Origin of the sequence: Streptomyces sp. NPDC052079, from assembly GCF_040680275.1 — a bacterium.
Classification (GTDB): domain Bacteria; phylum Actinomycetota; class Actinomycetes; order Streptomycetales; family Streptomycetaceae; genus Streptomyces.
Map to the genome: position 1 here is coordinate 710,302 of NZ_JBFAWL010000001.1, position 44,852 is coordinate 755,153.

At 71.0% G+C, this 44,852-nt stretch carries 43 protein-coding genes and 2 pseudogenes; 18 read left to right on the top strand and 27 right to left on the bottom strand.

Annotated features, from left to right (window positions below; translation table 11 throughout):
- Positions 1-67: 67 nt before the first annotated feature.
- The gene (locus AB0L56_RS03440) at positions 68-658 is read right to left on the bottom strand and encodes an N-acetylmuramoyl-L-alanine amidase (RefSeq protein WP_361029046.1); all 591 of its coding nucleotides are present in this window, start codon (positions 656-658) and stop codon (positions 68-70) included.
- A gap of 294 nt (positions 659-952) precedes the next feature.
- On the opposite strand from AB0L56_RS03440, the gene AB0L56_RS03445 reads away from it, so the two are divergent.
- The 5 genes from AB0L56_RS03445 to AB0L56_RS03465 all read left to right on the top strand — a co-directional run bounded on the left by AB0L56_RS03445 (position 953) and on the right by AB0L56_RS03465 (position 5,351).
- Positions 953-2,362 carry a family 2B encapsulin nanocompartment shell protein gene (locus AB0L56_RS03445; RefSeq protein ID WP_365418385.1) on the top strand — a complete coding sequence of 470 codons (1,410 nt, stop codon included), beginning with the start codon at positions 953-955 and terminating at the stop codon, positions 2,360-2,362.
- A gap of 133 nt (positions 2,363-2,495) precedes the next feature.
- Positions 2,496-3,605, top strand: coding sequence for a family 2 encapsulin nanocompartment cargo protein polyprenyl transferase (locus AB0L56_RS03450; RefSeq protein ID WP_365418388.1), 1,110 nt, complete (start codon positions 2,496-2,498; stop codon positions 3,603-3,605).
- A gap of 199 nt (positions 3,606-3,804) precedes the next feature.
- Complete coding sequence (locus AB0L56_RS03455; RefSeq protein WP_365418391.1) at positions 3,805-4,425, top strand: GNAT family N-acetyltransferase; 621 nt, start codon at positions 3,805-3,807, stop codon at positions 4,423-4,425.
- A 93-nt stretch (positions 4,426-4,518) separates the two neighbouring features.
- Positions 4,519-5,103, top strand: a complete 585-nt coding sequence (locus AB0L56_RS03460; RefSeq protein ID WP_365418394.1) for a dihydrofolate reductase family protein — start codon at positions 4,519-4,521, stop codon at positions 5,101-5,103.
- 26 nt (positions 5,104-5,129) lie between these two features.
- Positions 5,130-5,351, top strand: a complete 222-nt coding sequence (locus tag AB0L56_RS03465; protein ID WP_365418396.1) for a hypothetical protein — start codon at positions 5,130-5,132, stop codon at positions 5,349-5,351.
- A gap of 30 nt (positions 5,352-5,381) precedes the next feature.
- Here AB0L56_RS03465 and AB0L56_RS03470 read toward each other — a convergent pair.
- The 5 genes and pseudogenes from AB0L56_RS03470 to sodN all read right to left on the bottom strand — a co-directional run.
- Positions 5,382-5,531, bottom strand: a pseudogene (locus tag AB0L56_RS03470) (VOC family protein); the annotation flags it as partial.
- 78 nt (positions 5,532-5,609) lie between these two features.
- Positions 5,610-6,038, bottom strand: a complete 429-nt coding sequence (locus AB0L56_RS03475) for a VOC family protein (RefSeq protein WP_361029029.1) — start codon at positions 6,036-6,038, stop codon at positions 5,610-5,612.
- A gap of 19 nt (positions 6,039-6,057) precedes the next feature.
- On the bottom strand, positions 6,058-6,471 hold the full coding sequence (locus AB0L56_RS03480; protein ID WP_361029026.1) for a helix-turn-helix transcriptional regulator: 414 nt from the start codon (positions 6,469-6,471) through the stop codon (positions 6,058-6,060).
- Positions 6,472-6,498: 27 nt separating this feature from the next.
- Positions 6,499-7,557 (bottom strand): protein kinase family protein, encoded by a 1,059-nt coding sequence (locus tag AB0L56_RS03485; RefSeq protein ID WP_365418861.1) that lies wholly within the window; start codon positions 7,555-7,557, stop codon positions 6,499-6,501.
- A gap of 151 nt (positions 7,558-7,708) precedes the next feature.
- A complete protein-coding gene (gene sodN, locus AB0L56_RS03490; RefSeq protein WP_361029020.1) occupies positions 7,709-8,104 on the bottom strand; it encodes a superoxide dismutase, Ni in 396 nt (131 codons plus the stop codon).
- Positions 8,105-8,251: 147 nt separating this feature from the next.
- On the opposite strand from sodN, the gene sodX reads away from it, so the two are divergent.
- Positions 8,252-8,686 (top strand): nickel-type superoxide dismutase maturation protease, encoded by a 435-nt coding sequence (gene sodX, locus AB0L56_RS03495; protein WP_361029017.1) that lies wholly within the window; start codon positions 8,252-8,254, stop codon positions 8,684-8,686.
- Here sodX and AB0L56_RS03500 read toward each other — a convergent pair.
- Entirely contained in the window at positions 8,569-9,219 is a 651-nt protein-coding gene (locus tag AB0L56_RS03500; protein ID WP_361029014.1) for a CGNR zinc finger domain-containing protein, read from the bottom strand. The genes sodX and AB0L56_RS03500 overlap by 118 nt on opposite strands.
- Positions 9,220-9,319: 100 nt before the next feature.
- Between AB0L56_RS03500 and AB0L56_RS03505 the strand changes: the two genes are divergently transcribed.
- A complete protein-coding gene (locus AB0L56_RS03505) occupies positions 9,320-10,090 on the top strand; it encodes a class I SAM-dependent methyltransferase (RefSeq protein ID WP_365418402.1) in 771 nt (256 codons plus the stop codon).
- Positions 10,091-10,168: 78 nt separating this feature from the next.
- On the opposite strand, the gene AB0L56_RS03510 is transcribed toward AB0L56_RS03505, so the two are convergent.
- Genes AB0L56_RS03510 through AB0L56_RS03520 form a run of 3 tightly spaced genes read right to left on the bottom strand, consistent with a single transcriptional unit; the run spans position 10,169 to position 12,905 of the window.
- Positions 10,169-10,975 (bottom strand): amino acid ABC transporter ATP-binding protein, encoded by an 807-nt coding sequence (locus tag AB0L56_RS03510; RefSeq protein WP_361029008.1) that lies wholly within the window; start codon positions 10,973-10,975, stop codon positions 10,169-10,171.
- The gene (locus AB0L56_RS03515; RefSeq protein ID WP_361029005.1) at positions 10,972-11,910 is read right to left on the bottom strand and encodes an amino acid ABC transporter permease; all 939 of its coding nucleotides are present in this window, start codon (positions 11,908-11,910) and stop codon (positions 10,972-10,974) included. The genes AB0L56_RS03510 and AB0L56_RS03515 overlap by 4 nt, the downstream gene beginning before the upstream one ends.
- Before the next feature lie 32 nt (positions 11,911-11,942).
- Positions 11,943-12,905 (bottom strand): ABC transporter substrate-binding protein, encoded by a 963-nt coding sequence (locus AB0L56_RS03520; protein ID WP_365418406.1) that lies wholly within the window; start codon positions 12,903-12,905, stop codon positions 11,943-11,945.
- A 577-nt stretch (positions 12,906-13,482) separates the two neighbouring features.
- On the opposite strand from AB0L56_RS03520, the gene AB0L56_RS03525 reads away from it, so the two are divergent.
- The 4 genes from AB0L56_RS03525 to AB0L56_RS03540 all read left to right on the top strand — a co-directional run bounded on the left by AB0L56_RS03525 (position 13,483) and on the right by AB0L56_RS03540 (position 16,699).
- On the top strand, positions 13,483-14,721 hold the full coding sequence (locus tag AB0L56_RS03525) for an NADP-dependent malic enzyme (protein ID WP_361028999.1): 1,239 nt from the start codon (positions 13,483-13,485) through the stop codon (positions 14,719-14,721).
- Positions 14,722-14,857: 136 nt separating this feature from the next.
- A complete protein-coding gene (locus tag AB0L56_RS03530) occupies positions 14,858-15,823 on the top strand; it encodes a zinc-binding dehydrogenase (protein WP_365418409.1) in 966 nt (321 codons plus the stop codon).
- 100 nt (positions 15,824-15,923) lie between these two features.
- Positions 15,924-16,133 carry a helix-turn-helix domain-containing protein gene (locus tag AB0L56_RS03535; RefSeq protein WP_365418412.1) on the top strand — a complete coding sequence of 70 codons (210 nt, stop codon included), beginning with the start codon at positions 15,924-15,926 and terminating at the stop codon, positions 16,131-16,133.
- On the top strand, positions 16,133-16,699 hold the full coding sequence (locus AB0L56_RS03540; protein WP_365418415.1) for a Clp protease N-terminal domain-containing protein: 567 nt from the start codon (positions 16,133-16,135) through the stop codon (positions 16,697-16,699). The genes AB0L56_RS03535 and AB0L56_RS03540 overlap by 1 nt, the downstream gene beginning before the upstream one ends.
- Positions 16,700-16,706: 7 nt before the next feature.
- Here AB0L56_RS03540 and AB0L56_RS03545 read toward each other — a convergent pair whose 3' ends face one another.
- The 7 genes from AB0L56_RS03545 to AB0L56_RS03575 form a co-directional block, all read right to left on the bottom strand.
- Positions 16,707-17,741, bottom strand: a complete 1,035-nt coding sequence (locus tag AB0L56_RS03545; protein ID WP_365418418.1) for a helix-turn-helix transcriptional regulator — start codon at positions 17,739-17,741, stop codon at positions 16,707-16,709.
- Between the two features lies 1 nt (position 17,742).
- Positions 17,743-18,627 carry a DUF4097 family beta strand repeat-containing protein gene (locus AB0L56_RS03550; RefSeq protein ID WP_365418421.1) on the bottom strand — a complete coding sequence of 295 codons (885 nt, stop codon included), beginning with the start codon at positions 18,625-18,627 and terminating at the stop codon, positions 17,743-17,745.
- A 289-nt stretch (positions 18,628-18,916) separates the two neighbouring features.
- Positions 18,917-19,096, bottom strand: a complete 180-nt coding sequence (locus tag AB0L56_RS03555; protein ID WP_003992906.1) for a DUF6104 family protein — start codon at positions 19,094-19,096, stop codon at positions 18,917-18,919.
- 77 nt (positions 19,097-19,173) lie between these two features.
- Entirely contained in the window at positions 19,174-22,977 is a 3,804-nt protein-coding gene (locus tag AB0L56_RS03560; protein WP_365418423.1) for a multifunctional oxoglutarate decarboxylase/oxoglutarate dehydrogenase thiamine pyrophosphate-binding subunit/dihydrolipoyllysine-residue succinyltransferase subunit, read from the bottom strand.
- Positions 22,978-23,266: 289 nt separating this feature from the next.
- The gene (locus AB0L56_RS03565) at positions 23,267-24,379 is read right to left on the bottom strand and encodes a HAMP domain-containing sensor histidine kinase (protein ID WP_361028978.1); all 1,113 of its coding nucleotides are present in this window, start codon (positions 24,377-24,379) and stop codon (positions 23,267-23,269) included.
- The gene (locus AB0L56_RS03570) at positions 24,376-25,116 is read right to left on the bottom strand and encodes a response regulator transcription factor (RefSeq protein ID WP_361028975.1); all 741 of its coding nucleotides are present in this window, start codon (positions 25,114-25,116) and stop codon (positions 24,376-24,378) included. Before AB0L56_RS03570 ends, AB0L56_RS03565 begins: the two co-directional genes overlap by 4 nt.
- A 124-nt stretch (positions 25,117-25,240) precedes the next feature.
- Positions 25,241-25,930 (bottom strand): spermidine synthase, encoded by a 690-nt coding sequence (locus AB0L56_RS03575; RefSeq protein ID WP_361028972.1) that lies wholly within the window; start codon positions 25,928-25,930, stop codon positions 25,241-25,243.
- Between the two features lie 152 nt (positions 25,931-26,082).
- On the opposite strand from AB0L56_RS03575, the gene lon reads away from it, so the two are divergent.
- Positions 26,083-28,518, top strand: a complete 2,436-nt coding sequence (gene lon, locus AB0L56_RS03580; RefSeq protein ID WP_365418428.1) for an endopeptidase La — start codon at positions 26,083-26,085, stop codon at positions 28,516-28,518.
- Positions 28,519-28,600: 82 nt separating this feature from the next.
- On the opposite strand, the gene AB0L56_RS03585 is transcribed toward lon, so the two are convergent.
- On the bottom strand, positions 28,601-29,434 hold the full coding sequence (locus tag AB0L56_RS03585) for a lysozyme (RefSeq protein WP_365418431.1): 834 nt from the start codon (positions 29,432-29,434) through the stop codon (positions 28,601-28,603).
- A gap of 230 nt (positions 29,435-29,664) precedes the next feature.
- Between AB0L56_RS03585 and AB0L56_RS03590 the strand changes: the two genes are divergently transcribed.
- Positions 29,665-30,159 (top strand): MarR family transcriptional regulator, encoded by a 495-nt coding sequence (locus tag AB0L56_RS03590; protein WP_365418433.1) that lies wholly within the window; start codon positions 29,665-29,667, stop codon positions 30,157-30,159.
- 16 nt (positions 30,160-30,175) lie between these two features.
- On the opposite strand, the gene AB0L56_RS03595 is transcribed toward AB0L56_RS03590, so the two are convergent.
- Positions 30,176-30,970: a protein phosphatase 2C domain-containing protein gene (locus AB0L56_RS03595; RefSeq protein ID WP_361028960.1), complete on the bottom strand. Its 795-nt coding sequence runs from the start codon at positions 30,968-30,970 to the stop codon at positions 30,176-30,178.
- A 408-nt stretch (positions 30,971-31,378) separates the two neighbouring features.
- On the opposite strand from AB0L56_RS03595, the gene AB0L56_RS03600 reads away from it, so the two are divergent.
- From AB0L56_RS03600 to AB0L56_RS03620, 5 genes are read left to right on the top strand one after another with little or no spacing between them, the layout of a single operon-like run.
- Positions 31,379-34,600 (top strand): nitrate- and nitrite sensing domain-containing protein, encoded by a 3,222-nt coding sequence (locus AB0L56_RS03600; RefSeq protein WP_365418437.1) that lies wholly within the window; start codon positions 31,379-31,381, stop codon positions 34,598-34,600.
- Positions 34,597-35,100, top strand: a complete 504-nt coding sequence (locus tag AB0L56_RS03605) for a roadblock/LC7 domain-containing protein (protein WP_365418439.1) — start codon at positions 34,597-34,599, stop codon at positions 35,098-35,100. The genes AB0L56_RS03600 and AB0L56_RS03605 overlap by 4 nt, the downstream gene beginning before the upstream one ends.
- Positions 35,097-35,528 (top strand): DUF742 domain-containing protein, encoded by a 432-nt coding sequence (locus AB0L56_RS03610; RefSeq protein WP_361028951.1) that lies wholly within the window; start codon positions 35,097-35,099, stop codon positions 35,526-35,528. Before AB0L56_RS03605 ends, AB0L56_RS03610 begins: the two co-directional genes overlap by 4 nt.
- Complete coding sequence (locus tag AB0L56_RS03615; protein ID WP_365418442.1) at positions 35,509-36,147, top strand: ATP/GTP-binding protein; 639 nt, start codon at positions 35,509-35,511, stop codon at positions 36,145-36,147. Before AB0L56_RS03610 ends, AB0L56_RS03615 begins: the two co-directional genes overlap by 20 nt.
- Positions 36,148-36,190: 43 nt before the next feature.
- On the top strand, positions 36,191-37,456 hold the full coding sequence (locus tag AB0L56_RS03620; RefSeq protein ID WP_365418445.1) for a styrene monooxygenase/indole monooxygenase family protein: 1,266 nt from the start codon (positions 36,191-36,193) through the stop codon (positions 37,454-37,456).
- Here AB0L56_RS03620 and AB0L56_RS03625 read toward each other — a convergent pair.
- The 8 genes and pseudogenes from AB0L56_RS03625 to AB0L56_RS03660 form a co-directional block, all read right to left on the bottom strand.
- On the bottom strand, positions 37,417-38,577 hold the full coding sequence (locus AB0L56_RS03625) for an NlpC/P60 family protein (RefSeq protein ID WP_365418448.1): 1,161 nt from the start codon (positions 38,575-38,577) through the stop codon (positions 37,417-37,419). The two genes, AB0L56_RS03620 and AB0L56_RS03625, sit on opposite strands and share 40 nt — an antisense overlap.
- A 112-nt stretch (positions 38,578-38,689) precedes the next feature.
- A complete protein-coding gene (locus tag AB0L56_RS03630) occupies positions 38,690-39,004 on the bottom strand; it encodes a hypothetical protein (protein WP_365418451.1) in 315 nt (104 codons plus the stop codon).
- 68 nt (positions 39,005-39,072) lie between these two features.
- Positions 39,073-39,726, bottom strand: a complete 654-nt coding sequence (locus AB0L56_RS03635; RefSeq protein WP_365418454.1) for a helix-turn-helix domain-containing protein — start codon at positions 39,724-39,726, stop codon at positions 39,073-39,075.
- Positions 39,727-39,751: 25 nt separating this feature from the next.
- A complete protein-coding gene (locus AB0L56_RS03640) occupies positions 39,752-40,690 on the bottom strand; it encodes a diiron oxygenase (protein WP_361028935.1) in 939 nt (312 codons plus the stop codon).
- Positions 40,691-40,797: 107 nt separating this feature from the next.
- A pseudogene (locus AB0L56_RS03645) lies at positions 40,798-41,333 on the bottom strand (DUF3291 domain-containing protein).
- Between the two features lie 69 nt (positions 41,334-41,402).
- Positions 41,403-42,857 carry a penicillin-binding transpeptidase domain-containing protein gene (locus tag AB0L56_RS03650; RefSeq protein ID WP_365418456.1) on the bottom strand — a complete coding sequence of 485 codons (1,455 nt, stop codon included), beginning with the start codon at positions 42,855-42,857 and terminating at the stop codon, positions 41,403-41,405.
- Positions 42,854-44,215, bottom strand: a complete 1,362-nt coding sequence (locus AB0L56_RS03655) for an FtsW/RodA/SpoVE family cell cycle protein (protein ID WP_365418459.1) — start codon at positions 44,213-44,215, stop codon at positions 42,854-42,856. The genes AB0L56_RS03650 and AB0L56_RS03655 overlap by 4 nt, the downstream gene beginning before the upstream one ends.
- A gap of 40 nt (positions 44,216-44,255) precedes the next feature.
- The coding region (locus AB0L56_RS03660; protein ID WP_365418462.1) for an SH3 domain-containing protein at positions 44,256-44,852 on the bottom strand (597 nt) is incomplete at its 5' end.

Below are 44,852 nucleotides of genomic sequence, written 5' to 3' on the forward strand. Positions count from 1 at the left end.
TGTCCCCTGCCGCTCACGCGGCCCGCACCGGCGGCCGGCCCGGCGTTCGGCGCCGCACGCGGGGGTGTCACCTCAGCCGGTCACCGATCCGCGTCCTCATCGACGTCATCGAGAACCCGCGCGGGTCCACCTTCCCCGGCTGCCACTCCCGGTGCCCGATGACGGACCGCTCGTTCCAGCCGTGATGGCGGCAGACCGCGGCCGCGGCCTTCTCGATCGCCTCCAGCTGGGCCGCCGGCCAGGGATCCTCGCCGTCGCCCAGGTTCTCGCACTCGAAGCCATAGAAGTGCCGGTTGCCGTCAGTGTTCGCCTCGTTGTCCGGCGGCAGGCTCTGCTCCGCGATCACCGCGCGCAGTACGTCGTCGTCGCCGAGCCCCGCGTGGTTGGCCCGGCCGTAGCCGACGAGGTGGACCCGGCCGTCCTTGGTGATCACCCCGTGGCACAGCGGACCCGGCAGACCCTCGTAGCCCTTGCGGCAGATCTCCACCGTTCTGGCGCTGCCCTTGGTCACCGTGTGGTGGATCATCACGCCGTGCACCGGACCCCAGGGGCCCTTGTGGTTCCGGTTGTGGTTGCGCCAGTCGCCGACCTCGACGACCGTGAGGCCCTCCGCCTTCAGTGCGCGCAGGAACGCGCTTGCGGACATGGGTGGGGCCATGACCGCCCTCCTTCGTGCCGTACGACGGCCGCCGTCCGCGACCGCCTGGTACATGGCCTATACCTAAAAGGAACGAGTTCAACTACTCGTTCGGGCCCTGTGCGAGCCGATCCGGACAACTTCCTTCCGCTCTCGGGTCATGGCAACGGCGCCCCATGTGTGCCCACCCGTCCCAAGATCCAACCCCGCTCGATCGGGTAATGGCGCGGGCACGCTGAGTGAGGAACGCTTGATCACGCAGGGCGATGCCCGGCGCGGCCGGGCTTCGATCACCATTGGGGAGGGCAGTTCTCTATGTCGGTAGGCGAAGAGGTCCGCACGGAGCAGGCCAGGCAGCAGCAGAGTCTCGGCACGGCCGCCGCGCGGAACCTGGCCACTACGACCAAGTCCGTGCCGCAGATGCAGGAGATCAGCTCACGCTGGCTGCTGCGCATGCTGCCCTGGGTCGATGTGCAGGGCGGTACGTACCGGGTCAACCGCCGCCTGACGTACGCCGTGGGTGATGGCCGGATGACGTTCGTGAAGACCGGCGACCGCGTCGAGATCATCCCGGCGGAGCTGGGCGAGCTGCCGGCGCTGAGGTCCTACGAGGACGAGGAGGTGCTGGCCGAACTGGCCTCCCGCTGCCGGCAGCGGGAGATCGGGGCCGGCCAGGTGATCGCCTCCTTCGGCAGCCCGGCCGACGAGGTCTACCTCCTGGCGCACGGCAGGGTGGAGCGGGTCGGCACCGGCCCCTACGGCGAGGACGAATCCCTCGGCGTCCTCGCCGACGGCGCCTACTTCGGCGAGCAGGCCCTGATGGACGAGGACGCCATCTGGGAGTACACCGCCCGCACCCTCACCGCGTGCACCGTGCTGGTGCTGCCCCGTGAGGCCGTCGAACAGGTCGCCGAGCGGTCGGACACCCTGCGTGAGCACATGAGCAGCCGGAGGGTGTCCGTCCCCGGACAACGCACCAACAAGTACGGCGAGAAGGAGATCGACCTCGCGGCCGGGCACAGCGGTGAGCCGGACATCCCGCACACCTTCGTCGACTACGAGGCCAGGCCGCGCGAGTACGAACTCAGCGTCGCCCAGACCGTGCTGCGCATCCACACCCGCGTGGCCGACCTCTACAACCAGCCCATGAACCAGACGGAACAGCAGATCCGGCTGACCGTGGAGGCCATGAAGGAGCGCCAGGAGCACGAACTCGTCAACAACCGCGACTTCGGCCTGCTCCACAACTGCGAGTACGACCAGCGGATCCAGCCGCACGACGGTGTACCGGGCCCCGACGACATGGACGAACTGCTCAGCAGGCGCCGCGGGACACGGCTGCTGCTCGCCCATCCGCGCGCGATCGCCGCGTTCGGCCGCGAGCTCAACAAGCGGGGCCTCGTCCCGGAGACCATCGACATGGGCGGCAACCGCATCCCCACCTGGCGCGGGGTGCCCATCTTCCCGTGCAACAAGATCCCCGTGACCGACGCCCGTACGACCTCCATCATCGCCCTGCGCACCGGAGAGGAGGAGCAGGGCGTCATCGGCCTGCGGGCCGCCGGCATCCCCGACGAGATCGAGCCGAGTCTGTCCGTGCGGTTCATGGGCATCAACGAACAGGCCATCATCAAGTACCTGGTCACGGCCTACTATTCGGCCGCGGTGCTGGTACCGGACGCGCTCGGCGTCCTGGAGAACGTCGAGATCGGCCGCTGGCGGTGACCGTCGGCCAGCTCCCGCGCCGCATGCCGTGTCCCCGCCCGTCCGGGCGGGTACATCTCGGACGTACGTGCTCGACGGGTGCGCAAGCGCCATCCCTCCGCCCCTCCACCGAGCCGGACCCAGGGGGAAGCCGATGACGGAGTCCATCACGGAGCCGAAAACGGGGCGTACGACGGAGCGCAGGACCAGGACCACGAGGGAGCAGGAGCCGCGCCCCGGTGACGGGCACGAGGCGACGCTGCTGCTGGAGCGGGCGCGGGCCGCGGTGGACCCGGTGCTGAGGGTGGCCATCGGCTCGCTGCCCGACCCGATGCGCCGGATCGCGCTCTATCACTTCGGCTGGGAACACGCGGACGGCACTCCGGCCCAGGGAGGCTCGGGCAAGGCGATCCGCCCCGCGTTGGTGCTCGCCGCGGCCTCCGCGACCGGCGGTCCCACCGCCCGCGCGGCGGCCGTACGGGCGGCGGCGGCCGTGGAACTGGTCCACAACTTCACGCTGTTGCACGACGACGTGATGGACCGGGACACCACCCGCCGCCACCGGCCCACCGTGTGGACGGTGTTCGGGGACGCCGACGCGATCCTCGCCGGGGACGCCCTGCAGGCGCTCGCGCTGCGGTTGCTCGCCGAGGACCCCCATCCGGCGGGCCGGGCGGCGGTGGCCCGGCTCGCGGGCTGCGTCATTGAACTGTGCGCGGGCCAGCACGCGGACACGGCCATGGAGCGGAGCGCCCCCGAGGAGGTCACCCTCGCCGAGACGCTCGCCATGGCCGAGGCCAAGACCGGTGCGCTGCTCGGCTGCGCCTGCGCTATCGGGGCGCTGTACGCGGACGCCGGGGACGCGGAGGTGGCGGCCATGGACGCGTTCGGCCGGGCCGCCGGGCTGGCCTTCCAGCTCATCGACGACGTGATCGGCATATGGGGTGACCCCCGCCTCACCGGCAAGCCCGCCGGCGCGGATCTCGCCGCCCGCAAGAAGTCCCTGCCGGTGGTCGCCGCGCTCACCTCCGGCACGCCGGCGGGCGCGGAACTCGCCGCGCTGTACGCGGCTCCGCACCGGAAGGAGACCCTGGAACACATCGCCCGGACCGTGGAACGGGCGGGCGGCCGGGACTGGGCGCAGACCCAGGCGGCCGACCGGATGGCCCGGGCGATGCAGGAAGTGGCCCGCGCGGTGCCCGACCCGGAAGCGGCGGGCGGGCTGCTGGCGCTGGCCGAGTTCGTGACCCGGCGCAGCACCTGACGGCCGGCCGGCCGTCCCCGTCGCCCCCTTGTCCCCGGAACCGCGTAAGGCCGCGCTGACCCCGACCCGCGCGGCCCGCGTGGCTCCGGCCGGCGGGTCCCGCACTTCCCCACGGTGTGCGGGGCCCGTCTCCCCGGGGCCGCCCCCCGATAGGCTCAACCCCCGCACGGGCAGCGACGGTTGGGACGAAGGGGCGGACATGGGTGTGGCGATCCGGACGGCTGGGGACGACGACCGGGAGCTGATAGTCCGGCTTCTCGACCAGGCGTTCCAGGACGACCCGGTCAGTGGCTGGGTCTTCCCCGGCGAGGAGTACCGCCGCACCACCCATCACCGGCTCATGGCGGCGTTCACCGATATCGTCCTCGCCGACGGGCGGGTCGACATCACCGAGGACGGCGCGGCCTGCGCGCTGTGGATGTCCGTACCGGCGGACGACCCCGGTCACGACGACCAGCACACCGACGAACAGCACGACGACTTCGTGCGGATGCGCGAGGCCGTCGACCCGGACAACGAGCGCGTCGAGCTGATCGGGCGGCTCACGGCCGGTATCCACCCCTCCGGGCGGGCCCACGAGTACCTGTGGATGATCGGGGTCGTTCCCGGCCGGCAGGGCGAAGGCCTCGGCACCGCGCTGATCGGTTCCGTCCTCGAGCGCTGCGACCGGGAGGGGCGGGCGGCCTATCTCGAGGCGAGCAGCGAGCGCAGCCGCCTGCTGTACGAACGTCTCGGCTTCGAGACGGCCGGTGAGCCCCTCGCCCTTCCGGACGGCCCGCACATGTGGCCCATGTGGCGCGAGCCCCGTACGACGCCCTGATACCCCGGTCTCTTAATCCCTTGCGACCACTACGCTCGAAGTACTACAACTGAAGTTGTCTAACACGAGTGCCGCCTACGGGAAGAGATCGCGTTGCGAAAGCTCACGTACTTCATCGCCTGCTCGATCGACGGCTTCATCGGGGACCCGGAGGGCGACGCATCGGCCATGGTCTCCCTGGTCGACGAGGAGTTCTTCGAGTTCCTCAAGACGGAGTACCCGGAGACCCTGCCCACGGTCGGCCGCCGCCCGCTCGGCCTGGACCACCTGCCGAACAAGCGGTTCGACACGATCATCCAGGGCCGGGCCAGTTACGACCTGGCCCTGAAGGACGGAATCACCAGCCCCTACGCCCACCTGCGCGAATTCGTCGCCTCCCGCACGCTGGGGGAGTCGCCCGACCCGAACGTCGAGATCATCGCGGACGACCTGGTCGGCCGGGTGCGCGCGCTGAAGGCGGAGGACAGCGCGTACGACATCTATCTGTGCGGTGGCGCCAGGCTCGCCGGCGCGCTGGTCGACGAGATCGACGAAATGATCATCAAGACGTACCCCATCGTGCAGGGGTCCGGCATGCCGATGTTGGAGGCCGGCTTCTCGATCACCGACTTCGCACTGGAGTCGGTGCGCACGTTCGGCAACGGGGTCATGGTGCGGACGTACAGCAGGAAGCATTGACCGGCCACCGGGCCTACCCTGAGGGCATGGGCAGCGAACAACCGGTCTGTCCCGCCTGCGGACAGCCCGTGGAGAAGATCGTCGGGCGCCACAAGACGCTGGGCGTATGGGTCCCGGTATGGGTGCCCGGCCCATGCCGCAACCGGGAGTGCGAGAAGTCCCCGGACCATGAAGCCGACGCCGCGGCACCTCCGGAGCCCGGAGCGGTCCGGAGAAACACGGAAGGCGAGGCCCCCACGGCCCGCTAGCCGGCTAGCGCCGCACCCCCTCCGTCTCCGATCGGGGTGTGCGGAGAGAGGGCCTTCTTCCGTCATGCGCTGGAGCAGGATGCGTACCGGGAGCCCGGCCGGCGGCTTCACCACATGGAACTCGGGCACAGAGCCCGGCACGGAAACCCAGTCGCTCAGAAGACCGCTCCAGAAAACAACTGACCCGCGGGCGACCGCAGTACGCGGAGCCCCTCCTCGCGGCCGGCCGGTCGATGAAGGCGTATGTCCAGCGGACGGTCACCGGCTCGGGCGTTGCATGAAGCGCAGCATGTTGCCCGCGGGGTCGCGGAAGGCGCAGTCGCGTACCCCGTACGGCTGGTCCACCGGCTCCTGGAGCACGTCCCCGCCGGCGGCCCTGACCCGCTCGAAGAGGGCGTCGCAGTCGGTGGTGGTGAAGTTGACGCCGCGCAGCATGCCCTTGGCCAGCAGCTCCGCCATTGCCTGCTTGTCACCGGGGGAGGCGTCCGGGTTCGCGGCGGGCGGCTCCAGCACGATCTCCACGTCCGGCTGCTCCGGCGAGGCCACCGTCACCCACCGCATCCCCTCGAACCCCACGTCGTTGCGGACCTCGAGCCCCAGGACGTCACAGTAGAAGGCCAGCGCCTTGTCGTGATCGTCGACGGCGATGAAGCACTGGGCGAGTTTCACGTCCGTTCCTGTGTCCATACGCCCACGCTAGAAGGTTTCAGCTCGGATTGACCCGGGCCCGGCCCCGGACCGGACGGGTGTATATCCGCGCGACACACGGCGGGATCACCGCGCTCTCGTCGTGCGACCGGGCCCGGTACGCGCTCGGCGTCTCCCCGACCAGCTCGGTGAAGCGCGAGCTGAACGAACCGAGCGAGGTGCAGCCGACCGCCAGACACACCTCGGTCACCGAGAGGTCGCCCCGCCGCAGCAGCGCCTTGGCCCGCTCGATGCGCCGGGTCATGAGATAGGCGTACGGCGTCTGCCCGTACGCCGCGCGGAAGCTGCGCTGGAAGTGGCCGGGCGACATCAGCGCGGTCCGCGCGAGCTCCGTGATGTCGAGCGGTTCGGCGTACTCCCGGTCCATCCGGTCCCGCGCCCGCCGCAGCCGCACCAGATCCTCCAGCTCCATCCGCCCAGCATCCCACGCCCCGCCAGGTCACCCGGGACCGAGCCGGCGGATCTCCTCCAGGGGATACGGGGTCCTTCTGCTCCTGCTCCGGAACGCGTGGTTGAACTCGGACACCACCGCGGCGACCGGCGCATGCCGGGCGAGGAGGGCCGCGGCCGTCTCCGGTATCCCTCGGGGACGCTCGCCCTCGGCAAGGGCGCGCACCAGCGCGCGGCGGCCCTCGCGGTCCTCCCTCCGGAGCCCGCACACGGCGGTGACCAGCCAGTTCACCAGATAGGTGGCGGTGTAGCAGTGGTCGTACGTCCGATGCCGGTCGAAGAAGTGGGCCTCGTCGGGCGACAGGTCGAACGCCGAGGAGAAGGCGAGGCCGTAGTCGGCGAAGTAGAGGCGCCGGCCGTCGGTCAGGATGTTCTCGAAATGCGCGTCGAAGTGCAGCAGCCCGCGGCTGTTCATGAACGAGACGCCCGCCGCCAGGCCCTCCTCCACCATCGCGCAGGCCCGGTCGGCCATCTCGCCGCCCGCTGCCACCCGGCTGCCCAGCCACTGGTGCACGTTCTGCGGGATGTACTCCAGGAACAGCGCGAGACCGGCCGGGGACTCCTCCAGGGCCCGGATCCGGCGGCGCACCTGTGATGCGCCGCCCCAGTAGGCCACGGCCCGTTCGACGTCGGCCAGTTCCTCCGGCAGCGGCGCCGAGCCCGGCAGCACCCGCCAGTGGTACATCAGCGGGAAGCCGTCGTGTTCCGCCGTGAGCACCCAGTCCGTCGTCATGATGTGCGCGGCGAGTTCCCGCCAGGCCCCGAAGCCCGGTCCGCCGAGCGCGCCGACGCCGTAGTGGCAGAACACGGGGAGCTCGAACAGGTTCGCCGTGGAGTGGATGTGCTCCGGTCGCAGCTCCGTCCGGGTGAGCGGCACCCGCTTCACGAAGACCGGGCTCCCGGCGACCTCGATCAGCGCCGACGTCCCGCCGATGCCGGCTCCGACCGGGACGGCCCCGTCCACCAGCCTGCGCAGCGCGTGGTCGTCGCAGCGGGCCAGGGCCGTGGAGACGGCGGCGTGAGCGGACAGCCGCGCCTCGCGCGACAGACCGGGGCTCTCCACCGTCGCCTCCGCCGGGATGTGCGTAAAGGACCGCACCCGGCCCGCCATGGACGCCGTGGACGGCGGTCCCGGGGGCCGGGTGCGGTGCGGACAGACGCCGCAGTACGTAAGGAAGCGCAAGGCCACCCATCAAGGGTCAGGCCTGCTTGGTCTCCCGGAAGATCTTGTCGATCTGGGCGATGTAGTCCAGGGCCTTCTGGCCGGTGGCCGGGTCCGTGGAGGCCTTGGCGGCCGACAGGGCCTTCAGGGTGTCGTTGACCAGCTGGTGCAGCTCCGGGTACTTCTCGAAGTGCGGGGGCTTGAAGTAGTCGCTCCACAGCACGGAGACGTGGTGCTTCGCCAGCTCGGCGCGCTGCTCCTTGATGAACGTGGCCCGGGCCTGGAAGTGCGGGTCGTCGTTGCCGGCCATCTTCTCCTGGGTGGCCTTCACCGACTCCGCCTCGATGCGGGCCTGGGCCGGGTCGTATACGCCGCAGGGCAGGTCGCAGTGGGCGCTGACCTTGACCTTGGGGGCAAACAGGCGGGAAAGCATGGAGCGTTTCCTTCCTCGTGATCGTCTTCTCAGACTGGACATTACTCCGTGGCGGACGGCTTTTCGCGAGTGCCCCCGCGGGCTTAGGACAAAAGTCCGGGGTCAGACTGAGACTGGTGGAGGAAAGAACCGGGGAGGTGCCGGGAGATGCCGGAGTTGTCGCAGGACGCCGAGCGGGCGAGGGCGCCGCTGCCCTTCGGGCTGGCCGAGGTGACGGGGCCGTCCATGGTGCCCACGCTGCACCACGGGGACCGGCTCCTGGTGCACTACGGCGCCCGGGTGAAACGCGGTGACGTGATCGTGCTGCGGCATCCGTTCCAGCAGGACCTGCTGGTCGTCAAGCGGGCCGCCGAGCGGCGCGACGGCGGCTGGTGGGTGCTCGGGGACAACGCGTACGCGGGCGGGGACAGCACCGACTACGGGGTGGTGCCCGACGAACTGGTGCTCGGCCGGGTCCGCTTCCGTTACCGGCCGCGCAGCTCCGAGCGGCGCTCGCCGCTGGCGGTGGTGGCCTGGGTGTTGTCGTCGGCGCGGCCCGTGCTCTCCGGCCGGTCGGCCTCCAGGCGTTTGCGCGCGCGGTAGGCGGCCACGTTGGCGCGGGTGGCGCAGCGGTCGGAGCAGTAGCGGCGGGAGCGGTTGGTCGAGGTGTCCAGGTAGGCGTTGCGGCAGGGCGCCGCCTGGCACAGACCGAGGCGGTCCACGCCGTACTCCGTGAGATGGAAGGCGAGGCCCATCGCGGCGATGGCGGCATAACCGGCGGTCGCGTTGGAGGGGTGGTCGGCCAGGTGCATGTGCCACAGCGGGCGGCCGTCGTCGTCGCGGAAGTCGTGGCCGGAGATCTGCGGGCTGACGGGGAACTCCAGCAGCAGCGAGTTCAGCAGGTCGACGGCGAGTGTCTCGTCGCCGCCGTCCGCCGCCTCGAACACCGAGCGGAGCCTGGCCCGGACCGAGCGGAAGCGGGTCACATCGGCCTCGGTGGCGCGCCGGGCGGCCGACTGGTTCCCGCCGAACAGGTCGCGGACCGCCTCGACCGAGGTCAGCGTGTCCTTCCCCCGGGCCGGTTCCTCGGTGTTGACGAGGCGAACGGCGTAGTCCGAGTAATAGGCCAGTTCCACTTGTAGTCCTTACGCAGGGGCTCTATGGTCGTGCGTGCGGTCGGGTAACAGACGGTCGTACTGCAAGGGTATTACGTGACGTGGGCGAGGGAGGGGCTCGATGACGGACGCGCACACCACCACGGCCGCCGCCGACTGGCAGGCCTGGCAGGAGAGCTGGGACCGCCAGCAGGAGTGGTACATGCCCGACCGCGAGGAGCGGTTCCGGATCATGCTGGACATGGTGGAGGCCCTCGTCGGCACCGCCCCGCGCGTGCTGGACCTCGCCTGCGGCACGGGCAGCATCACCGCCCGGCTGCTTGCCCGCTTCCCGGACGCCACCAGCACCGGCGTCGATCTCGACCCGGCGCTGCTCACGATCGCCGAGGGCACCTTCGCGGACGACGAGCGGGTCACCTTCGTCACCGCCGACCTCAAGGACCCCGGGTGGACGCGGGCGCTGCCGCACGACTCCTACGACGCCGTCCTGACCGCGACGGCCCTGCACTGGCTGCACCAGGAACCCCTCGCGGACCTGTACGGGCACATCGCGGGCCTGGTCCGCGACGGCGGTGTCTTCATGAACGCGGACCACATGATCGACGACACCACGCCCCGGATCAACGCGGCGGAGCGGTCCCAGCGGCACGCGCGTATGAATCAGGCCACGTCGGAGGGCGCCCTCGACTGGGCACAGTGGTGGCAGCTCGCCGCGAAGGACCCGGTCCTTGCCGGACCCACGGCCCGCCGGTTCGAGATCTACGGCGACCACGCGGACGGCGACACGCCGTCGGCGGAGTGGCACGCGCGGGTGCTGCGCGAGAAAGGCTTCGGCGAGGCTCGGCCGGTGTGGTGCTCGCCGTCGGACACGCTGCTGCTGGCGCTGAGGTAGAACGTAGAACGTAGAACACGGACGAAGGGGCGGTACGGATCATCCGTACCGCCCCTTCGCCCGTGCGCGGGACCGCGGTCAGAGCACCTTGGACAGGAACGACTTGGTGCGGTCGTGCTGCGGGTTGGTCAGCACCTCGCGCGGGTGGCCGGACTCGACGACCACGCCGTCGTCCATGAACACCAGCGAGTCGCCCACCTCCCGGGCGAAGCCCATCTCGTGGGTGACGACGATCATCGTCATGCCGTCCTCGGCGAGGTCGCGCATGACGTCGAGGACCTCACCGACGAGCTCCGGGTCGAGCGCCGAGGTGGGCTCGTCGAAGAGCATCAGCTTGGGCTGCATCGCCAGCGCGCGGGCGATGGCGACGCGCTGCTGCTGACCGCCGGACAGCTGGGCGGGGTAGTGGCCCGTGCGGTCGCCGAGACCGACCCGGTCCAGCAGCCGCTCCGCACGCTCCCGGGCCACGGCCTTGGTCTCCCGCTTGACCTGGACCGGGGCCTCCATGACGTTCTCCAGCGCCGTCATGTGGGGGAAGAGGTTGAAGCGCTGGAACACCATGCCGATGTCCCGTCGCTGCGCCGCGACCTCCTTCTCCTTGAGCTCGTAGAGCTTGTCGCCCTTCTGCCGGTAGCCGACCAGTTGACCGTCGACGGACAGCCGGCCGGCGCTGATCTTCTCCAGGTGGTTGATGCACCTGAGGAAGGTCGACTTGCCGGAGCCGGAGGGACCGATGAGGCAGAACACCTCGCCGGACTTGACCTCCAGGTCGATGCCTTTGAGGACCTCGACCTGGCCGAAGGACTTGTGGACGCCCTCGGCCTTGACCATGGGGATGACGGTGTCCTTCACGGGCGCGTCCGTCTTGCCGAGCTTCTCGCTCATGCCGCGCCTCCCTTCGGGCGGCCAAGGGACAGGGTGCTGGCCTTCACCTTCTGCCACGGAGTCTGCGGCAGCTGGCGGAGAGTGCCCTTGGCGTAGTGGCGTTCCAAGTAGTACTGGCCGACGCTGAAGATTGATGTCACGAGCAGGTACCAGGCGGCGGCGAGAAACAGCATTTCGGCCGGTGCGCCGGAAGTCTGTCCGATGTCCTGGGCGGCGCGGAGCAACTCGGGATACTGCACGACCGACACCAGCGAGGTCGTCTTCAGCATGTTGATGACCTCGTTGCCCGTCGGCGGCACGATGACGCGCATGGCCTGTGGGATGACGATGCGGCGCAGTGTCTTCGAGTGACTCATGCCCAGGGCGTGCGCTGCCTCGGTCTGACCCTCGTCGACCGCGAGCAGACCGGCCCGGCAGATCTCCGCCATGTACGCGGCCTCGTTGAGGCCCAGGCCCAGCAGCGCCGTCAGGAACGGGGTCATGAAGTCCGACCACTCGTCCTTGTAGAACGGCCCGAGGTTGATGTACTCGAAGACCAGGCCCAGGTTGAACCAGACGATCAGCTGCACCAGGACCGGGGTGCCGCGGAAGAACCAGATATAGAACCACGCGATCGAGGAGGTCACGGGATTCTTCGACAGGCGCATCACGGCCAGCAGGATGCCGCCGACGATGCCGATCGCCATGGCCAGCAGGGTGAGCAGCAGCGTCTTGCCGACACCGCTGAGGATGCGGTCGTCGAAGAAGTAGTCGGGAATCGTGTCCCAGTTGATCCTGCCCTGGGAGAACGCGTAGACGACCCCGGTCAGCAGGGCGAGCGCCACGACGGCGGAGACGTACCTCCCGTAGTGCCGGACCGGGACGGCCTTGATGGCCTCCGGTCCGGCCGGGGGCGTGCCGTCCGGACCCGTCGTCTTGTCGATGTCAACAGTCACGGGTGTTGCCTTTCAGTGCCGCGTCGTCGCGGTCACTTGCCGCCGTTGATGGTGGCCTTGTCGACGGCGCCCTCAGCGACGCCCCACTTGTCCATGATCTTCTGGTACTCGCCGTTCTCGATGATGGCGTTCAGCGCGGCCTGGAGGGCGTCCCGCAGCTGGGTGTCGCCCTTGGCGACCGCGATGCCGTACGGGGCGGCCTCCACCTGCTCACCGACCATCTGGAAGTCGTTGCCGCCGCCTGAGGTCTTCACCGCGTACGCGGCCACCGGGAAGTCGGAGGAGCCGGCGTCGGCGCCGCCCGCGCGCAGGCGCGTCTGCGCCTGCTGGTCGTTGTCGAAGGCCTCGATGGTGAGCTTCTTACCCGCCGGGCACTTCTCGGCCTCGGCCTTGGCGAGGTCCTCGGAGACCGTGCCGCGCTGGAGCACGATCTTCTTGCCGCACAGATCGGACCAGGTCTTGATGCCCTGGTCGTCGCCCTTCTTGGTGTAGATCGAGACACCGGCGGTGAAGTAGTCGACGAAGTCGACGCCCTCGCCGACCTTCTTGCCGGTCTCGGAGTCGACGCCGTTCTGGCGGTCCTTGGTGTCGGTCATCGCGGACATGGCGATGTTGTAGCGGCCCGAACGCAGGCCGGTGATCAGCGTGTCGAACGTGCCGTTCTCGAACTCGAACTTCACGCCGAGCTGCTTGCCCATGGCGTCGGCGAGGTCGGGGTCGATACCGACGACCTTGCCGGAGTCGTCCTTGAACTCGACCGGGGCGTACGCGATGTCGGAGCCGACCTTGATGACGCCCGCGTCGCGTATCTCCGTGGGGAGCTTGCCTGCCAGCGGGGCGGACTTCGTCGCCTCGTCGCCGGTGCTGTCCGAGCCGCTGTTCTTGGTCTGGTCACCGCAACCGGTGAGAATCAGTGCGCCTGCGACCGCGATCGCGCCGACCGCTGCAATCCGGGAGCGTGCGGCGGTGGTACGACGGGTGGTGCTTGCGGTCATGGTGGGTTCCTCCGGCGGATGGGTGGAGTTGCCGATGGGGCCGGCGACTGCCTGGACGGCATCGCCACGGTCGGAGAGCACACGCCTTCGAGTGTCGCGACCTCGTGTTATTACCGCATCTTGCCATTTGGGCTGCGCCATTCAGGGAGGCGGCGATGTCAAAATCGGATAACGGGTAGCACTCGAACCGGCCCAATCCGCTCCAACATGGCCGGACAGTCTGCGGAAATCGTCCATTCCGGCCGGAAGATCTTCGGCGGGATCCGTGCTATGGCCGTGGCCTCCGTGAGCTTTGGTGCGCTTGTGGGCTTGCCGGGAGTTCCCGAAGGTCTTGTCCTGATATCGGGCGATGCTTCAGGGCGCCGGCATGTGACCTTCGCGTTATGGACTCGTCGCCGACGGCGTTCGTCCGGTAAGAAGGTTCTTTACACCCCTCATCCGGGGCTCAGGGCGCGTGTGCGGCGCGCCCGTCGTGTCTGGCCCGAACGCATCAACCCTCCGGGCCTTGCGCGGTCCCGCCCACCCCTCACCAGGAGTGGCAACCCTCAAACCGTGAACAATTAAGGGGTAAAATCAAGTGGCAGCGGAGATTGTCAATCCTCGCAGCGACAGCGAAAGCCGGAACGGTCATACGGAGCACGAGAGCGGGGCAGAGCCCCTCGACTCCTTCGACCCGGCGTTCGCGCTGCACCGCGGCGGCAAGATGGCTGTGCAGGCCACCGTGCCGGTCCGGGACAAGGACGATCTGTCCCTGGCTTACACGCCCGGGGTCGCGAAGGTGTGCAGCGCGATCGCCGAGCAGCCGGAACTCGTCCACGACTACACGTGGAAGTCGCAGGTCGTCGCCGTCGTGACGGACGGTACGGCCGTGCTCGGCCTCGGGGACATCGGTCCCGAGGCGTCCCTCCCGGTGATGGAGGGCAAGGCCATCCTCTTCAAGCAGTTCGGCGGTGTGGACGCGGTCCCGATCGCCCTCGACTGCACCGATGTCGACGAGATCGTCGAGACCGTGGTCCGGCTCGCCCCGTCCTTCGGCGGGGTGAACCTGGAGGACATCTCGGCACCCCGGTGCTTCGAGATCGAGCGGCGGCTGCAGGAGCGGCTGGACATCCCGATCTTCCATGACGACCAGCACGGCACGGCGGTCGTGTCGCTCGCGGCGCTGCGGAACGCGGCGCGGCTGAGCGGGCGCACACTGGGCGAGCTGCGGGCCGTGATCTCGGGCGCGGGCGCCGCGGGCGTCGCGATCGCCAAGATGCTGGTCGAGGCGGGCATCGGCGATGTCGCCCTGGCCGACCGCAAGGGCGTCGTGTCGCGCGACCGCGACGACCTCACGCCGATCAAGGCGGAGCTGGCGTCGTTCACCAACAAGGCCGGTCTCTCGGGGCCGCTGGAGTCGGCGCTGGCCGGGGCCGATGTGTTCATCGGTGTCTCCGGCGGCACGGTGCCGGAGTCGGCGGTGGCGTCGATGGCCGAGGGTGCGTTCGTCTTCGCCATGGCGAACCCCAATCCGGAGGTGCACCCGGAGGTCGCGCACAAGTACGCGGCGGTCGTGGCCACCGGGCGGTCGGACTTCCCGAACCAGATCAACAACGTGTTGGCCTTCCCCGGGATCTTCGCGGGCGCCCTCCAGGTGCGGGCCTCCCGGATCACCGAGGGGATGAAGCTGGCGGCGGCCGAGGCGCTGGCCTCGGTCGTCGGTGACGATCTCGCCGCCGACTACGTCATCCCGTCCCCGTTCGACGAGCGGGTGGCCCCCGCGGTGACGGCGGCCGTGGCCGCGGCCGCCCGGGCGGAGGGCGTCGCCCGCCGCTGAGGCGCACACGCTTCCCCGTCGGCCCCGTCCCCGCGTTCCCGCGGACGGGGCCGATGTCGTTGCCGCGCCGCAAGAGGGTGTGTGTCACAGCGGGGCCTGGTTCCCCCGGCGGGGCAGGGAACCTATCGTCAAGGTCATGTTCGCTGTCTACGCCGCCCGAATCGACCGCGACCAGCCGCTCAACGGCCTGGAACTCGGGGAGCGTCCCGCTCCCGAGACCCGGCCCGGCTGGAGCACCGTCACGGTCAAGGCCGCCTCCCTCAACCACCATGACCTCTGGTCCCTGCGGGGCGTCGGCCTCGCGGAGGACAAGCTGCCGATGATCCTCGGCTGCGACGCCGCCGGCGTCGACGAGGACGGCAACGAGGTCGTCCTGCACTCGGTGATCGGACAGAGCGGTCACGGGGTGGGGCCGAACGAGCCCCGTTCCATCCTGACCGAGCGCTACCAGGGCACCTTCGCCGAGCAGGTCGCCGTGCCCACCTGGAACATCCTGCCCAAGCCGAAGGAGCTCTCCTTCGAGGAGGCCGCCTGTCTGCCGACCGCCTGGCTGACGGCGTACCGGATGCTCTTCACCAACGCCGGGGTCCGGCCCGGTGACTCCGTACTGGTGCAGGGGGCCGGGGGCGGTGTCGCGACCGCCGCCATCGTGCTCGGCAAGGCCGCGGGACTGCGGGTCTTCGCCACCAGCCGGGACGAGACCAAGCGCAAGCGGGCGCTGGAGCTCGGCGCCGTGGAGGCGGTGGAGCCCGGGGCGCGGTTGCCGCAGCGGGTCGACGCCGTCATCGAGACGGTGGGCGCCGCCACCTGGTCGCACTCCGTGAAGTCGCTGCGCCCCGGCGGCACGCTGGTCATCTCCGGAGCCACCAGCGGTGACCGCCCCTCGCACGCCGAGCTGACCCGGATCTTCTTCCTGGAGCTCAGGATCGTCGGTTCGACGATGGGGACCAAGGACGAGCTGGAGGACCTGCTCTCCTTCTGCGCCACCACCGGTGTGCGTCCCGTCACCGATGAGGTGCTGCCCATGGACCGGGCCCGGGAGGGCTTCGAAAGGATGGAGTCCGGGGGGCAGTTCGGGAAGATCGTGCTCACCGGTTCCTGAGGAGCGGGAAGCGCGTCGATGGCCGGTCCGGGTCTCCGGGCCGGCCGTCGGCATGTCAACCGGCGTTGACGTACGGGGCGTGTCAATGTAGGTTGACAACATGACTGAGGCAACCGACCTCGCCGAGTGGGCGGGCGACGGCGACCCGCGGGCCGGCCTGCGGGCCGTCGCCTCGCTGCGCAGGCTGCTGGAGCGACTGGAGACCGTGCAGGTGCGCGACGCGCGCCGGCAGGGCTGGTCGTGGCAGGAGATCGCCACCGAACTCGGGGACAGCAGGCGGGCCGTGCACAAGAAGTACGGGAGGCGTTGATGTTCGAGCGGTTCAAGCAGGACGCCAGGGCTTTGGTGAAGGGGGCGGTCGCCCGGGCGGAGCGGGCGGGTGCGCACCGTGTGGGCCCCGAGCATCTGCTGCTGGCCCTGCTCGACAGCGAGGGAAGCCGGGCCTCCTTCGCGCTGGCCGCCCTCGGACTCGCCGAGCGGCGGGAGCCGGTCAGGGCGGCGCTGGAGCGGGCGCGGCGGCGGGGCGGCCTGACCCGGGCCGAGACCGACGCCCTCGCCGGACTGGGGATCGACCTGTCGGAGGTCATCGCCCGGGTGGAGGAGGCGCACGGCGCCCGCGCCCTGTCCACCGGCGGAAAGGCCGGCGGCCGGTGGCCGGGGCACCGTCCCTTCGAGCGGGAGGCCAAGGACGTCCTGACCGGGGCCCTGCGCGCCGCCATCGCCCGCAGAGACCGTCATATCGGCGACGAGCACATCCTGCTCGCCCTCACCCTCCGCCCCGGCGTCCCCGCCGAGGTGCTCGCCGACCACGGCGTGACGTACGAGTCCGTGACGCGGGTGCTCTACGGCAACGGCGGGCAGGCCAAGGCGGGCTGACGGCGGCTCAGGCCTTCGGGGCGCGCAGTATCGCCCCGATGTGCGCCGCCGCCGTCGACAGATGGCGGCGGGCGTCGCGGAGCTGGTCCCCGGTGACACCGTGGTCGCGGGCCGCGTCCCGGATGTCGTCGCGGAAGCGGTCCAGCAGCCGGTCCAGATCACGCGCCGGGTCGCCGGTGGAGTCCGAGGCGTCCTCGTGCGCCCACGGCGGGGCGTACTCGGCGGGGAAGTCCTCGGGCGTCTGGGAGTACGACGGCTCGGAGTCCGGGCCGGAGGATCCGGTGCCGGGGCGGCCGAAGGCGAAGTCCTTGCCGAACTCGCCCATCCCCTTGACCAGTTCGCCCAGACCCTCGCGCAGCCCGTTCGGCCAGTCGCCGCGGGCGAAGTGGTCCTGCACCTGTTCCTGGACCTGGCGCATCATCCGCTGCACCTCTTCCTGCGCCCTGTCCTGAGCCTCCTTGGCCTGGCGGCGGGCACGCTGGGCCTCCTCGCGGGAGCGCCGGCTCTCGTCCTTGGCGCGCCGCGCCTGTTCCTTCCACTCCTGCTTGGCGCGGCGCATCTCCTCCTTGGCGGCGCGCCAGGCGTCCTTGTCGCCGAAGACCGCGAAGTCGCCCAGGGGGCCCTCGTCGTCGGGCGTGCCGGTGGCCCGGGACTGGCGGGCCTGGCCGGCGGCGGCCCGCATTTCCCGGCGCAGATCGCCTGCCGCGCCGCTGACGTCGGCCCGGATCTCGGCGGCCAGTTCGGCGACCGACTCCCGGATCTCCAGCTCCAGATCGGCCAGTTCGCCGCTGCGGTCGGCCAGTTCGGCCCGGCCGGCGTCCGTGATGGAGTAGACCTTGCGGCCGCCCTCGGTGGTGTGGGTGACCAGGCCCTCCGCCTCCAGTTTGGCCAGGCGCGGGTAGACCGTGCCCGCGGAGGGCGCGTACAGCCCCTGGAAGCGCTCTTCCAGGAGGCGGATGACCTCGTAGCCGTGACGCGGGGCCTCGTCCAGCAGCTTCAGCAGATACAGGCGGAGGCGTCCGTGGGCGAAGACGGGGGGCATGTCAGAGCACCTTCTTGTCGGTCGTGCCGGCGTGGTCCCCCGTGTTGTCCCGCGTGTGGTCCCGCGGGTCCGGCTCCTCGTCCCCGGGCGGGCGGCGCAGCAGGGCGATGGAGCCGGAGACGGTGGTGGCACGCAGTGTGCCGCTGCCCGCGCCCAGGCGGCCGGTGAGCTTGTGGGCGCCCCAATGGCCCTGCACACGGAGGCTGTCGAAGGCGTTGGAGATCGCGCCGCTCGCGGTGTTGGCCTCAACCTGTGCGTCCGCCGGGTCGGGCAGCCGGATGGCGATCTCGCCCGAGACGCTGGTCAGCTTGACGTTGGTGGGGCCGTCGGTGTCCAGGTCGACGATCATGGAGCCGCTGACCGTGTCCGCCCGCACGGAGGAGCCCGAGCCCTCGACGACGGTGAGGTCGCCGGAGACGGAGGCGAAGCGGAGGTCGCCGGTGAGGGACTGGGCCTCCACGTTCCCCGACACGGTCTCCGCGCGGACCGGGCCCGAGAGGGCGACGAGCGTGGTGTCGCCCGCGACGCCCTTCACGGCGGCGGGGCCCTGGATGCCGGAGACGACGGCTGCGGCGCCGACCACGCCGACCTCGACGCGGGTCCTTGCGGGCACGGCCAGGGAGACGATCGCGCTGCGGCGCCAGCCCTTGCGGTCCAGCCACTTGAGGAAGCCCTTCCAGGGCAGGTCCTCGTAGGCCACCGTGAGGGTGCCGTCCTTGTGGGTCACCACCAGGGGTGGACCGTCTATCTCCGAGACCTCCAGGCGGGCGGAAGCCTCGTCGGTCCCCACCACGTTCACTGTTCCGTTGACGATGCGGACGTGGAGTTCGGTTACGGGGGCGTCGAAGGTGAGCTTTGTTGGCTCCGCCACGGATGACTCGGGCATGGTGACGACCTCCTGGGAACGGGCGTGCCCCTTGCGACGCGCCATATCGCGTCTTACGTGATTCACGATATATCGCGGCAGGGGAAAGTCAAGGTACTCGTTCGGGGGTCCGTCGGCTTCTGTAGCGCGCGGAGGGTGCTGGGTACCGGTGCCGGTGCTGGGCGGGGGTGGGTGCGCAGCCCGGCGTTTGCGGGGTGCCGCTGCGCCCACCCGTGCCGCCCCAGCGGCACGACTGCCCGCAGCTGCGGCGGCACGGCAGCTACGGCGGGGCGGCTGTCCGCAGCTGCGCTTACTCGTCGTCTTCGTCGTCCAGGCGGGCTAGCCAGGTGGCCAGGCGTTCTACTGGGACCTCGAAGTCGGGGTTGAGGTCGACGAAGGTCCTGAGTTGCTCGGCGAGCCACTCGAAGGTGACTTCCTCCTCGCCGCGCCGCTTCTCCAGTTCCTCGATGCCACGGTCCGTGAAGTACATGAGGACAAGGATATGTGCCGGAAAACGGGCGGGCCGCACCCCCGAAGGGGTGCGGCCCGCGCGCGTACTGCCGCCGGTTACGCCTCGAAGACCTCGCGCACCAGTTGCTCCTGCTCGGCCTGGTGGCGCTTCGCGGAGCCGACCGCCGGGGACGAGCCGTGCGGCCGCGAGATGCGGCGCAGACGCTCGGCGTGCGGCAGGTCGGCGCCGACCGCCAGGTCGAGGTGGTCGATCAGGTTGAGCGCGATGAACGGCCAGGCACCCTGGTTCGCCGGCTCCTCCTGGGCCCACAGGTACTTCTCGGCGTTCGGGTACTTCTTGATCTCCGCCTGGAGCTCCGTACCCGGCAGCGGGTACAGGCGCTCGATGCGGATGATCGCCGTATTGGCGGCCTCGGCGTCCGTCGCCGCGCGCTTGCGCCGCTCGGCCTCGAGGTCGTAGTAGACCTTGCCGGCCGTGAAGACGACCTTCTTGACCGCGGCCGGGTCGACCGAGCTGTCGCCGATCACCGGGCGGAACTGGCCCGAGGTGAACTCCTCCGCCTTCGACGCCGCGGCCTTCAGGCGCAGCATCGACTTCGGGGTGAAGACGACCAGCGGCTTGTGGTGCGGGTTGTGCACCTGCCACCGCAGGAGGTGGAAGTAGTTCGACGGCGAGGTCGGCATCGCCACCGTCATGTTGTTCTGGGCGCAGAGCTGCAGGAACCGCTCCGGACGGGCGGAGGAGTGGTCCGGGCCCTGGCCCTCGTAGCCGTGCGGGAGGAGCAGGACCACACCGGAGGTCTGGGCCCACTTCTGCTCCGCCGACGAGATGAACTCGTCCACGACCGTCTGCGCGCCGTTGACGAAGTCGCCGAACTGCGCCTCCCACAGCACGAGCGCGTCGGGGCGGGCCAGCGAGTAGCCGTACTCGAAGCCCATCGCCGCGTACTCGGAGAGCAGGGAGTTGTAGACGTTCAGCCGCGACTGGTCCTCGGAGAGGTACTGCAGCGGCGTGTACTCCTCGCCCGTGCTGCGGTCGATGATGACCGCGTGACGCTGGCCGAAGGTGCCGCGCTGGGAGTCCTGGCCGGCGAGCCGCACCGGGACGCCCTCCAGGAGCAGCGAGCCGAACGCGAGGGTCTCGCCCATGCCCCAGTCGATCGTGCCGTCCTCGACCATCGCCGCCCGGCGCTGCAGCTGCGGCAGCAGACGCGGGTGGACGGTGATGTGGTCGGGGATGTTCACCTGGGACTCGGCGATCCGCTTGACGACCTCCGTGGTGACCGCGGTGTTCACGGCGACCGGGAACTCCGCCTGCGGCTCTGGGGGCTCGACCGTCGTCGGCTGGGAGGTGGCCTCACGGACCTCCGTGAAGACCTTCTCCAGCTGGCCCTGGTAGTCCTGCAGCGCCTGCTCGGCCTCTTCCAGGGTGATGTCGCCGCGACCGATGAGGGACTCGGTGTAGAGCTTGCGCACCGAGCGCTTCTTGTCGATCAGGTCGTACATCAGCGGCTGGGTGAAGGCCGGGTTGTCCGACTCGTTGTGACCGCGGCGGCGGTAGCAGATGAGGTCGATCACGACGTCCTTGTTGAACGCCTGACGGAACTCGAAGGCCAGGCGCGCGACGCGCACGACCGCCTCCGGGTCGTCGCCGTTCACGTGGAAGATCGGCGCCTCGATCATGCGGGCCACGTCGGTGGCGTACATCGACGAGCGCGACGACTCCGGGGCGGCGGTGAAGCCGACCTGGTTGTTGATCACGACGTGGACCGTGCCACCGGTGCGGTAGCCGCGCAGCTGCGACATGTTCAGGGTCTCGGCCACCACGCCCTGGCCTGCGAAGGCCGCGTCGCCGTGGATGGCCACCGGCAGGACGGTGAAGTCCGTGCCGCCCTTGCCGATGATGTCCTGCTTGGCGCGGGCGACGCCCTCCAGGACCGGGTCCACCGCCTCCAGGTGCGAGGGGTTGGCGACCAGGGAGACCTTGATCTGCTCGCCGTCCAGGCCGGTGAAGGTGCCCTCGGCGCCCAGGTGGTACTTCACGTCGCCGGAGCCGTGCATCGACTTCGGGTCGAGGTTGCCCTCGAACTCGCGGAAGATCTGCGCGTACGACTTGCCGACGATGTTGGCCAGCACGTTCAGCCGGCCGCGGTGGGCCATGCCGATGACGACCTCGTCCAGGCGCGACTCGGCGGCCGAGTCCAGCACCGCGTCGAGCAGCGGGATGACCGACTCGCCGCCCTCCAGCGAGAAGCGCTTCTGGCCGACGTACTTCGTCTGCAGGAACGTCTCGAAGGCCTCGGCGGCGTTCAGGCGGCGCAGGATGCGCAGCTGCTCCTCGCGCTCCGGCTTGGAGTGCGGGCGCTCCACCCGGTCCTGGATCCACTTGCGCTGCTTGGGGTCCTGGATGTGCATGAACTCGATGCCGGTGGTGCGGCAGTACGAGTCGCGGAGCACGCCGAGGATGTCGCGCAGCTTCATCATCGACTTGCCGGCGAAGCCGCCGACGGCGAACTCGCGCTCCAGGTCCCACAGGGTGAGGCCGTGCTCGACGATGTCCAGGTCGGGGTGCTTGCGCTGCTTGTACTCCAGCGGGTCGGTGTCGGCCATGACGTGGCCGCGGACCCGGTAGGAGTGGATCAGGTCGAAGACCCGGGCGGCCTTGGTGACGTCGTCGTCGTGGGAGGCGTCGATGTCCTTGAGCCAGCGGACCGGCTCGTAGGGGATGCGCAGCGCCTCGAAGATCTCGTCGTAGAAGCCGTTCTCGCCGAGGAGGAGGTTCGCGACCGTGCGGAGGAACTCGCCGGAGGCGGCGCCCTGGATCACCCGGTGGTCGTAGGTCGACGTGAGCGTCATGACCTTGGAGATGCCGAGCTTGTTCAGCGTGTCCTGGCTGGTGCCCTGGAACTCCGCCGGGTAGTCCATCGAGCCGACGCCCAGGATCACCGACTGGCCCGGCATCAGGCGGGGCACGGAGTGGACGGTGCCGAGGCCGCCGGGGTTGGTCAGGGAGACCGTGACGCCGGTGAAGTCGTCCATCGTCAGCTTGTTGTCGCGGGCGCGACGGACGATGTCCTCGTAGGCCTGCCAGAACTCGAAGAAGTTCAGCGTCTCGGCCTTCTTGATCGCCGCGACGACCAGCTGGCGCTCGCCGTTGGGCTTCACCAGGTCGATGGCCAGACCGAGGTTGACATGCTCCGGCTTGACCAGGGTCGGCTTGCCGTCCACGCGGGCGAACGAGTAGTTCATCGACGGCATGGCCTTGATGGCCTGGACCATGGCGTAGCCGATGAGGTGCGTGAAGGAGATCTTCCCGCCGCGCGCCCGCTTGAGGTGGTTGTTGATGACGATGCGGTTGTCGAACAGCAGCTTCACCGGGACCGCGCGCACGGACGTGGCCGTGGGCAGCTCCAGGGAGGCGTCCATGTTCTTCGCCACGGCGGCGGACGGACCGCGCAGGGGCACCTGCTCGGCGCCGTTCTTCGCCTCGCCGGAGGGCTCCGCCTTCGGCTTGGCCGCAGCCGGCTTCGCGGGCGCGGCGGCCTGCGCCGGAGCGGCGGCCTGCGCCGGGGCCTTGGCGGCGGCCGGCTGAGCGGCGGGTGCCGGTGCCGCGGGCCGCGCGGCCGCGGGGGCGGGCGCGGCGGGCTGGGCCTGGGAGGTGGTGGTTCCCGCGGCCCCCGCGGCCGCGGTACCCGCCGGAGCCGAGGTCGCAGGCGCGCCCGGCTTGTAGTCGGCGAAGAAGTCCCACCAGGCTCGGTCCACCGAGTTCGGGTCCTGGAGGTACTGCTGGTAGATCTCGTCGACGAGCCATTCGTTGGCACCGAAGGCCGCAGCGGGGTTCTGGCCCGCTGGATCGGTCTCGGTCGAGATGCTCGAGTTACTGGGGGACTGTGGCGACACGGCGTCAACCGCCCTCTTCCGCTCCGCAAGATGATGGACAGCGGAAATAAAGGCTACGCCCCCCGGCGCGAGAAGGTCAGGCCGGGCCGTTCATCGTCGTGTAAGTCACATCCCCACGCGTGTTTCGGCGTGGGAAATGGCGGGAAACAAGCGTGGTTCCGGTTCTTTCGGCGGCATCGGGCATCGCTCGGCCACGGCCTGGCGCGCGGTTCGCGCGGGCCTGTGCCTGATCACACGTGTCCGCCAGCGCCGACAGTGTGGATCTTGCGGCTCCGCTTCGAACTTTACGTCAACTTGGTACGGATGGAGTCCCCGGAAGAGTGATCAGAATCCGGCAGCCCCGCTCGGATTCGGCCACTCCGATCCGGCCGCCGTGCAGATCGACGGCCCAGCGGGCGATCGCCAGGCCGAGACCGGTGCCGCCGTCGCTGCCCGGACCGTGCGGACGGTTGACGTTGCCGCGGTTGAACCGCTCGAAGACCCGCCGCCACTCCGTCCGCGGAATGCCCGGGCCCTCGTCCAGCACCTCGAGCTCCAGCGAGTCCGGCTGTGCGCCGCGCCGCGCCCGGACCGTCACGCGGCCGTGCGGCGGGCTGTGCTTGACCGCGTTGTCGATGAGATTGGCGACGACCTGGTGGATGCGCTCGGGGTCGGCGTGCGCGGTGAGCTCCGGCGGCGACACGTCGAGGTGCAGATGGACGTCCGTCCGGGTGTGGCTGCCGGAGCCGGAGGCCATGCCCGCGCGGGCGGAGGCGACCATGTTCGCCTCCTTGAGCACGCCCGACAGATACGGCCACACCTCGAACCGGCGCTTCTTCAGCGGGACCACCCCGTTGTCCAGGCGGGACAGGTCCAGCAGCGTCTCCACCAAACGCCCGAGCCGCTCCGTCTGCTTCAGGGCCGTGCGCATCGTCTCGGGGTCGGCCTCGGTGACGCCGTCGACGATGTTCTCCAGCACCGCGCGCAGGCCCGCGATGGGGGTGCGCAGCTCGTGGGAGACGTTGGCGACCAGCTCCTTGCGCTGATGGTCCTGGGCCTCCAGCTCGTCGGCCATGACGTTGATCGTCTGGGCCAGGTCGCCCAGCTCGTCCCGGCGGTTCTCCCGCACCCGGCGGGTGTAGTCGCCGTGCGAGATGGACCGCGCCACGGCGTTCATGTCGTCCAGCGGCGCGGTGAGCGAGTGCGCCACGAACTGCGTGATGAGCAGCGTGGCGATCATCGAGAAGACCGTGATGAAGCGCAGCTCCGTCTTGGTGTGCACCGCGATCACCGACAGCCCCGTGGTGATCAGTACGGAGACGACGACCAGCGCACCCAGCTTGGTCTTGATCGAGAACGGGCGTACACCGCCCCAGGGCTGTGCACCCCGGGGACCTCTGCGTCCGGCCGGACCCTCGCTCATGGCGTCGGCGTCTCCAGGGCGTAGCCCACGCCGTGCACGGTGCGGATGCGCTCGGCGCCGATCTTCCGGCGCAGCGCCTTGATGTGGCTGTCCACGGTCCGGGTGCCGGAGGCGTCCGCCCAGTCCCAGACCTCGGCCAGCAGCTGCTCGCGGGAGAGCACCGCGCGGGGCGTGTTCGCCAGGCACACCAGGAGGTCGAACTCGGTGGGCGTCAGATGCACGTCCTCGCTGCGCACGCGCACCCTGCGCTGCGCGTGGTCGATCTCCAGCTCGCCCAGCCGCAGGATGCCGCTGCGCGGGGTGGTGGCGGCCAGCGCCGCGCGCTCCATGCGGCGCAGCAGCACATGCACACGGGCCGCCAGCTCCCGCATGGAGAACGGCTTCGTCATGTAGTCGTCGGCGCCGACGCCCAGCCCGACCAGCATGTCGGTCTCGTCGTCCCGCGCGGTGAGCATCAGCACGGGCACCGGCCGCTGGGCCTGCACCCGACGGCAGACCTCCAGGCCGTCGAAGCCCGGCAGCATGATGTCGAGGATCAGCAGGTCGGGCTGCCAGGCCTCCGCCGTGTCGACCGCGGACGGGCCGTCGCTCGCCGTTTGCACCAGAAATCCCTCGGCGCGAAGGCGGGTCGCGATGGCCTCCACGATCGTCGCGTCGTCCTCGACCACCAGGACCCGGCGTTGCGCGCCGGGGGTGGTCGTCGCCGTGCCGTTGTGGGAGGTGTGTGTCTGCTCCATGGCCCGCCCCTGAGGTGTGCTTTTTCCGGAATCCGTGGGGTGATCCGTCGTCTGCGCATCACTGCGATTGACGCTTGAATGATCGGCGTCAGGCAGCAGCGTACGGTGCGTCACCGTGGCTTTGCTATCCAGGGCGGACGCCGATGTGCACGACGTCCGGAACGCCCCGGGCAACGGGGATCTCTTCGGTACGCACCTGTCGGAACCCGGCATTCCGCAAGGTTCCCTCGAATTCCGGTGAGGGCTGGGCGGACCAGACAGCGAGCACCCCGCGCGGTTTCAACACCCGTGCGCAGGCCGCCAGTCCGGCCGGTGAGTACAGCCCCTCGTTGCCCTCGGTGACGGTCCAGTCGGGCCCGTTGTCGATATCGAGGCACAGCGCGTCGAACGTGTCGGATGTCTCATGGACGTAACGGACGAGGTCCGCCTCGACGATCTCCGCGCGGGGGTCGGCCAGGGCCCGCGCGGAGAGTCCGGCCAGCGGCCCCGCGCGGTGCCACTCGATGATGGCCGGTTCGCGCTCCACCACGGTGATCCGTCCCCAGCGCGACTGGCCGGCGGCGTGTGCGAGCGAGAATCCGACCCCGAGACCGCCGATCAGGACCCGCGGGTCAGCCGTGCCACCGTCGAGGGCGGCCAGGGCCGCGTCGACGAGCCGCCGTTCCGAACGGCCGTCGGAGGTGTCCATCAGGAAGCAGCCGTTGGCGATGATCTGCAGCAGGTCGCCGTGCCTGCGCAGCACGACCTCGCCGTACGGGCCCTCGCGGCGGTCCAGGACTTCGGGGGCTTCGGGAATGTCGTACGGGGTGGGCATGCGTTCATCCTGACAGCCGTCTTTCCGTGCCGTTCGCGGCCCTTCAGGTGCCCGGGACGGTGATCGCTGACAGCGAACGCACCCCTGGGAACATTCGGCGGCTCCCCTGCATTGAGTCGGCATAGCTCAACTTGACTGCCGAAGGGGAGATCATGGCTACTGAGTCCACATCGCTCGCCCTGCCTGTGCTGCCGCTCGACGACGAGGTCGTGCTGCCCGGGATGGTGGTACCGCTGGACCTGAGCGATTCCGAGGTGCGCGCCGCGCTGGAGGCCGCCCAGGCCGCCGCCCGCACCGAGCCCGGGAAGCCCAGGGTGCTCCTGGTGCCACGCGTCGACGGGACGTACGCCGGAACCGGCGTGCTGGGCACGGTCGAGCAGGTCGGCAGGCTGGCCGACGGTGACCCGGGCGCCCTGATCCGCGGCCGCGGCCGCGTGCGCATCGGCGCCGGGACCACCGGGCCGGGCGCGGCGCTGTGGGTGGAGGGCACCCGTGTCGACGAGAGCGTGCCCGAGCCGCTGCCGGGGCATGTCACCGAGCTCGTCAAGGAGTACAAGGCGCTCGCCACGGCCTGGCTGCGCAAGCGCGGCGCCTGGCAGGTCGTCGACCGCGTCCAGGCCATCGACGACGTCTCCGCGCTCGCCGACAACTCCGGCTACTCGCCCTTCCTCACCACCGAGCAGAAGGTCGCCCTGCTGGAGACCACCGACCCGGTGGCCCGGCTCAAGCTCGCCACGCAGCAGCTGCGCGACCACCTCGCCGAGCAGGACGTCGCCGAGACCATCGCCAAGGACGTCCAGGAGGGCGTCGACAAGCAGCAGCGCGAGTTCCTGCTGCGCCGCCAGCTGGAGGCCGTCCGCAAGGAGCTGCGCGAGCTGAACGGCGAACAGGACGGCGAGGAGTCCGACGACTACCGCGCCCGCGTCGAGGCGGCCGACCTGCCCGAGAAGGTCCGCGAGGCCGCTCTCAAGGAGGTCGACAAGCTGGAGCGCTCCTCCGACCAGTCGCCGGAGGGGTCCTGGATCCGCACCTGGCTCGACACGGTTCTGGAGATGCCGTGGAGCGAGCGCACCGAGGACGCCTACGACATCCAGGGCGCCCAGGCCGTCCTGGACGCCGAGCACTCCGGCCTTGAGGACGTGAAGGAGCGGATCACCGAGTACCTGGCGGTGCGCAAGCGGCGCGGCGACCGGGGCCTGGGTGTCGTCGGGGGACGGCGCGGGGGTGCCGTACTGGCCCTCGTCGGCCCGCCCGGTGTCGGCAAGACCAGTCTCGGCGAGTCCGTCGCCCACGCGATGGGCCGCAAGTTCGTCCGCGTCGCCCTCGGCGGCGTCCGCGACGAGGCCGAGATCCGCGGTCACCGCCGCACGTACGTCGGCGCGCTGCCCGGCCGGATCGTCCGCGCGATCAAGGAGGCCGGTTCCATGAACCCGGTCGTCCTGCTGGACGAGATCGACAAGGTCGGCTCCGACTTCCGCGGCGACCCGGCCGCGGCCCTGCTGGAAGTCCTGGACCCGGCGCAGAACCACACCTTCCGCGATCACTACCTGGAGGTCGAGCTCGACCTCTCCGACGTGGTGTTCCTCGCGACGGCCAACGTCCTGGAGGCCATCCCGGAGGCCCTGCTGGACCGCATGGAGCTGGTCCGCCTCGACGGCTACACCGAGGACGAGAAGGTCGTCATCGCCCGCGACCACCTGCTCCCGCGCCAGCTGGAGCGGGCGGGACTGGACGCCGAGGAGGTGACGATCGACGAGGGCGCGCTGCGCAAGCTGGCCGGCGAGTACACGCGCGAGGCCGGCGTGCGCAACCTGGAGCGGTCCGTCGCACGGCTGCTGCGCAAGATCGCCGCCCAGCACGAACTGGGCGCGCGGGAACTGCCCTTCACCGTGACCGAGGGCGACCTGCGGGACCTGATCGGCCGGCCGCACCACGTGCCCGAGTCCGCCCAGGACCCGGCCGAGCGCCGTACCGCCGTCCCGGGTGTCGCCACCGGTCTCGCGGTGACCGGCGCGGGCGGGGACGTGCTCTACGTCGAGGCCTCCCTGGCCGACCCGGAGACGGGCGCGGCCGGGCTGACCCTGACCGGCCAGCTGGGTGACGTGATGAAGGAGTCGGCGCAGATCGCGCTGAGCTTCCTGCGCAGCCGCGGCGCCGAACTGGAGCTCCCGGTCGGCGACCTGAAGGACCGGGGCGTGCACATCCACTTCCCGGCGGGCGCGGTGCCCAAGGACGGCCCGAGCGCGGGCATCACCATGACCACCGCCCTGGCCTCGCTGCTCTCCGGCCGGCTGGTCCGCACGGACGTGGCGATGACCGGTGAGGTCTCGCTGACCGGGCGGGTGCTGCCGATCGGCGGGGTGAAGCAGAAGCTGCTCGCCGCGCACCGCGCGGGGATCACCACCGTGGTCATCCCCAAGCGCAACGAGCCCGACCTGGACGACGTCCCGGCGGAGGTGCTGGACAAGCTCGACGTCCACGCCGTCACCGATGTCCGCCAGGTCCTGGAGCTGGCGCTGTCGCCGGCCGTGAACGGCGCGGCGCCGGAGGTTCCGGTCGCGGCGATGGGGGCACCTCCCAGGCTTTAGGCACTGGGGGAGGAAGCGACCGGATCGGGGAGGCCCGGGTTTCGTGAGGGAGGCCCGGGCCTTCACCGCACCCGGGGCCGGGTCAGCCGAGGGCGAAGGTCCTCACCCGGTCGACGGTGCCGTTGAAGCGGTTGTGGTCCCCGACGGTCGGACCGGTCGAGGTGTACTGCCACATCGCGTACGTCCCCCATCCGGCGGGCAGTTCTCCCACGGTGGAGGCGTACCGGGCGACCCACAGGGGAGTCGTGGCGGCGAAGCCGGCGTAGTTGCCGGTGCACTGCTTCCACCAGCTCGTGGCGGTGTAGATGACGGCGTTCCGGCCGGTGCGGTACCGGTACTGGTCCAGGAAGTCACGGATCCAGCTCACCATCGCGCTCGGCGACTTGCCGTAGCAGGCGTCGCCGTACGGGTTCCACTCGATGTCGAGCACGCCCGGGAGAGTGCGTCCGTCGGCGGACCAGGCGCCGCCGCGGTCGACGAAGTAGTCGGCCTGGGCGGAGCCGCTCCCCGTGTCGGGCGTCCCGAAGTGGTACGCACCGCGGATCATGCCGACGTCGTAGGAGCCGTTGTACTGCTGGGAGTGGTACGGGTTCGTGTAGTACGTCCCCTCCGTGGCCTTGGCATAGGCCCAGCGGACCCCGCTCCTCCACAGCGTCGACCAGGCGACGTTGCCCTGGTGACTGGAGACGTCCACACCCTCCGTCTGGGTGGAGCGGGTGGTGGGGAGGCCGCCGCGGCCGTCGTGGGCGGCGACGCCCATGCCCATGTGGGCGGTGCCGCGCGGGGGCACGCTGGGGGCGGACTCGGCGGATTCGGTCGCCCCGGCCGCGCCGGGGAGGGAGAGCACCGCGAGCAGGACCGCCCCGGCGGTCACGAGCGCGGGTATGCGGGTGAGGCCGGATCTGTGCACAGGCATGACGCATCTCCGAAAGGTCGGTGGGGGCGAACCCGGATGTGACCCACATCGCATGTAGTGGGCATGCCACGTAATCGCCTGGTAGGGAAAGTGTGGTGCGCGGACCACGACGGCCACGGGCCGGGCCGCGCGCTGCCGTTGGTCTACGCCTGCGAAATACTGGTGGAGCTGCGGCGACGTCGCCACTTGGCGGGAAACTTTCGGAACGGGAAACCGAGGCAGGGGCACACGTGCACGATGACGCAAACGGCGGCGGGGAACGCGCCGCCTCCCCGGGGCCCGCGTCCGAGGTGGAGCAGCCCGGTCTCCTCGCGCTGGAACGCGAGTTGACGGTGCTGCTGCGCCGCGCCCGCGCCAGCCAGGGGGAGATGGCCCGCGCGGTCCATCCCGACCTGGAGCCGTCCGCCTACGGGCTGCTGGTCCGTCTGGATGAGTGCGGCCGCCAGCGGGCCACCGAGCTCGCCGCCTACATCGGCGTTGGCAAGGCCACGATGTCCCGCCAACTGCGGGCGCTCGAAGAGCTGGGACTCGTCGGCCGCGAGCCGGATCCCGCCGACGGCCGCGCCTGGCTGGTCGCCCTCACCGAAGAGGGGCAACAGCGGGTGAGCAGGGTCCGCGAGGCCCGCCGCGCCCGTTACGCCGGACGGCTGGCCGACTGGGACCCCGCCGAGATCACGGAACTCGCCCGGCTGCTCCACCAGCTGAACCGGGGGATGGAGAAGTGACCCCGACTGGCAGGCTCTAACGGGGTGACAGCTCCACGTAGACGACGGTGGCGTCGTCGTGCGTCTTGCCCCGGCGCGGCGGCACCGGGTCCGTGTCCGCCCGCTCCAGGGTCCGCACCCGGTCCACCAGGGCCTGCGGGCCCTCCTTGCGGATCAGGGTGAGGCAGTCCGTCCAGTCGCCCTCGTGGAACCGCTCCACCCAGCGCGCCGCACCGTCGGTCAGGGCGGCGAGCGTGCGGACCTCACCGCGCGGCAGCGAGCCGGTCACCGCGCGGGAGGCCACCGAGGGGTCCGCCGCCGCCGTGAAGAAGCCGCCCTCCTTGTTGCGCAGCGTGGTGTCCACCAGGGCCTGGTCGGCCAGCGCCGAGCGGGGCAGCCGGTCCAGCCGGTCGTCCAACAGCGCGGCGACCGTGCCGTCGGGGGCCTCGACGAGCAGGGCCGAGTCGGACAGCACCAGGTACTCCACCGAGACGGGTGACCAGCGGGCCAGCACCACCGTCGCCTGCGGTGTACGCGGGTGAGAAAGGTCACAGCTTGCCGCATGGCTCTCGGCGGTACGCGCGAGGGCGCGGGACAGCACCTCGGTGAGGGGAACATCCGGGAGGGAAACGGTCAGTTCGGTCAGCGCGCCGCCCAGCCGGGCGGTGAACCAGGGCACGGAGTGCAGACAGCCGCCTCCATCACCCGGTGGGGTGACCCCGTCCAGCACCACGAGCGAACCGCCCTGTCCGGAGGCCGGGAGACCGACGCTCGCGAAGTCCTCGTTGGGGCGGCCCGGATCACCCGGCTCCGAAACAAGCTCCGTACGCACCCCACCAGTCTGCACGAGCCCTCCACAACGGCCGTCAAAGGCGGGCAACGGTCGCCGGATCACCGCCACCATGCAGGTCAGACGCCTGATTTGGGAGGGATTGCAGGGCTCCGGGAAGGCGTGGCGGCGAATACTGCCACCGCCCGCCGCAGACGTCCAACCGGCGTGCCGCACACGGCGGCTACGAGCCGCGGCGGGACTTGCTCCCCAACTCACCTCCGATGTTCACTCCTTCGAGTGGCGGGTGAGGTGATGCGCGTCCGCCGTCCACGGGCACTGGGAGGGTCGGGGAGCGATGGGGGGCACCTCGCTGTCCGAGCGCGGTGACGGGCTCGGGGTGAACACCCGCACCCGTTGACGGAGCGTCACCCGGGCCCACGGGTACACGAGTCAGGAATGCGAGCACCGGTGCAGAAGACGCGGCCTCGTCGCAAAGGCAAGCAGACGGCTCCCAACGGGGACGCGGAGCAGCAGCCCACTGTCGGCAGGGGCCGTCCCACCCACGTACGCAACCGGCTGATCGTCGCCGTGGCCGTGGTGGCCGCCGCGATCGCCGGGGCCGGGGCCCCGTCCGTCGTCGCCGCCTCCGGGCAGCTCGGCGACTCGCAGGAGCTGGTGACCCTCGCCGAGCAGACCCAGGACGCCCTCACCCTCGCCCACTCCCTCGCCGACGAGCGCGACGAGGTCGTCCCCTACATCGCGGCCGGCCGCCCCCAGTCCAAGGCGCCCTCCGAGCAGCACAGCGCCCGAGTCGACCGGCAGGTCGAGGAACTGCGCGCCGACCCCGACACCTCCGAGACGCTGCGCGAGCAGCTCGACGCCGTCGCGGCCGTACGGAGAGCGGCGCTCACCGGGAAGAGCAGTGCTCTCGAAGCGCATCGGGCATACTCGACCGCCATCACCCAGCTGCACCAGGTAGCCGAACAGCTCGCCGAGCGCACCCCGCCCCGGGCCGGCTCCGGGGACCACGCGCTCGCCGAGCTCGACGCCGCCGTCCAGCAGGCCGCCGCCACCCGGGGACTGCTGCTCGCCGCGCTGAACGTGCCGCGCACCACGCAGACCGTGATCGACCCGATCACCGGCCTGCCGACCACGTCCAGCACCTCCTCGGAGGCCGACACCAAGCAGCGCGACGCGCTGACCGCCGCCGCGCTCCAGGCCCGGCTGCGCTCCGACGCCGGCCTCGCCGACTTCCGCGAGGGCGCGCCCGACACCGCCCGCGCCTCCTACGACTCCACGGTCAACGGACCCGAGGTCGACGCCGCCGAGAAGTACCTCGCGAGCCTCACCGACGAGCCCACCCTCTCCGACGACGAACTCGGCACCAGCACCAAGAAGCTCGCCGCCGCGCTCACCGCGCGGATCGACGCGATGCGCGGGGTGGAGTCCGCCCTCTTCGACCAGCGCACCAAGGACCTCGCCCAGCTGCGCGACGACGACGTCACCGAGCTGGAGATCCGGATCGCCGTCCTCGGCGCCCTGATGCTGCTCACCGTCGGCATCGCCACGGCGATGGCGCGCACGCTCACCCGGCCGCTGTCGGTACTGCGCCGGGGCTCCGCCCGCCTCGCCGAGGCCGAGGACCCCGCAGCGGAGGAGCCGGTCGCGTTCACCGGCCGCAACGACGAGTTCGCACAGGTCGTCCGCTCCGTCAACGCCCTGCACGCGCACGCCGCCAGACTCGCCGAGCGGATCGCCACGCTGGAGGCCGACCGCAAGCATCTCGTCGGCCAACGGCAGAAGATGGCCGACGCCCGCGAGGAACTGCGTACCGAACTCGCCGAGTCCGCGGCCCATCTGGAGCGCTTGCGGGCCGGCATCGGCGGCACGTTCGTCAACCTCGCCCTGCGCACCCTCGGGCTGGTCGAGCGTCAGCTCGGCGTCATCGAGGGGCTGGAGGAGCGGGAGGACGACCCGGACCGGCTGGCCACCCTGTTCAAGCTGGACCACTTCGCCACCGTCATGCGCCGGCACAGCGAGAACCTCCTCGTCCTCGCCGGCACCGAGCACGGCCGGCACACGGCGGGTCCGGTGCCGCTGGTGGACGTCGTACGGGCCGCGGTCAGCGAGATCGAGCGGTACGAGCGGGTGCGGATCGCGGCGCTGCCGCCGCACGCGCACATCGCCGGGTTCGCGGCGGACGACCTCTCCCATCTGCTGGCCGAGCTGATGGAGAACGCCACGGCGTTCTCCCCGCCCGACATGCCCGTCGAGATCTCCGGCTGGCTGCTGGAGAACGGCGAGGTCATGCTCTCCGTCCAGGACGAGGGCATCGGCATGGCCGCCGACCGGCTGGAGCGGCTCAACTCCCGCCTGTCCGAGGTCGACCCGGACGCGACGTACGACGCGGAGGCCGAGGACGGGCTCGGCCTCGGCCTGTACGTCGTGGCCCGGCTCGCCCACCGGCACGGTGTGCGGGTCCAGCTGCGCGAGCAGAAGCAGGGCGGGATCGCGGCGGTCGTCGTCCTCCCCGACCCCCTGCTGGCCGCCGCCACCCCCACCGCGGTCCCCGCCTCGGTCTCCGGCACCTACACGGTCTCCCTCCCGGGCGCCGACGCCGAGGCCAACTCCAACGTCCTGCACGGCCGTACGGAGTCGGGCGACCCGCTGGTCACCCTGGCCGAGAAGGCGGTGAGCGACCGCGCCCTGGCCCACACGGACGAGCCCGCCCCGGCCCCCACCGGCGGGCCCGCCGCCGACCACGCGGACGAGCTCACCGCGGCCCACCGCCCCGAGCCCTCCCCCGGCGCCACACCGCCCTCCGCCCACGCGGACGCACCCGCACGGGGCGACGGGGAGGAGCCCCAGCCCCATGGGCACCCGGGCGGGGAGCCCGTGGGTGCCGGTGCCGGTGCCGACGCGCAGCGCGCGGATGACGCCGTCGCCGGTCACGCCGAACCGTCCGCGGACGGCCCCGTACGGAACGTGGGCGCGGACATGCCGCCCGAGCGGCCCGCCGAGGCCACCATGGAACTGCTGATCCCGGCCCAGCCCGACGGCGCCGACGAGCCGCCCGCACGTCCGGGCCCCGAGCGGCCGGAGTCCGGCCAGTCGCCCGGAAGCGGTCAGCACCCGTCCGGGACCCCCGGCCTGCCGGACCCCGATGCGGCACGGCCGGGCGCAGGCCATGCCTTCAGCGCCGAGCCGGCACCCACCGACCGGCCGCAGGCCCCGGCCGTACACCCGGCTGCCGGAGCCGCGCCGCAGGCGCCCGTCACCGGCGCATCCGACGCCGTACCCCCGTCCCACGCCGTACCCCCGCCCGGCGCCCTGCCGCGCCGCCCGGTCGCCGGGGACGGCCCCGGCGCCGAGCACGAGCGTGTCGCGGACGGTGGCGGGGACGAGGAGCGGGTCACCGACAAGGGACTGCCCAAGCGCACGCCGAGGATCAGCGCGCCCGCCGCGGTCCCGCGCCCGCGGACCGGGACCGTGGACGCCGAGGCACTGCGACGGCGGCTCGGCGGATTCCGCCAGGGTGCCGACGCCGGCCGCCGGGACGTCGAGGCCGAGATCGCCGAACAGACCGGCCACCACCGGACACCGTCCGCCACGAGCGCACGCAACGAAGACGCCACAAGCGCACAGAACGAAGAAGCCACGGGGGGCACCGTCGAGGAGGCAAGCAGTTGACCGCGCCCAGTACCTTCGGACTGAGCAGTGAGGCCCGCAACCTGCACTGGCTGCTGACCAACCTTGTCGAGGAGGTGCCCGGCATCCTCTCCGTCGCGGTGGTCTCCTCCGACGGCCTGCTGCTCCTCTCCTCCGACGACGATCGCAACACGGAGGCCCGCGGCGCCCGGAGCACCAGGCGTTCCGGCCCACGCGGCTCCGCCGCCGACCTCGCCACCGTCGTCTCCGGCATCGGCAGCCTCACGATCGGCGCCACCAAGCTGATGGGCTACGGTCCGGTCAAGCACACCATGGTCGCGATGGACCAGGGCAGCCTCTTCGTGATGTCGATCAGCGACGGCTCGCTGCTCGGCGTACACGGCTCCGAGGACTGCGACATGAGCGTGGTGGCGTACCACATGGCTCTCTTCGTCGGCCGCGCCGGCCATGTGCTGACCCCCGAACTCCGCAGCGAACTGCGCCAGAACCTGGAGAACGATCCCACCGGGAGCCGCCCATGAGCAGCACGTCCAGGAAACATCTCCCGGTCCGTGGCGGCGACCGCAGAGTCGCCCGGGTCCGCCCCTACTCGCTCACCGGCGGCCGCACCCGCTTCGGTCACGTCCTCCTCGTCGAGACGTTCGTCGGCGCCACCGCCGGCACCGCCGCGCTCGACGCCGCCGAGGAGCGCAGGGAACTCACCAACGGCGGCCTCACCTCCCGGGTCATGCCGGAGATGCGGGCCATCGTCGAACTGTGCCGCCGTATGCGTACGGTGGCCGAGATCGCCGCGCTGCTGAGCATGCCGCTCGGCGTGGTCCGCGTCCTGCTGAGCGACCTCGCGGACCAGGGAAAGATCCGTGTCTACGGAACGGGAACCGGCCACGGCACGGGCCGTCCCGACCGCGCGCTGCTGGAAAGGGTGCTGAGTGGACTCCGTCGTCTCTGACGCCGCGCCCGGCGTCTCCCCGCTCGTCCACGACGACGGGCCCCTGCAACCCTGGCAGACCGACCCCACCCGGGCGCCGGTCGCCACCAAGATAGTGGTGGCGGGCGGCTTCGGCGTCGGCAAGACCACGCTGGTCACCACCGTTTCGGAGATCACGCCCCTGGAGACCGAGGCGCTGATGACCGAGGCGAGCGAGGAGCACGACGACCTCACCGCCACGCCGGGCAAGCTGACCACCACCGTGGCCATGGACTTCGGCCGCATCACGCTCGACGACGACCTGGTGCTCTACGTCTTCGGCACGCCCGGGCAGCAGCGGTTCTGGTTCATGTGGGACGACCTGGTGCGCGGCGCGATCGGTGCCGTCGTGCTCGCCGACACCCGCCGTCTGAAGGACTGCTGGCCGGCGCTGGACTACTTCGAGAGCTGCGGACTGCCGTACGTCGTCGCGGTCAACCAGTTCGACGGCAGCGAGCGATACGACCCCGAGGACGTGCGGGAGGCGTTGACCATCCCCGCGCACATACCTGTCATGATCATGGATGCGCGCCGCCGGATCTCGGTCATCGAGACCCTCCTGTCCCTCGTGGGCCACGCGCTCGACGAAACCCCCGAGTAGTCCCCGGCAGTCCCCGAGCAGTCCTCTTAGGAGCGTCCCCCGAATGCGGAAGATACTCGTCGTCGGAGCCGGCCAGTCCGGTCTCCAGCTCGCCCTCGGCCTCCAGTCGCACGGGTACGAGGTCACCCTGATGTCCAACCGGACCGCGGACGAGATCCGCACCGGGAGGGTCATGTCGACGCAGTGCATGTTCCACACGGCCCTGCAGCACGAGCGCGACCTGAAGCTGAACTTCTGGGAGTCCCAGGCCCCGAAGATCCAGGGACTCGGCGTCTCGGTCGCGGCCCCCGGCTCCTTCGACCCGGGCCCCTCGCAGCGCGCCATCGACTGGCTGGGCCGTCTCGACGGGTACGCGCAGTCGGTGGACCAGCGGGTGAAGATGGCCGGCTGGATGGAGACCTTCGCGCAGCGCGGCGGCCAGCTCGTCATCCACGGCGCGGCGGTCGGCGACCTGGACTACTTCTCGCGGACGTACGACCTCGTCCTCATCTCGGCGGGCAAGGGCGAGCTCGTGCAGATGTTCGCCCGTGATCCGGAGCGCTCCCCGTACAGCGAGCCGCAGCGGGCCCTGGCGGTGGCCTACGTCCACGGGCTCGGCCCGCGTCCGGAGCACCCGGACACCGAGGCGGTCCGCTGCAACCTGGTCCCGGGCGTCGGCGAGATGTTCATCATGCCCACGCTCACCAACTCGGGCCGCGCCGACATCCTGTTCTGGGAGGGCATACCCGGCGGCCCGCTGGACGCCTTCAAGGACGTCAAGGACCCGGCGGAGCACCTCTCCCTGACCCTGGAACTCATGGAGAAGTTCCTTCCCTGGGAGTACGCGCGGGCCACCAAGGTCGAACTGACCGACGCCGGCGGCACCCTGGCCGGCCGCTACGCCCCCACCGTCCGCAACCCGGTCGGCCGGCTGCCCTCCGGCGGTCTCGTCCTCGGCGTCGCCGACGTGGTCGTCGCCAACGACCCGATCACCGGCCAGGGGTCCAACTCCGCGTCCAAGTGCGCCGCCGCCTACCTCGCCTCGATCCTCGAGCACGGCGAGAAGGAGTTCGACGAGGAATGGATGCGGGCGACCTTCGACCGTTACTGGGATACGGCCCAGCACGTCACCAAGTGGACGAACGCCATGCTCGCCCCGCCGCCGGAGCACGTCCTCAACCTGATCGGCGCCGCCGGACAGCTCCAGCCGGTCGCGGACCGTTTCGTCAACGGCTTCAACGACCCGGCGGACTTCGAGAACTTCTTCTTCGACCCGGAGAAGGCCGGCGCCTACCTGGCGGAGGTCTCGGGCGCACCGGCGGCGGAGTAGCCCGCGTCGGACCCCTGCGCGGCCCACTCGGGGAGTTCCGGCGGCACATACCGCCGCAGGGACTTACCGCCGGGGTCGGGACGTACGGCGCCCAGCACCGGGTTGGCCGCGATGGGGGAGACCTTGATCCGGGCGCCCGGGTGGGGCGCCTGCACCACCTTGCCGTCGCCGAGGTAGAGGGCGACGTGCGTGGCCTCCGGGAAGTACACGACGAGGTCCCCCGGCCGCAGCTCCACCAGCGGCACCCGCTTCAGCCGCGCCCACTGCTCCTGGCTGGTCCGGGGGATCGGCGTCCCGGCGGCACCCCAGGCCTTGGAGGTCAGCCCCGAGCAGTCGTACGTCGCCGGCCCCTCGGCTCCCCACTCGTACGGCTTGCCGAGCTGTTGCACGGCGTACCGCACGGCCCGTGCGCCGGCCGCCGACGGGTGTGTGCTGCCGTGGCCCAGCGCGCCGGAGGTGACCAGCTCCTTCTGTGCCTTGGCGATCCGGCCGCGCTCCAGTTCGGCCAGCGCGGCGAGCTGCTCGGCGGTGAGCGAGGCGAGCAGCTTCTCCACCTCGCGGAGCCGTCTTCGCACCTCGTCCCGCTGCTTCCGGCTCCGCTCGGTGAGGGCCGTCCGGACGGCGAGTGCCTTGCGCGCCCGGCCCGCCAGTTCGCGGGCCTCCCTCTCGCCGGCGGTCAGCCGGCCCACCGTCTCCGCCCGCTGCCGCGCCAACTGTCCGATGACATGCCCCTCGTCGAGCGCGCGCTGCGGATCGCGCGCCAGCAGCAGACGCAGGTACGGGGAGAGGCCGGTGAGGCTCTGGTACTGCTGCCGGGCCAGCCGCCCGGCCGCGCCCCGGCTGTCGTGCAGGGAGAGCCGGGTGCGGGCGAGGGCGCGTTGGAGCCGTTGGGTCTCGGCGCGCTGCTTCTTCAGCCGTTCCTGGGTGGCGTTGTGGGCCTCGGTGGCCTTTTCGGCCTTCCGGTACAGGCCCTGAAGCTCCGTCAGCAGCTCGGCGACGGACCGCCCGCCGGGGCCGGCGGTGCTTTTTCCGCCTCCCGGTTCCGGAACGGCCGCCGCGGACACGGGCGCGAGCACGGTACCGGCCGCCAGCGCCGCCGTACACACCAGACGCAGAAGCATCGCTGACACACCCTCACCTCCGACACGGGGCGGCTCGTCCGCTCCGCATCGCGAGCATCCGGCGGGTGCGCGCGGTCCGCTCGGCGAGTGTGCGCGGTTCGGCGCAACGGGGTCACCCCTCGGCGTCGTCCGGCTTGCCCTCCGGCGTGGCGTCTGGAGCGGGCGCGGGCTTGGACCACGGCCACCTGGGCCGGCGGCCGGCCTGCCCCGTCGGGTCGTGGAGGTACTTCCACCCCCGGTGCAGACCGGTCCGCGAGCTCCGGCCCCGGGGCACCCGCCGGTAGACCAGCACGGTGGGGGGGCCGCCGTCCGGTGCCGGGACGGGGATGCGGTACGTCTTGGGCGGGTGCCCGGTGATGCCCAGCAGCACGGGCAGGACGCGCCCGTCCATGGGCCCGCCCTCGAAGGGGGTGTTTTCGCTCTTCACCCCACCAGTCTCGGCCACCGGGCACCGGCGCGCGGAACCGGCCGCGGTACGCCCCCGGCGCCGGGCGGTCAGAGGTCCTCGGCCAGCACCCGCACCAGCGCGTCGGTCTGCGCGTCGCGCCGCGCGGTCACCGCCAGCACCGCCACGAACTGCTCCACGAGCCAGTCCCGCAGCTCCTCCAGCGGCGGCTGTTTGTGCTCGTCGAGCCAGATCAGCGAGGCCGCCTCCACGGCGGTGATCCACATCCGGATCGTCATCCGCAGCCGGGGGCCGGGCTCGGTGACCGCGAGATGGCTGAGGATGTGCTCGGCGGCGGCCCGGCGCACACCGTCCACGATGGCGGTCGTCCGGGAGGTCTCCACCACGCTCCCGCCCTGGAGCAGCGCGCTGAACCCGGCGTCGTGCTGGTCGACGAACGCGAGATAGCGGTCGACCGCCCGGGACAGCCGGGGGAGCAGCGGACCCTCGTGCGGCTCGTCGAAGCAGGTCCGCAGCTCGTCGGCGGCGGACATCAGGGCAGCCTCGTACAACTGCTGCTTGCCGCCGGGGAAGTACCGGTAGACCAGCGGCCGTGACACGCCGGCCGCCTCCGCCACGTCGTCCAGGGACACGTCCTCCGGGGCGCTGTGGGCGAAGAGGGACAGCGCGGCCTCGAGCAGCTGGCTGCGGCGTTCCTCGACACTGAGCCGCCGGTAGGCGGGGGTGGGGGCCTGCGGGGTCATGCCCGCAGGGTAACCGCCCGCCCCGCTACGCGAGCAGCCCCGACGACTTCCACAGCCGCCGTCCGACGCCCCGCAGCACACCGATGTCGTCGAGGAAGTCCGTGAGCCGCTTCGACCCCTGCTGCATCACGTCCCGCCGGTGCCCGCTCGCCCGGACCTGGGCGACGGCCTCCCGCCGGTCCAGACCGACGTTCGTGTACACCTCGGGGTTCACGAACGCCACCGAGAACACCCGGGCGAACTCCCCCGAGGTGAGCCGGGTGAACTCCTGCGACCACTTCGGGGCGGTCACCATCTGGCGCCGCAGCTCCTCACGGGCGTAGCGCACATGCCGCGCCTCCTCGACGACATGGATGCGCGTGACGCCCCGGATCAGCGGCTGGACGCGCTCGTCCGGGAAGGTCAGCCGCTGCATCCAGTCCAGGACCTCCTCGCCGAGCAGGGTGGCCGTGAAGGAGCCGGGGGTGGTGGAGATCGTCTTGAACAGCCGGCCCAGGTTCTGGTGGACCCGGCTCACCGGGTACCAGGGTGTGCCACCGCGGCTGATCACCCGCGCGAACATCTTCGAGTGCCGGCACTCGTCCTCGATCTCGGTGAGGGCGTACCGCACATGCGCGCTCGTCGCCGCCTTGTCGTAGATGTGCCGCACCAGCAGCTGCATCAGGATCAGCTCGAACCAGATGCCCAGCGAGGCCAGCGCCGCCGCCTCGTGCTGCGAGAGCAGGATGCGCTGCTCCTCGCTCATCCGCTTCCACAACGGGGTGTCGTACAGCGACACCAGCTCCGGCGGCCAGAACCACTTGCCCTCCTCGAAGGGCGCCTCCCAGTCCAGCTCCTTGTCCGGGTCGAAGGAGTGCTTGGCCGAGGAGTCGAGCAGTCGCTGGGCCACCTGCTCCCGGTCCTTGAGCAGCCCGAGCGCGTCCCGCAGACCGTCAAGGGCTTCGGTTTCCGACAGGGTCGTCATGGCGGCTCCAGCTTATGGGGCGTCCGGGTTACCGGCGGGTCACCCCTTATGAGACTGCGTGTCAGCAAGCTCGTCAATCCCTGCGACCCGACTTTCTTGAAGTCCCCCTAGACCGAACACCCCAGCCCCTCCGGCACCTCCCCGGCCAGCGGCTCCGCACCGCCCGGCGGGAACGAGGTGCGCAGGGTGAACGCGTACGGCGTCGGACCGTTGGCCCGCAGATGGAGGAGGCGGGACTCGGCCTCCGCCACCGTGGGGCGGTGCCCGGCGGGGACCCACCACAGGGCCACCATCGCCTCCTCCACACGCTCGAACCTCCCCCACTGCCTCAAAGGCGTGGGGGGACCCCCACCCTGCGCCGCGCCAGCATCTCCCGGTGCCGTCCCTGGTACATGAAGGCCGTCAGGGCGTCGGTGTCACGCCACACCGACATGTTGATGATCAGCCAGGAGTCGCCGAACACGGAGATGTCCGTCGCGTCGCCCTCCTCGCTCTGCAACCGCCAGACAAAACCACCGGCGGCCTCGGCGTCCGCGTTCACCGGGTCGAGGTTGTCGACGAAGTCCTTCAACTGCGGAGAATCCAGAGGGGCCTTGAGACGGGCGATGTTCACCTGGGCGAGTTCGTACGCGGTCTCGGTCATGGACCGGACGTTAGGTAGGGAACGGAGCACTCCGGCACCCCCGTCTCACCAAATGGGCCTCCGGGGCCCCTACTTCAGCACCGCCTCCATCACCGCCCGCGCGATCGGCGCCGCCGTACCGCCCCCGCTGATCTCCCGCCGGTTCGCCGCCGCGTCCTCCACCACCACCGCCACGGCCACCTTCGCCTCGATGTCCTCCCTGCCCTGCGCCCAGGAGATGAACCAGGCATACGGCGTACCGGAGTTGCCGAGCCCGTGCTGGGCCGTACCCGTCTTGCCGCCGACCACGGCCCCGCGGATCGCGGCCTTCTTGCCGGTGCCCTTCTCCACCACGCCCCGCATCAGCTCCCGCAACCGCATCGCCGTCGCCGGATCCATGGCCCGCCGCACCGGACGGGAACCGGCCGTGGACACCGTGCCACCGCCCGCCCGGGTGGTCCGCTCCACCAGATACGGCTCCCGCACCTGCCCCCCAGCCCCCACGGCCGCCGCGACCATCGCCATCTGCAGCGGTGTCGCCCGGGTGTTGTACTGCCCGATCGACGACAGCGCGAGCTGCGCCCGGTCCACCGAGGTGTCGAAGGTGCTGGGCGCCACCCGGAACGGAATCCGTACGTCCATGTCGTTGAAACCGAACCGTTCGGCCGTCGCCCGCATCTTCGCCACGCCCGTGGACACCCCCAGCTTGGCGAACACCGTGTTGCACGACCGCACGAACGCCTCCCGCACCGTCGCGTCCTTACAGCCCTTGGACCCGTCGATCAGCCGGGTCGTCGTACCCGGCAGCGTGTACGGGTCGGGCGAGTCGGTCGGTTTGTCCAGGCCTTTCACCACGCCCGCGTCCAGCGCCGCCGCCGCCGTGACCACCTTGAACGTCGACCCCGGCGGGTACGTCCGCTGCACCGCCCGGTTCAGCATCGGCCGGTCCGGGTCGGCGTTCAGCCGCGCCCAGGCCTCCCGCGCCGTCCTGCCGTTCCCGGACAGCAGCGCTGGCTCGTACGACGGGACGGACACCAGCGCCAGGACCTTGCCGGTCGACGGCTCGATGGCCGCCACCGCCCCCTTCCGCGAGCGCAGTCCCTCGTACGCCGCGCGCTGCGCCGCCGGGTCGATCGTGGTCACCACGTGTCCACCCGCATTGCGGGAGCGGGTGAACTCGTTCCACAGCGGCAGAGGCGCGAGCAGCGGCGTGGCGCCGGACAGCAGCCCGTCCTCCGTGCGCTCCAGCAGCGTCGTGCCGTACTCCTGCGAGGCGAAGCCGGTCACCGGCGCGTACAACGGCCCGTCGCGGTACGTCCGTTCGTAGCGCAGATGCTCGCCCGTGTCCCGCGAGCCGGTGACCGGCCGCCCGCCGACCAGGATGTCCCCGCGCGGCTGCTGATAGCGGGAGATGACGTCGCGGCGGTTGGCCGGGTTCGCCTGGTACGCCTCGGCGTGCAGGACCTGCACACGGGCGGCGTTGACGAGCAGCGCGACCAGCAGCAGGGCGCAGAACAGCGCGGCGTGCCGGATATGACGGGTCACCGGGCGGCACCCCCGGCCCGCTGCCGTCGCGCCCTGTCGCTCAGCCGGACCAGCAGCGCCACGATCGTCCAGTTGGTCACCACCGACGAACCGCCCTGCGCCAGGAACGGCATCGCCATCCCGGTCAGCGGGATCAGCCCGGTCACCCCGCCCGCGATCACGAACACCTGGAGCGCCACGAGCGACGCGAGACCGACGGCGAGCAGCCGCCCGAACGGGTCGCGCAGGGCGAGGCCCGCCCGGTAACCGCGCTCCACCAGCAGCCCGTAAAGCAGGAAGATGGCGGACAGCCCGGCCAGGCCCAGCTCCTCACCGGCCGTCGCCAGGATGAAGTCGGACTTGACCGCGAACCCGATGAGCACGGAGTGCCCGAGCCCCAGCCCGGTGCCGAGGATGCCGCCCTCCGCGAAGGCGAACAGGGACTGGGCCAGCTGGTTCGGTCCCTCACCCGCCTCGATGGAGGCGAAGGGGTGCAGCCAGGTCTCGATCCGGTGGTGCACATGCGGCTCCAGCCGGCCCACCGCCACCGCCCCCAGCGAGGCCAGCAGCAGCCCGACCGCGATCCAGCCGGTGCGCCCGGTGGCGACGTACAGCAGCACCACGAACAGCCCGAAGAACAGCAGCGACGTACCGAGATCCCGCTCCAGGACCAGTACGCCCACACTGACCAGCCAGACGGCGAGGATCGGTCCGAGCACCCGCCCGGTGGGCAGCTGCAGCCCCCACACCCGGCGGCCGGCGTAGGTGAGCGCGCTGCGGTTCGCGGCGAGGTACGCGGCGAAGAACACCGCCAGCAGCACCTTGGCGAACTCGCCCGGCTGGATGGAAAATCCGGCGATCTGAATCCAGAGGCGGGCCCCGTTCACCGCCGGGAAGAGGATCGGCGCCGTCAGCAGCACGAGCGCGACGGCGACACAGACATACGTGTAGCGCTGAAGCACCCGGTGGTCGCGCAGCACCAGGACCACCGCGGTGAACAGGGCCACGCCCAGCGTCGACCACACCAGCTGCGTCGGGGCGGCCGGTTCGCCCGGTGCCTCCAGATCGAGCCGGTAGATCAGCACCAGGCCGAGGCCGTTGAGCAGCACCCCGATGGGCAGCGGCAGCGGGTCGGCGTACGGGGCGCGCCAGCGCACGGCCAGATGCGCGACCAGGGCGAGCACACCAAGCCCGGCGCCGTAACCGGCGGCGCCGGGCGGGACGGTGCCGTTCCTGGCGAGGCCGACGGCGCAGTATCCGTACACCGACAGCAGGACGGCCAGGACGATCAGGGCAAGCTCGACGCCACGGCGCCGGGGGAGGCGGACGGCGGGCGTGAGCGGGTCCGCCGTCGCCAGGGTGGTACCGGCCTTACTCATGTCCGGAACTTACCCATATAGGGTCTGTGCGTTTCGCTTATCAGCACCAGCGTGGCGCGGGCCCGATGTTGTCGATGTGCGCGGCCGGACCCCAGGCCCAGGTGCCGTCCGTGAGCAGGTACCAGAGGGGGTTGCCGTTCACCCTGTCGCCGGGGACCTTGCAGAAGATCGAGACGACCTCCCCCCTGTGGGCGAACCGGATGATGCGCGCACCGCGGTTGGGCGCGGTGCGCAGGGCGAGCCTGTTCGCGGTGACGACACCCTTGAAGTCGCCCTGGTTGCGGCCGGCCTGCTGCTGGCGGCCGTCATTACCGCCCTGCTGACCGAAGCCACCGCCGTTGTTGTTGTTGCCGTTGCCGCCGAAGTTGTTTCCGCCGTTGTTGTTGCCGTTGCCGCCGCTGTTGTTGCCGTTCCCGCCGAAGTTGTTGTTTCCGCCGTTGTTGTTGCCGTTGCCGCCGAAGTTGTTGCCGTTACCACCGCTGTTGTGGCCGTTGTTGCCGCCGAAGTTGTTGGCGTTCCCGGCGTTGTTGTTGCCGTTGCCGCCGAAGTTGTTGTTTCCGCCGTTGTTGTTGCCGTTGCCGCCGAAGTTGTTGCCGTTACCACCGCTGTTGTGGCCGTTGTTGCCGCCGAAGTTGTT

What these genes read in the sequence shown, in the direction of transcription:
- AB0L56_RS03440 (WP_361029046.1), bottom strand. Translation starts at nt 658, where the DNA reads ATGGCCCCACCCATGTCCGCAAGCGCGTTCCTGCGCGCACTGAAGGCG.
- AB0L56_RS03445 (WP_365418385.1), top strand. Translation starts at nt 953, where the DNA reads ATGTCGGTAGGCGAAGAGGTCCGCACGGAGCAGGCCAGGCAGCAGCAG.
- AB0L56_RS03450 (WP_365418388.1), top strand. Translation starts at nt 2,496, where the DNA reads ATGACGGAGTCCATCACGGAGCCGAAAACGGGGCGTACGACGGAGCGC.
- AB0L56_RS03455 (WP_365418391.1), top strand. Translation starts at nt 3,805, where the DNA reads ATGGGTGTGGCGATCCGGACGGCTGGGGACGACGACCGGGAGCTGATA.
- AB0L56_RS03465 (WP_365418396.1), top strand. Translation starts at nt 5,130, where the DNA reads ATGGGCAGCGAACAACCGGTCTGTCCCGCCTGCGGACAGCCCGTGGAG.
- AB0L56_RS03475 (WP_361029029.1), bottom strand. Translation starts at nt 6,038, where the DNA reads ATGGACACAGGAACGGACGTGAAACTCGCCCAGTGCTTCATCGCCGTC.
- AB0L56_RS03480 (WP_361029026.1), bottom strand. Translation starts at nt 6,471, where the DNA reads ATGGAGCTGGAGGATCTGGTGCGGCTGCGGCGGGCGCGGGACCGGATG.
- sodN (WP_361029020.1), bottom strand. Translation starts at nt 8,104, where the DNA reads ATGCTTTCCCGCCTGTTTGCCCCCAAGGTCAAGGTCAGCGCCCACTGC.
- sodX (WP_361029017.1), top strand. Translation starts at nt 8,252, where the DNA reads ATGCCGGAGTTGTCGCAGGACGCCGAGCGGGCGAGGGCGCCGCTGCCC.
- AB0L56_RS03505 (WP_365418402.1), top strand. Translation starts at nt 9,320, where the DNA reads ATGACGGACGCGCACACCACCACGGCCGCCGCCGACTGGCAGGCCTGG.
- AB0L56_RS03510 (WP_361029008.1), bottom strand. Translation starts at nt 10,975, where the DNA reads ATGAGCGAGAAGCTCGGCAAGACGGACGCGCCCGTGAAGGACACCGTC.
- AB0L56_RS03520 (WP_365418406.1), bottom strand. Translation starts at nt 12,905, where the DNA reads ATGACCGCAAGCACCACCCGTCGTACCACCGCCGCACGCTCCCGGATT.
- AB0L56_RS03530 (WP_365418409.1), top strand. Translation starts at nt 14,858, where the DNA reads ATGTTCGCTGTCTACGCCGCCCGAATCGACCGCGACCAGCCGCTCAAC.
- AB0L56_RS03535 (WP_365418412.1), top strand. Translation starts at nt 15,924, where the DNA reads ATGACTGAGGCAACCGACCTCGCCGAGTGGGCGGGCGACGGCGACCCG.
- AB0L56_RS03540 (WP_365418415.1), top strand. Translation starts at nt 16,133, where the DNA reads ATGTTCGAGCGGTTCAAGCAGGACGCCAGGGCTTTGGTGAAGGGGGCG.
- AB0L56_RS03545 (WP_365418418.1), bottom strand. Translation starts at nt 17,741, where the DNA reads ATGCCCCCCGTCTTCGCCCACGGACGCCTCCGCCTGTATCTGCTGAAG.
- AB0L56_RS03550 (WP_365418421.1), bottom strand. Translation starts at nt 18,627, where the DNA reads ATGCCCGAGTCATCCGTGGCGGAGCCAACAAAGCTCACCTTCGACGCC.
- AB0L56_RS03555 (WP_003992906.1), bottom strand. Translation starts at nt 19,096, where the DNA reads ATGTACTTCACGGACCGTGGCATCGAGGAACTGGAGAAGCGGCGCGGC.
- AB0L56_RS03565 (WP_361028978.1), bottom strand. Translation starts at nt 24,379, where the DNA reads ATGAGCGAGGGTCCGGCCGGACGCAGAGGTCCCCGGGGTGCACAGCCC.
- AB0L56_RS03570 (WP_361028975.1), bottom strand. Translation starts at nt 25,116, where the DNA reads ATGGAGCAGACACACACCTCCCACAACGGCACGGCGACGACCACCCCC.
- AB0L56_RS03575 (WP_361028972.1), bottom strand. Translation starts at nt 25,930, where the DNA reads ATGCCCACCCCGTACGACATTCCCGAAGCCCCCGAAGTCCTGGACCGC.
- lon (WP_365418428.1), top strand. Translation starts at nt 26,083, where the DNA reads ATGGCTACTGAGTCCACATCGCTCGCCCTGCCTGTGCTGCCGCTCGAC.
- AB0L56_RS03585 (WP_365418431.1), bottom strand. Translation starts at nt 29,434, where the DNA reads ATGCCTGTGCACAGATCCGGCCTCACCCGCATACCCGCGCTCGTGACC.
- AB0L56_RS03610 (WP_361028951.1), top strand. Translation starts at nt 35,097, where the DNA reads ATGAGCAGCACGTCCAGGAAACATCTCCCGGTCCGTGGCGGCGACCGC.
- AB0L56_RS03620 (WP_365418445.1), top strand. Translation starts at nt 36,191, where the DNA reads ATGCGGAAGATACTCGTCGTCGGAGCCGGCCAGTCCGGTCTCCAGCTC.
- AB0L56_RS03625 (WP_365418448.1), bottom strand. Translation starts at nt 38,577, where the DNA reads ATGCTTCTGCGTCTGGTGTGTACGGCGGCGCTGGCGGCCGGTACCGTG.
- AB0L56_RS03635 (WP_365418454.1), bottom strand. Translation starts at nt 39,726, where the DNA reads ATGACCCCGCAGGCCCCCACCCCCGCCTACCGGCGGCTCAGTGTCGAG.
- AB0L56_RS03640 (WP_361028935.1), bottom strand. Translation starts at nt 40,690, where the DNA reads ATGACGACCCTGTCGGAAACCGAAGCCCTTGACGGTCTGCGGGACGCG.
- AB0L56_RS03655 (WP_365418459.1), bottom strand. Translation starts at nt 44,215, where the DNA reads ATGAGTAAGGCCGGTACCACCCTGGCGACGGCGGACCCGCTCACGCCC.